A 57,671-nucleotide genomic window follows, 5' to 3' on the forward strand; every position below is an offset into this window, starting at 1 on the left:
GGCTCCTCCCTCTCCTCCATCCCCATCGGCAGGCCCGTCGCCAATACCCGCCTCTACGTCCTCGACTCCCAGGGGCAACCCGCCCCCGTCGGTGTCCCGGGCGAGCTCTTCATCGGCGGTGTCCAGGTCGGCCTCGGCTACTGGCGCTCTCCTCACCTCACCGCAGAGCGCTTCATCCCCGATGCCTTCAGCGACGCTCCCGGCGCACGCCTCTACCGCACCGGTGACCTCGCTCGCTGGCTCCCCGACGGCACCCTCGAGTACCTCGGCCGCTCCGACTTCCAGGTCAAGCTGCGTGGCTTCCGCATCGAACTCGGTGAAGTCGAGAACGCGCTGCTCGCGCACCCGTCCGTGCGCGATGCCATCGTCACCGTGCGCGACGACGTCGCGGGTGACGCACGCCTCGTCGCCTACGTCACGGGCGACGCGGAGTCGCTGACCCAGGCGCAGCTCCGGGCACACCTCGAACCTCGGCTGCCCGAGTACATGGTGCCCTCGGTCTTCATGCACCTGGCGGCCATGCCGCTGACGCCGAGTGGCAAGGCCGACCGCAAGGCACTCCCCGCGCCGGAGCGTCTCGCCACGGCACGCGAGTACACCGCGCCCCGCACGCCGACGGAGCAGCTCCTCGCATCCCTCTTCGCCTCCGTGCTCCACGTCGAGCGCGTTGGCGTCACCGACAGCTTCTTCGAGCTGGGCGGACACTCGCTCCTCGCCACGCAGCTCGTGTCGCGGGTGCGTCAGTCATTCGGCGTCGAGCTGCCGGTGCGGGCGCTCTTCGAGGCCTCCACGGTGGCCCAGCTCGCGACGCGCATCGAGTCCGCGCGTCAGGAGCGTCACGGCCTCCAGCTCCCGCCCTTGGCGCCCGTGCCGCGCACGGGGGAGCTGCCGCTCTCGTTCGCGCAGCAGCGGCTGTGGTTCCTCGACAAGCTCCAGCCGGACAGCCCGTTCTACAACATCCCCAGCGCGCTCCAGCTCGACGGAGCGCTGGACACCGAGGCCCTCACGCGCGCGCTCCGGGAGCTCGTGCGTCGCCACGAGTCGCTGCGTACCAGCTTCCACACCCGCGAGGATGGCGAGCCCGTCCAGCGCATCCATCCGGACGCCACGCTGTCGGTCTCCGTGGTGGACCTGGGCCAGTTGCCCGAGCAGGCGCGCGAGGCCGAGGCCCAGAAGCTCGCGACGCTCGAGATCCAGAAGCCCTTCGACCTGACGCGCGCGCCGCTGGTGCGGGCCACGCTGCTGCGACTCTCCGAGCAGCGTCACGTGCTGCTCGTCACCGTGCACCACATCGTCTCGGACGGTTGGTCCAGCGGCATCTTCGGCCGCGAGGTCGGCGAGCTGTACGCCGCGTTCTCGCGTGGCCTGCCGTCGCCGCTCGCGCCGCTCTCGCTCCAGTACGCCGACTACGCCGCCTGGCAGCGAGGCTGGCTGCGTGATGACGTCCTCGCCCAGCAGGTCGCCTGGTGGCGCGAGCACCTCTCGGGGGCGCCGCATGCCCTCGAGCTGCCCACGGACCGTCCTCGTCCGGCCGTGCAGTCGGCCCACGGCGCCAACCTGCCGGTCAGGCTCGGCGCGGCGCTGACCACCGCGCTTCGCACCCTGTGCCAGCGCGAGGGTGTCACGCCCTTCATGGTGCTGCTGTCCGCCTTCAATGTCCTGCTCGCCCGCTACTCGGGTCAGGACGACATCGTCGTGGGCTCGCCCATCGCCAACCGGCAGCGGGCCGAGCTCGAGGGCATCATCGGCTTCTTCGTCAACACGCTCGCGCTCCGGACCCGGACGCGGATGGACATGACGTTCCGCGAGCTGCTCGCCCAGGTGCGAGAGTCCACACTCGCCGCCTACGAGCACCAGGACGTCCCCTTCGAGAAGCTCGTCGAGGAGCTCCAGCCGCAGCGCGACCTCAGCCGCTCGCCGCTCTTCCAGGCCATGCTCGGTCTGCAGACGGCCCGCGCCGAGGGCGTCCCAGCCGGAGCCCCTCGCAGCCTCGAGATCGACAGCGGAACGGCCAAGTTCGACCTCTCGCTGCTGCTGGTCGACACCGGCGACGACATCCACGGTCTGCTCGAGTTCAACACGGACCTGTTCGACCGGAGCACGGCCCAACGCATGGGTGAGCACCTCACCCGACTGCTCGCCTCGGCGGTCTCCGACGCGAGCCAGTCGCTCGCCCGACTGCCGCTGCTGAGCACCCACGAGCGTCAGCAGCTCCTCACGGAGTGGAACGACATGGCGCACGCGCCGCACGTGCCCGTGGCCATCCACCACCCCGTGGAGGTCCAGGCCGCGCGGACGCCCGAGGCCATCGCGGTCTCGGACGGCACGACGGCGCTCACCTACGCCCAGCTCGACGCGCGGGCCAACCAGCTCGCGCACGTGCTGCGTCAGCATGGCGTCTTCGCGGGCGCCACGGTCGGCATCTGCCTGGAGAAGTCGCTCGACATGGCGGTGGCGGTCCTCGCCGCGCTGAAGGCCGGAGCGGCCTACCTGCCGCTCGACCCGAACTACCCTGCGGAGCGCCTCGCCTTCATGCTGGAGGACTCGGGTACGCGCGTCGTCCTGTCGCACTCCAGCCTCCGGGATTCGCTCCCGGTCGCCGGCTCCGTGCGGAACCTCCTCCTCGATGCCGAGGCCGAGGTCATCACCACGAAGCCCACGCACGCGCTCACGGTGACGCTGTCGTCCGATGCGCCCGCGTACGTCATCTACACGTCCGGCTCCACAGGCCGGCCCAAGGGTGTCGCGCTGCCGCATCGAGCGCTGAGCAACCTGTTCACGTGGCAGCTCCGCCAGTCGCGCAAGCCCCAGGCCACGACGCTCCAGTTCGCGTCGCTCAGCTTCGACGTGTCCTGCCAGGAGCTGTTCTCCACGTGGTGGGCGGGTGGAACGCTCGTGCTGCCCACGGGCGGGCTGCGCCAGGACGTGCCCGCGCTGCTCGACTTCCTCCAGGCGCAGGGCGTGGAGCGACTGTTCCTCCCGTTCGTCGCGCTCCAGGCCATCGCCGACGCCGTCGCGCACGGCGCCACGCTGCCCGTGTCCCTGCGCGAGGTCGTCACGGCCGGTGAGCAGCTCCAGGTCACTCCCGCGCTCGTGGCCCTCTTCGAGCGGCTGCCCGGGTGCGTGCTCGAGAACCAGTACGGCCCGTCCGAGACGCACGTCGTCTCCGCGCACCGACTCCAGGGTGCGCCCGCGTCCTGGCCGCGCCTGCCGTCCATCGGCGCGCCGCTGCCGCACACGCAGTTGTTCGTGCTGGATGCGATGGGACAGCCGACGCCCATCGGCGTGCCGGGCGAGCTCCACATCGGCGGCGAGCACCTGGCGCTCGGCTACCCGGGCCGTCCAGAGCTGACGGCCGAGAAGTTCGTCCCGCATCCGTTCAGCAAGGCTCCGGGCGCGCGGCTCTACCGCACCGGTGACTCCGCGCGCTGGAAGGCGGACGGCACCGTCGAGTTCCTGGGACGCCTGGATGGTCAGGTGAAGCTGCGAGGATTCCGCGTCGAGCTGGGCGAGGTCGAGGCCTCGCTGCGTGCGCTCCCGGGAATCCGGGACGCGGCGGCCGTGGTGCGCGAGGACGTGCCCGGCGACAAGCGCCTGGTGGGCTACGTCGTTCCCACGGGGGAGTCCGGTGTCGCGCTGACTCCGGGCGCGCTGCGCTCGGCGCTGCTCGGACAGTTGCCCGAGTACATGGTGCCGTCCGTCTTCCTCACGCTGGACGCGCTCCCGCTGACGCCCAGCGGAAAGATCGCCCGGCGGCTGCTGCCGGCGCCCGACGCGGAGAGCCTGCGCGGAGACGCGACGTTCATCGCGCCCCGCACGCCCGCGGAAGAGAAGCTCGCGGAGCTGTTCGCCGCCGTGCTCAAGCTGCCGCGCGTGGGTGCCACCGACAGCTTCTTCGCGCTGGGTGGACACTCGCTGCTCGCCACGCAGGTCGTCTCGCGCATCCGGGCCGCGTTCAACGTGGAGCTCCCGCTGCGAGAGCTGTTCGAGGCGCCCACCGTCGCGGGCCTCGCCGAGCGCCTGGAGCAGTACGCCGCCGAGACGAAGGTGCCGCCGCTCGTCCCGGCGGACCGGAGCCGGCCGCTGCCGCTGTCCTTCGCGCAGCAGCGCCTTTGGTTCCTCGACAAGCTCCAGCCGGACAGCCCGACGTTCAACATGCCCATCGCGCTGCGGCTCGAGGGTGTGGTGGACGTCGAGGCCCTGCGACAGGCCATCACCGAGCTCGTGCGCCGTCACGAGGTGCTGCGCACCACGTTCCAGGAAGGCCCTGTCCAGGTCATCCACGCACCCGCACCGGTGCCGATGCCCGTCGAGGACCTGTCCTCGCTGACGGGTGAGGCTCGCGAGGCGGAGGTCCAGCGGCGCGTGCTCGCCGAGGCGAAGCGCCCGTTCGACCTGGGCCGAGGCCCTGTGCTGCGCGCGTCGCTGCTGCGGCTGGAGGCCACGCAGCACGTGCTGATGCTGACGCTGCATCACATCGCCACGGACGGCTGGTCCATGGGGCTGCTGGTGCGCGAATCCACCGAGCTCTACGCGTCGTTCGTGACGGGCCAGCCCGCGCGGCTGCCCGAGCTGCCCATCCAGTACGCCGACTACGCGGCGTGGCAGCGTGAATGGCTGCAGGGTGACGCGCTCGAGGCCCAGCTCTCGTGGTGGCGGACGCACCTGTCCGGCGCGGCGCCGCAGCTGGACCTGCCCACCGACTTCCCCCGTCCCGTGGTGCAAGGATTCCAGGGCGCGATGGTGGGCCGAGTCCTGCCGCGCTCGCTGGTGGATTCACTCCAGGCGCTGTGCCGTGAAGAGGGCTCCACGCTGTTCATGGCGTTGCTCGCGGGCTTCCAGGTCGTGCTGTCGCGCTACACGGGCCAGGAGGACTTCGTCCTCGGCACGGACATCGCGAACCGCAACCGCGCGGAGACCGAGGGCCTCATCGGCTTCTTCATCAATCAGCTCGCCCTGCGCGCGCGGCTGGGTGGAGACCCGTCGTTCCGCGAGCTGCTCTCACGCGTGAAGACGGACACGCTGGGCGCGTACGCGCACCAGGACCTGCCCTTCGAGGAGCTGGTCAAGGACCTCAATCCCGGTCGAGGCCTGGGCTTCGCTCCGCTCTTCCAGGTCAAGCTGGTGCTCCAGAACCAGCCGGACACGGAGCTGGAGGTCCCTGGCCTCACCTTCCGTCCGCTGGGCAGCGGCACGGGCACCGCGCGACTCGACCTCACGCTGTCCATCACCGAGTCCGCGCACGGCCTCTCCTGCTCGGCCGAGTACCGCACGGACCTGTTCACCGCGGAGACCATCGACGGCCTGATTCGCCACCTCGGCAATGTGCTGGAGGCCGCGACGACGAAGCCCTCGGCCCGCATCTCCACGCTCCCACTCATGCGGCAGGACGAGCAGCAGCGCGTGCTGGTGGAGTGGAACGACTCCGCTCGCGACTTCCCGCGCGAGGCCACCGCTCATTCGCTCTTCGGGGCCCAGGCTCGGCGTACGCCGGAGGCCGAGGCGCTTCGCTTCGAGGGCGAGTCCCTGACGTTCGCGCAGCTCGACTCGCGCGCCAATCAGCTCGCCCACCACCTGCGCTCGCTCGGCGTCAGGCCCGAGGTCCCCGTCGCGCTCTGCCTCGAGCGTTCGCTCGACCTCGTCGTCTCCATGCTCGCCATCCTCAAGGCTGGCGGCGCCTGGGTGCCTCTCGATCCGTCCTACCCCGTCGAGCGGCTGTCCTTCATCCTCCGAGACTGCTCCGCGCCCGTCCTCCTCACCACCGAGTCCCTGGCCGACGAGCTTCCCGTGTCGACGCAGCAGCTCGTCCTGCTCGACTCGGACTCCCGATTCATCTCGCGGCAGCCGACGTCGGCACCTGACTCCGGCGCGGTGGCCGACAACCTCGCCTACGTCATCTACACCTCCGGCTCCACCGGCACCCCCAAGGGCACCCTCCTTCAGCACCGCGGCTTCTCCAACACCGCGCTCGCCGCGGGCCGCCGCCACGGCTTCTCTCCCGCCTCTCGCGTCCTCCAGTTCGCTTCCTTCAACTTCGACGCCTCCGTCGCCGAAATCTTCGGCGCCCTCCTCGCCGGCTCCACCCTCGTCCTCGCTCCTCGCGAGCGCCTCATGCCAGGCGCTCCTCTTCGCGACCTGCTCCGCGACGAGTCCATCTCCGCCGTCACCCTCACCCCCTCCGTCCTCGCCCAGCTCCACCCCGAGGACTTCCCCTCTCTCTCCACCCTCATCTCCGCCGGCGAGGCCTGCCCTCCCGAGCTCGTCTCCCGCTGGGGCTCCCGCGTCCGCCTCCTCAACGCCTACGGCCCCACCGAAGTCACCGTCTGCGCCTCCATCTCCCAGCCCCTTCTCCCTGGCCAGACGCCCTCCATCGGCACCCCCTGGGACAACGTCCGCCTCTTCATCCTCGACGCCTCCCTGCGTCCTCTCCCCGTCGGCGTCCCCGGCCAGCTCTGCATCGACTCCGTCGGCCTCGCTCGTGGCTACCTCCACCGCGCGGACCTCACCGCTGAGCGCTTCGTCCCCAACCCCTTCTCCCTCGTCCCCGGCGCCCGCCTCTACCTCACCGGTGACAAGGCCCGCTGGCTCCCCAACGGCACCCTCGACTTCCTCGGCCGCCTCGACTCCCAGGTGAAGCTGCGCGGCTTCCGCATCGAGCTGGGCGAAGTCGAAGCCGCCCTCCTCCTCCACCCCTCCGTCTCCCAGGCCGTCGCCTCCATCCGCACCGAAGCCTCCGGCGACAAGCGCCTCGTCGCCTACGTCGTCGGTGAGGACGTCGACGTCTCCGTCCTTCGCGACTTCCTCAAGCTGCGCCTGCCCGAGCACATGGTGCCTTCCGCCATTGCACAGCTCGACGCACTCCCCCTCACTCCCAACGGCAAGGTCGACCGCGACGCACTGCCCTCGCCCGACGCGTCCATCGCCGCCCCCGTGCGCGAGTACGTCGCGCCGCGCACGCCCACCGAGATTCGCCTCGCCGCGCTCTGGGCGGAGCTGCTCCACGTCGAGCGCGTCGGCCTCACCGACGACTTCTTCGAGCTCGGTGGCCACTCCCTCCTCGCCACGCAATCGCTGTCTCGACTCCAGGCCACGTTCGGCATCGAGGTGCCGCTGCGTGAGCTGTTCGAGGCGCCCACGGTGGAGAAGCTCGCGGCGCGTGTGGAGGTGCTCGTCCAGGCCGGAGCAACCACTCCTCGCGCACCGGAGCTGACGCCTGTCGCGCGCACGGGCAACCTGCCGCTGTCCTTCGCCCAGCGTCGGCTGTGGTTCCTGGATCAGCTCGAGCCGGGCACCGCGCTCTACAACCTGCCCGCGGCCATCCGGCTGGAAGGCGCGGTCGAGGTCTCCGCGCTGGAGCAGGCCTTCGCCGCGCTCGTGCGACGCCACGAGGCGCTGCGCACCACGTTCCCCGCGAACGCGGATGGCAGTCCGAATCAGGCCATCGCGGAGGAAGCGACGCTGAACGTCGCCCTGGTGGACCTGTCCACGCTCCCCTCCGCGCAGCGTGAGGAAGAAGCCCGGCGACTCGCGCTCACCGAGGCACGCAAGCCGTTCGACCTCGCCCGAGGTCCGCTGCTGCGCGTGACGCTCCTCCGTCTGGACGAGCGCCTGCATGTGCTGCTGCTGACGATGCACCACATCGTCTCCGACGGCTGGTCCACGGGTGTGCTCGTGCGCGAGGCCGCGGAGCTGTACAGAGCGGCTCGCGAGGGGCGCACGGCGTCCCTCCCGACGCTGCGCGTGCAGTACGCCGACCATGCGGCGTGGCAGCACCAGTGGCTCGGCGCCGGTGAGCTGGAGCGTCAGCTCACGTACTGGAAGACCCAGCTCGCGGGAGCCAACCACGTGCTGGCGCTCCCCACGGACCGTCCCGTGCCTCCGATGCAGACGCAGGCCGGCGCCACGCATCCCGTGCGGCTGTCCCCGGAGGTCTCCTCCGCCGTGGCGGCCCTGGGGCAGCAGCTCGGCGCCACGCCCTTCATGGTGGTCCTCGCCGCGTTCCAGGCGTTCCTGTACCGCGTCACGGGCCAGGATGACGTGCTCGTGGGTTCGCCGGTGGCGGGTCGCAATCGCCCGGAGACCGAGGGCCTCATCGGCGTGTTCATCAACACGCTCGTGCTGCGTGGCCAGATGTCCGGAGCCATGTCGTTCCGCGCGCTCGTCGAGCAGGCCCGCGAGGCCGCGCTCGGCGCCCTCACGCATCAGGACGTCCCGTTCGAGCACCTGGTGGAGGAGCTGCAGCCCGCGCGCAGCCTGAGCCACTCGCCGCTCTTCCAGGTGATGTTCGCGCTGCAGAACACGCCCGTGCCGTCACTGACGCTGCCGGAGCTGTCGCTCACGCCGGCGGACGTGGACCCGGGCATCGCGAAGTACTCCCTGTCCCTGGTCCTCCAGGAGACGCCCGCGGGCCTCATGGGCGGCTTCGAGTACAACACGGACCTGTTCGACGCCCGGACGCTCGAGGCGATGACGGGTCAGTTCACCCGCCTGCTGGAGGCCGCGGTCTCCACGCCGGACGTCTCGCTCGCCGCGCTGCCGCTGCTCTCCGCCGAGGAGCGACACCAGCTCCTGGTGCAGTGGAACGACACGCGCTCCGACTTCCCGCGCGACAGCTCCGTCTTCACGTGGTTCCAGGCGCGCGCGGCGCGGTCGCCCGAGGCCGTGGCGCTCGAGTGGACCGGCGGGACGCTCACGTATCGGGAGCTGGAGCGGCGTGCCCTCGCGCTCGCGGAGCTGCTGCGTCAGCGGAACGTGGGCCCCGAGGTGCGCGTGGGTCTGTTCGCGCGCCGCTCGCCGGAGCTGGTCATCGGCGTACTGGGCGTGCTCGCGGCCGGAGGCGTGTGGGTCCCGCTGGATCCCTCCTCTCCGTCCGAGCGCCTCGGCATGATGCTGGAGGACACCTCCCCCGCGGTGGTGCTGACCCAGCGCGCGCTGCGTACGGCGCTGCCGTCGACGCGCACGGTCTTCGTCCTCGAGGACCTGGTGGGGGCCGACGCGGTGGCGAGCAGCACGTTCACCGCGCCGGGCCTCGCCTCCGAGAACGCGGCCTACGTCCTGTTCACGTCCGGTTCGACGGGTCGTCCCAAGGGCGTGGTGGTCCCGCACCGCGCGCTCGCGCGTCACACGGCCTGGTTCACGAAGAGCCTGGGACTGGGCCCGGCGGACCGCGTGCTCCAGAAGACGGCGCCCGGCTTCGACGCCGTGGTGCCGGAGCTGCTCTCCACGCTGGCCAGCGGCGCAACGCTGGTGCTGCCGCCGTCCTCAGCGGACCTGGACATGGACGCGCTCTTGTCCGTGCTCGCGAACCAGCGGGTGACGGTGCTCCAGCTCGTCCCGTCTCAGCTCCGCCTCCTGGTGGAGTCCGAGCGACTCGAGCGGGCCTCGGGTCTGCGAGTGCTCGTGTCGGGTGGTGAGGCGCTGTCCGCCGAGCTGGCGCGACGGGTGCGCACGCAGTGGCCCGGGACTGGGTTGGCCAACTGCTACGGCCCCACCGAGACGACCGTCGACGCCACGTCGTGGACGGTGAGCGGGGACATCCAGGGTGCCACCGCGCCCATCGGTGGTCCCATCGCGGACACGCAGGTGTACGTGCTGGATGCGCATGGCCAGCCCGTGCCCGTGGGAGTCACGGGTGAGCTGTTCATCGGAGGCGAGGGCGTGGCGCGGGGCTACATCGGCCAGGCCGCGATGACCGCCGAGCGCTTCGTGCCCGACGCTTTCTCTTCCGTCCCTGGAGCGCGGCTGTACGCCACGGGCGATCAGGTCCGCTGGCGTCGAGACGGCGTGCTGGAGTTCCTCGGCCGCGCGGACGACCAGGTGAAGGTGCGCGGCTTCCGCATCGAGCTGGCGGAGATCGAGTCCGCCCTGCTCGCGCATCCCGAAGTGCGCGAGGCCGTGGTGCTCGTGCGCGAGGACCGTCCCGGCGACAGGCGCATCGTGGGCTACGTCGTGGCGCCCGCCTCGCTCGACACCGCCGCGCTGCGGACGTTCGTCGCACAGCGGCTGCCCGAGTACATGGTCCCGTCCTCTCTGCGGGTCCTCGATGCGCTGCCGCTCACGAGCAACGGCAAGGTGGACCGCAAGGCCCTGCCTGTTCCCGAGCAGACCGGGTCCGTCACGGACGACGCACAGGTCGCGCCAGGAACCCCCACCGAGGAGCTGCTCGCGGGCCTCTTCGCCCAGGTGCTGGGTGTGTCACGTGTCAGCACCACCGCGAGCTTCTTCGAGCTCGGTGGCCACTCGCTGCTCGCCACGCAGCTCGTCTCGCGCGTGCGCTCCGCCTTCCAGGTCGACCTGCCCCTGCGGGACCTCTTCGAGTCGCCGACGGTCCAGGCGCTCGCCCAGCGCATCGACACGGCGCTGAGCACGGGCGCGCGGCTCCAGCGTCCGCCGCTCACCGCGCTGCCTCGCGAGGGAGCTGCACCGAGGGCGTTCGTCCAGTCCTTCGCCCAGCAGCGGCTGTGGTTCCTCGACCAGTTGGACCCGGGGAGCCCCGCGTACAACATGCCCATCGCGCTGCGGCTCGAGGGTGTCGTGGACACGCGGGCCCTGGAGCGGGCGTTCACGGAGATGGTGCGGCGTCACGAGTCGCTGCGCACCACGTTCCGAGCGGGTCCCGAGCAGGTCGTCCATGCACCGTCGCCGGTGACGGTGCCCGTGGTGGAGGTGTCCTCGCTCGACGAGGGCCAGGTCCAGCGTTGGGTCGATGAGGAGGCGCGTCGTCCATTCGACCTCGCGCGCGGTCCGCTCCTGCGCGCGAAGCTGCTGCGCCTGGGTGAGCAGCGCCACATCCTGCTCCTGACGATGCATCACATCGTCTCGGATGGCTGGTCCATGGGCGTGCTCGTGCGTGAGACGGCGGCGCTCTACGCCGCGTTCCGCGCGGGCCAGCCTTCTCCGCTGCCCGAGCTGTCCATCCAGTACGCCGACTACGCGGCCTGGCAGCGCGCGTGGCTGCTGGGCGAGGCGCTCGAGGCCCAGGTCTCGTGGTGGAAGGAGCACCTCTCAGGGGCACCTCCGCTGCTGGAGCTGCCCACGGACTTCCCGCGCCCGGCGCGTCAGGGCTTCGGTGGCGCCCTGGTGTCGCGCGTGCTGCCGCGCTCGCTCGTCGAGTCGCTCCAGGCGCTGTGCCGTCGTGAGGGCACCACGCTCTTCATGGCGCTGATGGCGGGCCTCCAGGCCGTCCTGTCCCGCTACTCGGGCCAGGAGGACTTCGTCGTGGGAACGGGTATCGCCAACCGTCACCAGGCCGAGACCGAGGACCTCATCGGCTTCTTCATCAACCAGCTCCCGCTGCGCGCGCGGCTGGGTGGCAATCCGTCCTTCCGCGAGCTGCTTGCACGCGTGAGGAAGGACACGCTGGGCGCCTACGCGCACCAGGACCTGCCGTTCGAGGAAGTGGTCAAGGCCGTCAACCCGGAGCGCAACCCCGCGCACGCGCCGCTCTTCCAGGTGGCGCTGGTGCTCCAGAACCAGCCGGACTCGGAGCTGAAGCTCCCCGACCTCACCTTCCACCTGCAGCCCGCCAACACGGGCACCTCGCGGCTGGACCTCACGCTCTCCGCAGCGGAGACGGCACAGGGTCTGTCCTTCGGCGTCGAGTACCGCACGGACCTGTTCACCGCGGAGACCGTGGATGCGCTGATTCGCCACCTGGGGGTCCTGCTCGAGAAGGCCGTGGAGCGACCCGAGGCGCCTGTCGCCTCGCTGTCCCTGCTCACCGAGGCGGAGCAGCAGCGCGTACTGGTGGAGTGGAACGACTCCGCTCGCGACTTCCCGCGCGAGGCCACCGCTCATTCGCTCTTCGAGGCCCAGGCTCGGCGTACGCCGGAGGCCGAGGCGCTTCGCTTCGAGGGCGAGTCCCTCACCTTCGCGCAGCTCGACTCGCGCGCCAATCAGCTCGCCCACCACCTGCGCTCGCTCGGTGTCAGGCCCGAGGTCCCTGTCGCGCTCTGCCTGGAGCGCTCGCTCGACCTCGTCGTCTCCATGCTCGCCATCCTCAAGGCTGGCGGCGCCTGGGTGCCTCTCGATCCGACGTATCCCGCCGAGCGACTGTCCTTCATCCTCCGAGATTGCTCCGCGCCCGTCCTCCTCACCACCGAGGCGCTCGCGAAGCAGCTTCCTGTCTCGACGCAGCGGCGTGTGCTGATCGACTCGGAGGCCGCGAAGATTGCGACCCAGTCGACGTCGGCACCTGACTCCGACGCGGTGGCCGACAACCTCGCCTACGTCATCTACACCTCCGGCTCCACCGGCACCCCCAAGGGCACCCTCCTTCAGCACCGCGGCTTCTCCAACACCGCGCTCGCCGCGGGCCGCCGCCACGGCTTCTCTCCCGCCTCTCGCGTCCTCCAGTTCGCTTCCTTCAACTTCGACGCCTCCGTCGCCGAAATCTTCGGCGCCCTCCTCGCCGGCTCCACCCTCGTCCTCGCTCCTCGCGAGCGCCTCATGCCAGGCGCTCCTCTTCGCGACCTGCTCCGCGACGAGTCCATCTCCGCCGTCACCCTCACCCCCTCCGTCCTCGCCCAGCTCCACCCCGAGGACTTCCCCTCTCTCTCCACCCTCATCTCCGCCGGCGAGGCCTGCCCTCCCGAGCTCGTCTCCCGCTGGGGCTCCCGCGTCCGCCTCCTCAACGCCTACGGCCCCACCGAAGTCACCGTCTGCGCCTCCATCTCCCAGCCCCTTCTCCCTGGCCAGACGCCCTCCATCGGCACCCCCTGGGACAACGTCCGCCTCTTCATCCTCGACGCCTCCCTGCGTCCTCTCCCCGTCGGCGTCCCCGGCCAGCTCTGCATCGACTCCGTCGGCCTCGCTCGTGGCTACCTCCACCGCGCGGACCTCACCGCTGAGCGCTTCGTCCCCAACCCCTTCTCCCTCGTCCCCGGCGCCCGCCTCTACCTCACCGGTGACAAGGCCCGCTGGCTCCCCAACGGCACCCTCGACTTCCTCGGCCGCCTCGACTCCCAGGTGAAGCTGCGCGGCTTCCGCATCGAGCTGGGCGAAGTCGAAGCCGCCCTCCTCCTCCACCCCTCCGTCTCCCAGGCCGTCGCCTCCATCCGCACCGAAGCCTCCGGCGACAAGCGCCTCGTCGCCTACGTCGTCGGTGAGGACGTCGACGTCTCCGTCCTTCGCGACTTCCTCAAGCTGCGCCTGCCCGAGCACATGGTGCCTTCCGCCATTGCACAGCTCGACGCACTCCCCCTCACTCCCAACGGCAAGGTCGACCGCGACGCGCTCCCGGCGCTCGACACACAGACCTCTGCTCGGGACTACGTCGCGCCGCGCACGCCCACGGAGATTCGTCTCGCAGCGCTCTGGGCGGAGCTGCTCCACGTCGAGCGCGTCGGCCTCACCGACGACTTCTTCGAGCTCGGTGGCCACTCGCTCCTCGCCACGCAGCTCGTCTCCCGCATCCGCGCGAGCTTCGGCGTGGAACTCTCGCTGAGAGACCTGTTCTCCGTGCCGACCATCGAAGCGCTCGCCCAGCGCGTCGACGAGGCCATCCTCGCGGGCAAGAGCGTCCAGCTCCCGCCGCTGGTCCCGGTGTCGCGTGAGAACGGACCGCTGCCGCTGTCGTTCGCGCAGCAGCGGCTCTGGTTCCTCGACCGCTTCCAGCCGGACAGCGCCTTCTACAACATCCCCTCCGCGCTCCGGCTCGACACGATGGTGGACCTCGACGCGCTCATCCGCGCGCTCCAGGAGCTGGTCCACCGTCACGAGGCGCTGCGCACCAGCTTCCACACCCGCGAGGACGGTGAGCCCTACCAGCACGTCCATCCGCGCGTGGAGCTCGCCGTCCCCGTCGTGGACCTGAGCCGCATGCCGGAGTCCGCGCGCGAGGCCGAGGCCCTGAAGCTGGCCACCGCCGAGGCGCAGAAGCCGTTCGACCTGACGCGCGTCCCGCTGCTGCGCACCACGCTGCTGAAGCTGGCCCCCGAACAGCACGTGCTGCTCGTCACGGTGCACCACATCGTCTCGGACGGTTGGTCCAGCGGCATCCTCTCGCGCGAGGTCGGCGCGCTGTACTCCGCCTTCAGCCAGGGTCTGCCTTCACCGCTGGCGCCCCTGCCGCTCCAGTACGCGGACTACGCGGCCTGGCAGCGCGGCTGGCTGCGTGACGAGACGCTCGCCGCCCAGGTGGGCTGGTGGAGCCAGAACCTCTCGGGCGTGCCCCATGCCCTGGAGCTGCCCACGGACCGGCCTCGACCTCCCGTGCAGACCTCGCACGGCGCCAGCTTCCCCGTGAAGCTCGGGGCCGAGCTGTCCGCCGCGCTCCACACCCTGTGCAAGCAGGAGGGCATCACGCCCTTCATGGCGCTGCTCACCGGCCTGCACGTCCTGCTCGCCCGTTACTCGGGACAGGACGACATCGTCGTCGGCTCGCCCATCGCGAACCGCCGCCAGGCGGAGCTGGAGAACATCGTCGGCTTCTTCGTCAACACGCTGGCCCTGCGCGCGCGGCTCACGTCCGGCATCACCTTCCGCGCCTTGCTGGCGCAGGTGAAGGAGACCACGCTCGGCGCCTACGCCCACCAGGACGTGCCCTTCGAGAAGCTGGTGGAGGAGCTGAAGCTGGAGCGCGACCTGAGCCGCTCGCCGCTGTTCCAGGTCATGCTCGCCCTCCAGAACACGCCTCGCGGCGAGCGTGTCACCCAGGCGCGCGGCGCCGATGCGCTCCGCTCGGTGGACGTCGACAGCGGGACGGCGAAGTACGACCTGTCGCTGCTGCTGGGTGACTCGGGCCAGGAGATCGAGGGCCTCGTCGAGTTCAACACCGACCTGTTCGACGCGAGCACCGCGCGGCGCATGGGCGCGCACTGGGTGCGGCTGCTCCAGTCCGCCGTCGAGAACCCGGACCAGTCGCCGTGGAGCCTGTCGCTCTTGAGCCGCGAGGAGGAGCGCCAGCTCCTCGTCGAGTGGAACGACACGTCGCGCGAGGCCCACACCGCCACGACGATGCACGGCCCGGTGGAGGCCCAGGTCGCGCGCACGCCGGACGCCATCGCCATCACGGATGGCCAGCGCTCGCTGACGTACGCAGTGCTCGACCAGCGCGCCAACCAGCTCGCGCATCACCTGGTCCAGCACGGCGTGACGCCTGGGAGCGCCGTGGGAATCTGCGTGGACAAGAGCCTGGACATGGCCATCGCCGTGCTCGCGACGCTCAAGGTCGGCGCGTACTACGTGGCGCTGGACCCCACGTACCCCGCGGACCGGCTCGCGTTCATGCTCGAGGACACGCGCGCTCCGGTGGTCCTCACGCAGTCGCACCTGGGCGGGAGCCTGCCGTCCAAGAGCCTGGCCCGCCGCATCGCGCTCGATACCGAAGCGGTGCTCATCGCGCGGCAGCCGACGGATGCCCTCGCGCGTGACGTGTCGCCCGAGGCGAACGCGTACGTCATCTACACGTCCGGAAGCACGGGCATCCCCAAGGGCATCGTCATGCCCCACCGGGCGCTCAGCTACATGTTGGCGTGGCAGATCCGCCAGTCGCCGCGTCCGCGGGCCACCACGCTCCAGTTCGCGTCGCTCAACTTCGACGTGTCCATCCAGGAGCTGTTCGCGTCCTGGTGGGTCGGCGCCCGGGTGGTGCTGCCCACGGACACGCTGCGGCGGGACATCCCCGCGCTGCTCGACTTCATGGACCGCCAGGGCGTGGAGCGGCTGTTCCTGCCGTTCGTCGCCCTGCAGGCCATGGCCGACTCCGTGGCCCACGGCGCCACGCTGCCGCGCGCGCTGTGCGAGGTCATCACGGCCGGCGAGCAGCTCCAGGTGAACGCCACCCTCGCCGCGATGTTCGAGAAGCTGCCGGGCTGCACGCTCGAGAACCAGTACGGCCCGTCGGAGGCGCACGTCGTCTCCGCGTACCGGATGCGCGGCCCGCCGACCTCGTGGCACCGGCTGCCTCCCGTCGGCAGCCCGCTGGGTCACACGCAGCTCTACATCCTCGACCCGCTCGGCCAGCCCGCGCCCATCGGCGTCGCCGGTGAGGTCTTCGTTGGCGGCAGCCACCTGGCCCACGGCTACCTGGCCCGGCCGGACATCACCGCCGCCGCCTTCGTGCCGAACCCGTTCAGCGGCATCCCCGGCGACCGGCTCTACCGCACCGGTGACTCCGCGCGGTGGACGGCGGACGGCAACCTGGAGTTCCTCGGCCGCATCGACTTCCAGGTGAAGGTGCGCGGCTTCCGCGTGGAGTTGGGCGAGGTCGAGTCCGTCCTGCGCACCGCTCCGGGTGTTCGCGACGCGGCCGCCGCCGTGCGCGAGGACGTGCCGGGCGACAAGCGACTCGTGGCCTACGTCGTCCCCGTCCCCGCGGACGAGGCCCCTGCCTCCGCGACGACGGCGGAGACGCTCCGGACGTTCCTGCTCAAGCGCCTGCCCGAGTACATGGTGCCCTCCGCGTTCGTCACGTTGGAGAGCCTGCCGCTGACGCCCAGCGGGAAGCTGGCCCGCAAGCTCCTGCCCGCGCCGGACGCGGAGAGCCTGCGCACGGACGCGTCCTTCGTCGCCCCGCGCACGCCGGTGGAGGAGAAGCTGGCGCAGCTGTTCGCGACGGTGCTGAAGCTGGCGCGTGTCAGCGTCATGGAGAACTTCTTCGAGCTGGGTGGCCACTCCCTGCTGGCCACGCAGGTCACCTCGCGCATCCGCTCCACCTTCGCGGTGGAGTTGCCCGTGCGCGAGCTGTTCGAGGCGCCCACCGTGGCCGCGCTGGCCCAGCGCGTGGACACCGCCCTGCGCACCGGCGCGACGACGGCCGCTCCGCCCATCCAGCGCGTGCCCCGCGACGGCAAGCTGCCCCTGTCCTTCTCGCAGCAGCGCGTGTGGTTCCTGGATCAGCTGGAGCCGGGCAGCCCCGCGTTCAACATCCCCGCCGCGCTGGTGCTCTCCGGAGCGCTCGACGTGGAGGTGCTGCGCCGGACACTCGAGGCCGTCGTGCACCGTCACGAGGCCCTGCGCACCACGTTCCGCGCGGAGTCGGACGGCCCCGTGCAGGTCATCCACGCACCCGCGCCGTTCGTGCTGCCGCTGACCGACCTGCGCGCCCTGGCACCCGAGCAACGTGAGGCCGAGGCCCGCCGCCGCGCGGGCGAGCATGCGCTCCAGTCGTTCGACCTGAGCAACGGGCCGCTGCTTCGCGCCGAGCTGTTGGTGCTCGCGGAGCGTGAGCACCTGCTGCTGCTCAACCTGCATCACATCGTGTCGGACGGCTGGTCCATCAGCGTCATCGTGCGCGAGATGTCCACGCTGTACGGCGACCTCCAGGCCGGCCGGACGCCGAGCCTCCCCGAGCTCCCGCTCCAGTACGCGGACTTCGCCGCGTGGCAGCGCGGGTGGCTGGAGGGCGCGGAGCTGGACCGCCAGCTCGCGTGGTGGCAGCGGCAGCTGGACGGCGCGCCGCAGGACCTGGAGCTGCCCACCGACAGGCCGCGCACGCACCTGTCGCGGCCTCGGGGTGGCGTGGTGTCCCTGGCCATTGCGCCCGCGAAGGCGGAGGCCATCGAGGCCTTCTGCCACCGCGAGGGCCTGACGCCGTTCATGTTCTTCCTGGGTGCGTTCCAGCTCCTGCTGTCGCGCTACTCGGGCCAGGACGACATCTCCGTCGGCTCGCCCGTGGCGGGACGCAACCGCGCGGAGCTGGAGGGCCTGGTCGGCTTCTTCCTCAACACGCTCGTCCTGCGCACGAAGCTGGACGGTGACCCGACGGTGCGCGAGCTGCTGGCCCGCGTGCGCGAGACGGCGCTCGGGGCCTATGCGCACCAGCACCTGCCCTTCGAGCAGCTCCAGCCGCTGCGCGACCTGCAGCAGTCACCGCTGTTCCGGGTGATGTTCATCCTCCAGAACACCCCGGACGCGGACGTGTCCCTGCCCGGCCTGGAGCTGCGTCCCGGCCCCGACGAGGGCCATGTCGCCAAGTTCGACATGACGCTCTCGCTGGGTCGAAACAGCGCGGGCTTCACGGGTGAGCTCGACTACCAGGTGGACCTGTACGACGCGTCGACCATCGAGCGGATGACGCGGCACTTCCTCGCGCTCGTGGACGTGCTGGTCGCCTCGCCGGAGCGCCGCCTGTCCACGGTGACGCTGCTCTCCGACGAGGAGCGCTCGCGTCAGCTCGTGGCCTGGAACGACACGCGCGCGGACTTCCCGGACACGTGCGTGCACAGCCTCTTCGAGGCCCAGGTCCGCCGCGCCCCCGACGCGCTCGCGGCCAGCTTCGAGGGCTCGCGGCTCACGTACGCCCAGCTCGACGCGCGCGCCAACCAGCTCGCCCACGCGCTGCGCCGCCGCGGCGTCGGCCCCGAGGTGCGGGTCGCCCTGAGCGTGGAGCGTTCGCTGGACGTCGTCGTCGGCCTGCTCGGAATCCTCAAGGCCGGTGGCGCGTGGGTGCCGGTGGATCCGCTGCTCCCGCGTGAGCGACTGGCCTTCCTGCTGGACGACAGCGGCGCGGCGATGCTGCTCACCCAGGCGCCCCTGCTGGAGCGCTACCCCGAGGCCCACCGCGCCCGCGCGCTGTGCCTGGACACGGAGCTGGAGGCGCTGTCGCGCGAGAGCACCGAGGCGCCCGTCACCGGTGTGCACTCGGGCAACCTGGCCTACGTGCTCTACACGTCCGGAAGCACGGGCCAGCCCAAGGGCACGGCGGTGGAGCACCGCTCCGTGGCCAACCTCGTCACCCACGAGGCCCGGGCCTACGGCATCGGCCCCGGCGAGCGCGTGCTCCAGTTCGCGAACCTCTCCTTCGACCTGTCCGTCGAGGAGATCTTCACCACGCTCACCTCCGGCGCCGCCCTGGTGCTCGCGCCGCTGGAGAAGGTGATGCCGGGCGCGCCCCTGCACACGCTGCTGCGTGACGAGGCGCTCACGGTCATCAGCCTCACGCCCGCGGCCCTGGCGGCCACGCCCGCGGAGGGGCTGCCCTCGCTCAAGACGGTCATCTCCGGCGGCGAGGCGCTGCCCTCGGACGTCGTCGCGCGCTGGGCGCCGGGTCGACGGTTCCTCAACACGTATGGTCCGACGGAGGCCACGGTGGTGGCCACGCTCGCGGAGGTCGTGGCCGAGGAAGGCCGCGTGCCCTCCATCGGCCGTCCGCTGGCCAACGTGCGCGTCCACGTGCTGGATGCGCGCGGAGAGCCGGCGCCCGTGGGCGTCAAGGGTGAGCTGTACCTGGGCGGCGTCGGCGTGGCCCGGGGCTACGTGGGTCGTGCGTCGCTCACCGCCGAGTGGTTCATCCCGGATTCGTTCTCCGGAGTGCCGGGCGCGAGGCTGTACCGCACGGGCGACGTGGTGCGCTGGCGCGAGGATGGTTCGCTGGAGTTCGTGGGCCGCGTGGACGCGCAGGTGAAGGTGCGCGGCTTCCGCATCGAGCTGGGTGAGGTCGAGGCCGCGCTGGCCCGGCACCCCGCCGTGCGCGAGGCCGTGGTCATCGCTCGCGAGGACGGCCCCGGCGGCAAGCGACTGGTCGGCTACGCGGTGGCGCGCGAGGGCGTGCCCACTGACGGCGCGACGCTGCGTGCGGCGCTGAAGGACGTGCTGCCCGAGTACATGGTGCCCGCCGCCGTGCTGGTGCTGGACGCGCTGCCGCTGACGGCGAACGGCAAGGTGGACCGCAAGGCCCTGCCCGCGCCCGACATGAGCACGGTCAGCGGACGCCCGGACTTCGTCGGTCCCCGCACGCCCACCGAGGCGCGGCTGGGTGCCATCTGGTGCGCGGTGCTCGAGGTGGAGCGCGTGGGCATCCACGACAACTTCTTCGAGCTGGGTGGCCACTCGCTGATGGCGACGCAGGCCATCAGTCGCATGCGCGCGGTGTTCGGCGTCGAGCTGCCCCTGCGCGACCTGTTCGACACGCCGACGCTGGAGGCGCTGGCCCAGCGCGTGGACCTGGCGGTGCAGCAGGGTCAGGGCCTGGAGATTCCGGCCCTCGTCCCGGTGCCGCGCACGGGCCACCAGCCGGTGTCCTTCGCGCAGCAGCGCCTGTGGTTCCTGGACCAGTTGGAGCCGAACAGCGCCTTCTACAACATCCCCGCCACCGTGCGGCTGGAGGGCGCGCTGGACGTCGACGCGATGGGCCGGGCCATCAACGAGCTCTTGCGTCGCCACGAGTCGCTGCGCACGTCCATCCAGAACAACGGCGGCCAGCCCATCCAGGTCGTCCATCCGCATGAGCCGACGCGCCTGGATGTGTTGGACCTGAGCGCGCTGGAGCCCACGGCCCGCGAGGCCGAGGCGCGCCGCGCGGCCATCGAGGAGACGCAGAAGCCGTTCAACCTGGCGGACCGCTCGCTGTTGCGCGTGCGCCTGTTGAAGCTGGGCGCCGAGGACCATGTGCTGCTGATGTCCATGCACCACATCGTCTCGGACGGCTGGTCCATGGGCCTGCTCGTCAACGAGCTGGCCTCCGCGTACGCGTCCTTCTCCAAGGGCCTGCCGCTCACGCTGCCGGAGCTGCCGCTGCAGTACGTGGACTACTCCGCGTGGCAGCGCGGCTGGCTCAAGGGCGACGTGCTCGACAAGCAGGTCGCCTGGTGGAGCAAGCACCTGGCGGGCGCGCCTCCCGCGCTGGAGCTGCCGTCGGACTTCCCCCGGCCTCCGGTGAGCACCTTCCGTGGCGACATGGTGGGCTTCACCATGCCTCGCGAGCTGCAGGACGCGGTGCAGACCCTGGCCCGACGTGAGGGCGCCACGACGTTCATGGTGCTGCTCGCCGCGTTCCAGACGATGCTCGCGCGCTACTCCGGCCAGGACGACATCAGCATCGGCTCGCCCATCGCCGGCCGCCGCCACTCGGACCTGGAGAAGCTCATCGGCTTCTTCGCCAACACGCTCGTGCTGCGCACGCAGCTGTCGGAGCACCTCACCTTCCGCGAGCTGCTCGGCCGGGTGCGCGAGACGACGCTGGACGCGTACGCGCACCAGGACGTGCCCTTCGAGAAGCTGGTGGAGGAGCTCCAGCCCGAGCGCAGCCTGAACCGCACGCCGCTGTTCCAGGTGCTGTTCGTGCTGCAGAACGTCTACAAGGAGAATTACGACACCGGCGACCTGCGGATGTCGCCGATGGAGGCCACCAGCGGCACGTCCAAGTTCGACCTGACGCTCTCCGTGTTCGAGTCGTCGCACGGCCTCACCGGCTACCTGGAGTACAGCTCCGACCTCTTCACGCGGCAGACGGCCGAGCGAATGGTGGGCGCGCTCCAGCGCCTGCTCGAGGGCGCCGTCACCCAGCCGGACCAGACGCTGGGTCGACTGCCGCTGCTCTCCGAGGCGGAGCGCCGGCAGGTGGTGGAGGACTTCAACGCCGCCGTGGATCCGACGTACGTGCCGGGGCTGATGCACCAGTGGGTGGAGGCCCAGGTCGCCCGCACGCCGGAGCGCGTGGCGGTGACGGACGGCACGCAGTCGCTCACCTATGCCCAGCTCGATGCGCGCGCCAACCAGCTCGCACACCACCTGCAGGCGCTCGGCGTGAGCGTCAACAGCACGGTGGGCCTGTGCCTGGAGCGCGCGAGCCTGGACATGCCCGTCGCGGTGCTGGCCACGCTCAAGGCGGGCGCGGCCTTCCTGCCGTTGGACCCCAGCTACCCCGCGGACCGACTGGCGCTGATGCTCGAGGACACCAGCGCGCCCGTCGTCCTGGCGCACTCAGCCCTGGTCTCCGCGCTGCCGCCGGGGCTGACGGCGCGCATCGTCCGCATCGAGGAGGAGACGGCCGTCCAGTCGCGCCCGACACACCGGCCCGACGTGGACATGTCGCCGGAGACGAACTGCTACTTCGTCTACACCTCCGGCAGCACCGGCCGCCCCAAGGGCATCGTCATGTCCCACCGCGCGGTGGGCAACATGCTGTGGTGGCTGATGAAGCGCGCGGTGAAGCCGGACGCCACCACGCTCCAGTTCGCCTCGCTCAACTTCGACGTGTCGTTCCAGGAGCTCTTCGGCACCTGGTGCCTGGGTGGCAAGGTGCTGCTCATCAACGGCTCGCTGCGACAGGACCCGCCCGCCATGCTGCGCTACATGCGCGAGCACCGCGTGGAGCGGCTGTTCCTGCCCTTCGTCGCCCTCCAGGCAATGTGCGACGCGGCCCTCACGGAGAAGGAGCTGCCCCCGCTGGGTGAGATCGTCACCGCCGGCGAGCAGCTCCAGGTGACGCCCGCGCTGCTCGCGTTCTTCGAGCGGCTGCCCGAGTGCACGCTGGAGAACCAGTACGGCCCCTCGGAGGCCCACGTCGTCACGGCGTGGCGCGCGCCGAAGGACCGCAAGCAGTGGCCCGCGCTGCCGCCGGTGGGCTCGCCGCTCACCAACATGCAGATCTACGTGTTGGACCCGCACGGCGCGCCCTGCCCCATGGGCGTCGCGGGCGAGGTCTACGTGGGCGGCGCCAACGTGGCGCACGGCTACCACGGCCGCCCGGACCTGACGGCGGACCGCTTCCTGCCGCACTTCATGGGCGGCAAGTCCGGCGCCCGGCTGTACCGCACGGGAGACAAGGCCCGGTGGCTCGCGGACGGCAACCTGGAGTTCCTGGGCCGCCTGGACAGCCAGGTGAAGCTGCGTGGCTTCCGCATCGAGCTGGGTGAGGTGGAGGTGGCCCTGCGCGCCCTGCCCCACGTGCGCGACGCGGTGGCCATCGTCCGCGAGGACGTGCCGGGAGACCGGCGCCTCGTCGGCTACGTGGTGCTGCCGCCCGACGCGCCGTGGAGCACCGAGGAGGCGCGGCAGGTGCTGCGCGAGAAGGTGCCCGAGTACATGGTGCCCTCCATCTTCATGCGGCTGGAGTCCCTGCCGCTGATGCCCACCGGCAAGGTGGCCCGAGGAGGACTGCCGCAGCCGGACGAGGAGAGCCTGCGCGGCACCACGCCGTTCGCCGCGCCCCGCACGCCGCTGGAGGAGCTGCTCGCCAACGCGTTCGCGGAGGTGCTGCGCACGCCCCGCGTGAGCGTCACCGACAACTTCTTCTCGTTGGGTGGACACTCGCTGCTCGCGACCCAGGTCGTCTCCCGCGTGCGAGTGGCCCTGGGCGTGGAGCTGCCGCTGCGCGCCCTCTTCGAGGCTCCCACGGTGGAGTCGCTGGCGCTGCTGCTGCAACGGGCGCAGGCCCAGGAGGCGCGTCCCAAGGCGCGTGCCGCCACGCCCGCCTGGTCTCCGCTCGTCACGCTGCGCGCGGGCGCCGACCACCGCCGCGTGCTGCACGTCATCCACGACCTCGATGGCCGCGTGGAGCGCTACACCGAGCTGGCCCGTCACGCCCCCGAGGGCTGGAGCGTCATCGGCATCCAGGCCCGCGGCCTGGAGGAAGGCCGCGCGCCGCTCGAGTCCGTGGAGGCCATGGCCACGCTCTACGTGGAGGCGCTGCGCGGCGCGACGCCCCAGGGCCCCTACCGCCTGGCGGGCCCGGGCCTGGGTGGCCTCATCGCCTGGGAGATGGCGCAGCAGCTCCAGCGCGAGGGCCACGCCGTGGAGCTGCTCCTCGTCGAGCCGCTGCCCGCCGAGCCGGACGCCTCCACGGCGGCGACCACCGCGGGAGCCCAGGCCGCGCTCTTCGCCCGGGCCCTGGCCACGCAGGCGGGCATCGACGCGCCGGTGTTCCCCGCCGCGCTCACGTCCGGCAAGGACGCCGAGCCGCTGCTCACCCTCATGCACGAGCAGGGCGCGAAGACGGGCCTGTTGCCCGAGGACCTGTCGCTCGCGGAGCTGCGCACGCGCTTCAAGGTCTTCGCCAGCCACCTGCGCGCCGCGCGCCGCTACCTGCCCGAGCCCTACGAGGGCCCGGTGCACCTCCTGCGCGCCGCGGACGCCCCCGAGCGTGACGAGGATGAGCTCGATGGCGGCTGGGGCGAGCTGGCCGAGGGGGGCCTGACGATGTTGGAAACATCCGGTGACGCCGTCGCGCTGCTGCACGCGCCGGCCGTCACCGAATGGGTGACGCGGTGGGTGGACCTGGGAGGTTCCGGGGAATGATGGCCGCGTTTCACACCGGGGCCGGGCGGCCCTCGCGCACCAGCACCCACGGTGCCGCGATGAACAGCCTGTCGGAGCAGTGCACCAGGAGAGGGGAAAGTGGGCGTCAGCCTACTTTTGGCGGTCTTGACCCATTTTCCTGGGATGTGAACAAGATGCAGCCACTTTCAGGGGTGACTCACATGGCGGACGAGCGCGAAGACACGACGATCTACAAGGTCGTCGTCAACCACGAGGAGCAGTACTCCATCTGGCCGGCGGACCGGGAGAACGCGCTGGGCTGGAAGGACGCGGGCAAGCAGGGCCTGAAGGCCGAGTGCCTCGCGTACATCAAGGAAGTGTGGACGGACATGCGTCCGCTCAGCCTGCGCAAGAAGATGGAAGAGCAGGCCCTGAAGAACTGAGGCACCCCAAGTCGTGCCCGACGGACCCCGGCGACCTGGCTGGGGTCCGTGGCGGGCGGTATCGACTCAGAGGTCTGGAGGCGGACGAACCCCCAGGTGGCACGCGCGCAGCGCGAGCTGGGTGCGGTTCTCGGCCCCGAGCTTCCGGTAGAGCTGCGTGACGTGCGACTTCACGGTGCGCTCGGCGATTTGCAGGTGCGCGGCGATCTTCAGGTTGTCCGCGCCGCCGGAGACATACTGCAGCACCTCGCGCTCGCGCTGCGTGAGCGCCATGAGCACGCTCGCGGTGGGCGTCGTCACCGGTGGATGCTCGAAGTCGTTGCGCAGCAGCTGGACCGGGAACAGCCGCTCCCCGCGCACCAGGGAGTTGATGGCCGAGGAGACCGCGGAGGTGCCCAGCCCCTTGCGGAAGAGATACCCCGAGGCGCCTTCGTCGAAGCACTGGGAGATGATCTCCGGCACGCTCACGGCCGACAGGAGGAGCATGCGCACCTCCAGACGTCGCTTGCGCGCCTCGCGCAGCAGGTTGATGCCCTCCGTCACGGAGCATCCCAGGGATGCCTCGCCGTCTCCTTCCACATCCAGCACCGCCACCTGCGGCGGATCGGTCCCGAGGCTGTCGAGGAACAAGCGCGCATCCCTCGTCACCGAGGTCACGCTCACGCCCTCACCACGAAGACCGTCGGCGATGTTCTCCCACATCACGAACGGCCCTTCGAGAATGGATACACGAATCGCAGCTTGATTAGTTGCCATGCGAAGGCCCCCCAGCCGCCATGGCGAAACAACTTGTACTAGCGTGTTGACTGCTTCCGACCTCGGGACTGCTCGGTCAGCGGGATGAGGCTTCCAGGTCGAGCTTGCGCGTCCGCTGAACCACTCCGGGGTCGGTCCGATGATGCACGACCTGACTCCGTGACTGCTTTTCACTCCTCACAACTGGTGACGTCCTTCCGGGCTCCACCTCCGCTGGAGCCAGCTCCAGGTCCAACGTCACCAATACCCTAACACCGGGGAAGCGCAGAGGCGAAGCCGACCCTGGACAGAGTGTCAAGTGTGCGCGAATCCGATGGGATTCGGCCACCGCGTCCGTTGGTTCGTCATCGCTGTCGTTGGAATGACAAGCCCTTCCGTCCAACAGCCGATATCCGCCGGGCCCTGGCACGCGGTCGGCTGTCCACCATGCGACAGCGGGTGATGTCCGGAATCGTCGCAGGGCCTGCCCCAGGTGACGACGGGAGATGGGTCCTCGGCGTGTATGCTGGGTAGCGGACATGAGGACCGCACCCAGCCCGCATCTCGCCGTGGCCACGCCGGAGCGCGTGGCGCTCTCCCTGCCCGTGGCCGGAATCGGCTACCGGTGCCTGGCGTGGTTGGTGGACGCCAGCCTGCTCTTCTTCTTCTGGGTGGTGGCGTACTTCGTCTTCACGCTGCTGGTGTCGGACGTGCTGGGGGTGTTCCAGGGGCTGTCGAGCCTGGGGCAGACGCTGCTGGTGGTGGGCGTGTTCGCCACCCAGTGGCTGTACTGGACGCTGGGCGAGGTCTTCTTCCACGGGCAGACGCCGGGCAAGCGCGCGCTGGGCATCCGCGTGGTGCGCCTGGACGGCTCGCCGGTGGGCCTCTACGAGAGCGCCGTGCGCAACCTGTGCCGCGCGGTGGACTTCCTGCCCGGCGTCTACGCGGTGGGCTGCATCAGCCTCCTGCTCACGCCCAGGCATCAGCGGCTGGGAGACGTGCTGGCCGGCACGGTGCTGGTGCGCGAGGAGCGCATCGACCTGGACAAGTACACGCAGCCGGCGTCCCAGGCGACGAGCGGCGCCGCGCCTTCGACGACGCGGGCGCTGAAGCCCGACGAGGTGGAGCTGGTGCTGGCGTTCCTCACGCGCGCGCCGGGCCTGGCGCCGGACGTGCGGCTCCGGATGGGCGCGCGGATGGTGGAGAAGCTGGGCGGGCTGACGGACGCGGAGCGCGACGCGGTACTCGCGTCCTCCACGTCCATCGAGGCCCACCTTCGCGGCCTCGTGCGGACGGAGCGCTGAGGATGGCCCAGGCGCTGACGGCGTTCGTCGCCCAGAAGCGGGAGGGCTGGAAGTCGCTGGAGGGGCTGCTCGAGCGCCAGCGCGCGGGCACGCTGACGCTGGAGGAGCTGCGCACGCTGGACACGCTGTACCGCCGCGCGGCCTCCGACCTGGCGCTCGCGCAGACGTTCTACCCGGACACCGACGCGCACCGCTTCCTCAACCAGCTCTGCGCGCGCGCGTATGCGGCCATCTACCAGCCTCCACGCGAGCGCTGGGCCGCGGTGCGAGGCTTCTTCCGCCGCGACTTCCCGCGCACGCTGCGCCGGGAGCTGGGCTTCGTGGGCGCGAGCGCCGCGCTGTTCTGCCTGGGACTGCTGCTGGGCGCGCTGGTGGTGCTGTGGGAGCCACGCGGCGCGGAGCTGCTCGTGCCCTCGGGCGTGCGTCAGTACGTGGCCCAGGGGCGCATGTGGACGGACGACATCCTGTCGGTGGCGCCGCCCAACTCCGTGTCCTCCGGCATCGCCACCAACAACCTCACCGTCACCATCCTCACCTTCGCGATGGGCATCTTCGCGGGGCTGGGGACGATGTTCATCCTGGTGAACAACGGCGTGCAGATTGGCGCCATCTCCGCGCTGTGCATCCGCGAGGGCATGACGGTGGGCTTCCTGGACTTCATCGCCGCGCACGGGCCGGTGGAGCTGTCCATCATCGTCATCGCCGGAGGCGCGGGGCTGATGGTGGGCCAGGCGCTGGTGGACCCCGGGGAGCTGCCCCGGAGCCAGGCGTTGGCCCTGCGCGGACGCGAGGCGGTGAAGCTGGTGCTGGGGTGCGCGCCCTTCCTGGCCTGCATCGGCGTGGTGGAGGGCTACGTGTCCCCGGGCGACCTGTTCCCCACGTGGGCCAAGGCCGCGCTGGGCCTGTCCCTGGGGGGCCTGTTCTGGGCCTACCTGCTGCGGGCCGGCAGGACCGACGCCGACACCACGGACGCGCCCGAGGTGAGCGCCTCCTGACGCTTGCGCTGCTGGTGGCGGAGGATGCGCTCGTAGGCCACGTTCAGCTCGCGCATCTTCTCCGCGGAGCCGCCCCGGTCGGGGTGACGCTCCATGGCCAGCGTGTGGTAGCGCGCGCGCACCTTGTCCGCCGAGTCCAGCGGCGACACGCCGAGCAGCTGGTAGGGGTCCTGGTCCTCGATGGCGGACAGCCAGCGCTCCAGCCGGTCCTTCACCTCGATGAACTGCTCGTCCTGGGCCCCGGTGTCCTTCACGGGGTGGGTGCGCACCTTGGCGTCCGCCCGGAACACCTCGGAGTAGGTACTGGAGACCCAGCGGTGGCAGCCGGAACACCGGAAGTAGCGAATCCGGTTCCCCATCTGAAGGGTCATCCGGATGCCGCAGTGGGTACACTCCACCTCGACGTTCTCCAGTGTCCGCCAGCTCGAAGCCACCGCGTTCATCGGCCCTTGCTCCCGTCAGCAACAGTCCTGTAGCACCGCCAAGCTCCCACGTCGGGAGATCGCGTCAAGAAAATCTCCACCGCGCCCCGCCGGACCCCCGGCCTTTCGGATAGAACCCACAGCATGAGCCCCCTGCTCGTCGCCGGACTGCTGCTCGCCGCCGCCCCGGCCCGGCCCCCGGCCGCCCAGGCCCGCCCCGCCACCGAAGCGACCCGGCCCGCCCCGGAGCCGTCCGCCCCCGCCCCCCAGGCCGCGCCCGGCGACGACGCCGCCTTCCTGCGCGCCCTGCTGTGGGCCGCCCGTCCCGCGCCGGAGGAGATTCGCGCCATCGCCGTGGAGGACCTGGCCCTGCTGGGGGACCCTCGCGCCCTGGACTCGCTGGCCATCCACCTGTGGGACCCCAACCCCCGCACCCAGCAGGCCGTGCTGCGCGCGGTGGCGCTGTTCCAGCATCCCCGGGCCGAGGAGATCCTCGGCAACGTGGTGCGCCACCCCCGCATGCCGGACGCGCTGAAGATCCAGGCCCTCAACGGGCTCATCTTCCAGCGCACCGCCTCCGCCCGGCGCACCCTGCAGGACGCCACCACCGACGCACGTCTCTCCTCCGCCGTGCAGAACGCGGCCCGCGCCGTGGCCGCCCAGTGGGAGGCCCCGTCCACCGCCGCGCCCTGACCCCCGCCCGGCGGGCAGGCGGGCTCCCGGGGCCGATTCCTGGAGAAGTCGCGGTCCTGCGCTAGACTCCCGGCGCATGAAGATCACTCCGCTCGACATCCGGCAGAAGCGGTTCGACACGGCGCTGCGCGGCTTCTCCCGCCGCGAGGTCGAGGCCTACCTCGAGCTGATCGCCGGCGAGTTCGAGGAGGTGGTGAAGGAGAACATCGCGCTCAAGGAGGAGCTCAAGCGCACGCAGCTCAAGCTCGAGCAGCATCAGGAGCGTGAGCGCACCCTCCAGGAGACGATGGTCACCGCGCAGCGCATCAGCGAGGACCTCCAGTCCGCCGCCAAGAAGGAGGCGGAGATCATCATCGCGGACGCCGAGCACCAGGCGGAGAAGATCGTCCATGGCGCCCACCAGCGGCTGGTGCAGGTGGTAGAGGACATCAACGAGCTGAAGCGACAGCGCACCCAGTTCGAGTCGCAGGTGCGCTCGGTGCTGGACGCGCACCAGAAGCTGCTGGAGACCTTCAAGGCCCCCGCCTTCGCGGACCGCGACTACGCCCGCGTCGAGGACAACGTGGCCTACCTGTCCCAGAAGAAGGCCACCGTCAGCGAGTAGCCTCGTGGCCCCGCCCTGGCTGAAGTCCCTGCCGGACGGCGTGGAGCTGGCGCTGCTCATCCAGCCCCGCGCCTCGCGCACCCGCGTCGTCGGCGAGCACGACGGGCTGTTGAAAATCCAGCTCGCCGCTCCGCCCGTGGATGGAGAGGCCAACGCCGCCCTGCTCGAGTTCCTGGGCAAGCAGCTGGGGGTCCCCCGGAGGCAGGTGACGCTCGTCGCTGGTGACGCATCGCGCCGCAAACGCGTGCAGGTGGTCGGCATTGATGCGGCGCGGACCGAGGCTGTTATGTCTGGGGCCTAGCGAGGCCCCCGCATGCGCCACCTGCTCGTCCTGCTGCTGTTGCTTTGGGCCATGCCTCGGGCGTGGGCCCAGGGCCTGGTCGAAGGCTCCGTCTCCCATCCCCACGGCGCGGGCGACGCGCTCGTGGACAACGTGGTGCTCGTCCCCCATGCCCGGCCTCCCCAGGTCGTCGGCGAGGTGACGACGAAGCGCTTCCGCATCCTCCACACGGCCGCGGCCACCGGGGCGGCCCGGGAGCTGGCGGGGCAGATTGAGGCGGTGCGTGACGGCTTCGGCGGCATCCTCGGGCGGGACTGGCCGGGGGTGACGGAGGTGCGGCTGGGCGTGGGGCGCGACGAGTTCGACGCGCTGGCGCTCCCCGGCGGCAAGCCCCCGGGCTGGGCGGTGGCGCTCGCCTACCCCGCCCATCAAATCATCCTCCTGGACGCGCTGAGCCTGAACGCGCCGGACGGGCAGCAGACGCTGCGGCACGAGCTGGCGCACGTGGCGCTGGGACAGCTCGCGCGCGACTGGCCGCGCTGGTTCCAGGAGGGCGTCGCGCAGAACGTCACCGGGGAGCGCTTCTCGCTCACGCACTACTCCGCCCTCTTCCGCGCGGTGACGCAGGAGCGCGTCTTCCACTTCGAGGACCTGTCCGACGACTGGCCGGACCTGCCCGCCGACGTGGAGATTGCGTATGCCCAGAGCGCCGCCTTCGTCGCGCACCTGGGCACCCGCTACGGCGCCCACGCCATGGGGCAGCTCGTGGACGGGGTGCGCGCGGGCGAGCCCTTCGAGACGGCCTTCGGCAAGGCCTTCCACACCTCGCTGGACGTGGAGGAGGCCGGCTGGCGCGACGGGCTCGCGGCCCGCTACGGCTGGCTGCCGCTCACCACCAGCTCTGCGCTCCTGTGGCTGACGGCCTCCGTGCTGTGCGTGGCCGCGTACGCGCGCCGCCGCCGGCAGAAGAACCTGCGCCTGGCCGAGATGGCCGCCCAGGAGGCCGCGGACGAGGCCGCCCTGCGGCTGATGCTCGTCGCCCAGCAGCAGGCGGCCGAGGCCAATGCCACGCCCCTGCCCGCCCCCGAGGACGGCGCGCCCCCCGGCGAGGTGTACTGGACGGGTGCCCCACCGGCTCCGGAGCCCGAGCACGCCGACAGCGCGCCCCACGCGGAGTCGCCCTCGGGCGAGTTCGGGATGGGACCGGAGGGTGAGGCTCCGGACACGGACGGCGAGGACCCGCGCGCCCGCACGCTCAAGCCCACCCTGCATTGAAGCGCCCGCGGCATCTGGACCTTCGGACACCTCTACAAGCCGAACCCGGAAGTTTTTACCGTCCCAGGCACCTCCACGCCACACTCCACCCGGCCAAGTGGCTGGAATTGCTGGAGGGCGCGGGTCTCAGGCGCTGGCAACCGCCTTGCTATAGCTCCCGATGCGATGCGGAAGGCACCGGACATGAGCGAGCGGGGACGCAAGGCAGCGGGGTTGGCGAGGTTCTTCCGCCAGCAGCCGGACCGAATCGCTGCGCTGTGGCGGCGGATGCGGATGACGGCACACGACTCGGATGGCTCGCAGGCGCCGCTGAGCCAGCTGGACGGACTGGTGGAGCCCTTCGTCCGGGAGCTGGGCGTGATGCTGGAGGGGGACGACACGAGCCCCTGGAGCCGCACGAAGGCGGTGCTGCGGCTGTCGCCGGAGCGTGGCGCGCGCGCCCTGCACGAGGAGTTCTCGGCGCTGCGGCGCTGTCTGGTGGATGCCGCGGAGGTGCTGGGCGGCGGGGATGGGGAGAAGGAGCGCATCAACCGCGCCGTGGACGAGGCGGTGGACTCGGCGGTGGCGCTGCTCCAGCGGCTCAGGGATTCGAGGGTGGAGGGGCCCAGGGTGCCCTTCGGGGGATTGGTGGTGGAGTACTTCGAGCGGCCGTCGCGCGTCAGGCACGTGCCGCCCGGCTCGAGGGATGGACGCACCGCGATGCATTGAGTGAGGGGTGGTCGGGTTTGCCGACCCGTTCGGCTTGACGCTCCAGACTGGGAGGGTCCGAGGCCGGCGGGAGGGAGCGTGCCAGGGGTGGGGACCCCGTGGCGCGCCTTATGGGGACGCGTGCTCCCGCTGGGGAGTGGTGAGCGCGCATCGCGAGCCGCTGGCAAGACGCGTGGATGGGGGTCCGCGCGACTCGCCGGTCGGACGGGTCGGCATTGTTGTCGTGGGGGCTGTTTCGTGGGGGCAGTGAGATAGCGCGTGGGACCGCGGGGGGAGCGTCTACGGGGGTGGGCGCTCCTCCCGCGTTGCTTTTCAGTGGGCGTCCGCCCAGCTCTTCCCCGCGCCGACGTCCACCTTCAGCGGCACCTTGAGCGAGGCGACGCCCGCCATGCCGCGCGCCACCAGCGCCTTCACCTGCTCCACCTCGGCGTCCGGCGCCTCCAGCAGGAGCTCGTCGTGCACCTGCAGGAGCAGCACGGTGGAGAGCTTCTGGGCGCGCAGCTCCTCGTCCACCACCAGCATGGCCTTCTTGATGAGGTCCGCGGCGGTGCCCTGGATGGGCATGTTGATGGCGGCCCGCTCGGCGGCCTGCGCCACGCCCCGGTTCTTGGAGTTCAGGTCCGCCATGTAGCGGCGCCGGCCGTACAGCGTCTCCACGTAGCCCGTCTTGCGGGCCGTGTTGACGGTCTCCTCCAGGTAGCGGCGGATGCCCGCGTAGCGGATGAAGTAGCGCTCGATGATGTCGCGCGCCGTCTCCTGGGGGATGCCCAGGCGCGTGGACAGGCCGTGCGGTGACAGGCCGTAGGCGATGCCGAAGTTCACCATCTTCGCCACGCGGCGCTGCTCGCGGTCCACCTGGTCCGGCGCCACGCCGAAGACCTCGGCGGCGGTGCGGCTGTGCACGTCCTCGTCGTTGCGGAACGCCTCCACCAGCACGGCGTCGTCGGCGATGTGCGCCAACAGCCGCAGCTCCACCTGGCTGTAGTCCGCGCTCACCAGCTGGTGGCCCGGGGCGGCCACGAAGGCGCGGCGGATCTCCCGCCCCAGCTCCGTGCGCACGGGGATGTTCTGGAGGTTGGGGTCGGTGGAGGACAGGCGGCCCGTGGCGGTGGCGGCCTGGTGGTACGTGGTGTGGATGCGGCCGTCCGCGGCCACCAGCGTGGGCAGCGTGTCCAGGTAGGTGCTCTTGAGCTTGGACAGGCTGCGGTACTCGATGATGGCGTTGGGCAGCGGGTGCTCCTCGGCCAGCTTCTCCAGCACCTCCTGGTCCGCGGACGGCCCCGTCTTGCCGCGCTTGATGATGGGCAGCTTCAGGTCGGTGAAGAGCACCTGCACCAGCTGCGGATTGGAGCCGATGTTGAACTCGCGTCCGGCGTGCTTGTAGACCTCCTTCACCTGCGACTCGACGGCCGCGTCCACCTTGACGGAGATGCGCGCGAGCTCCTGGGTGTCCAGGCTCACGCCCCGCCGCTCCATGCGCGCGAGGATGGGCAGCAGCGGCAGCTCCAGCTTCTGGGCCAGCTCCGACAGCTTCGCCTCGTCCAGCTCCTTCCACAGCTCGGGGGCGAGCCTGCGCGCGGCCTCGGCGCGCACCGCGAAGCCCAGCGCCAGCTCCTCCGGTGAGTGGTCCGCCAGCGCGCGGTCCTTCTTGCCGCGCCGCCCTTCGGCCGCGGGGGGCAGCGCGGGCAGCTCGGTGACGAGCCGCTCGCGCGCCAGGTCCGCCAGCGCGTGCTCGCGCCGCGAGGGGTTGAGCAGGTAGCTCAAGAGCTCCACGTCGTCGTGCGCGCCCGTGAGGTCGATGCCCTCGTTGGCGAGCACCAGGGTGAGCGCCTTGAGGTCATGGCCGCCCTTCTTCACCGCGGCGTCCTCGAGCACGGCCTTGAAGGCGGCGGCGAAGGCGTCCGGGCGCACCTGGGTGGCGCCCAGGACATCGTGGCGCAGCGGCACGTAGCGGGTGCTCGCGTCCGGCAGGGCCACGCCCAGGCCCACCAGCCTCGCGGCGAAGGGCAGACCCTCGTAGGCCGGCACCAGGCTCACCGAGCCCGCCGCGCGCACGGCCTGGGCCAGCGCCTGGAGCTCCTCGTCCGTGGTGACGAGCGCGGTGGTGGTGGGCAAGGGCGCGGGCTTCTCCTTCACGGGCTCGGAGGCGCCCGGCGCTCCGCCCTGCCCCGCCTGCGGCAGCTCCTTGAGCAGCGCGTAGAACTCCAGCTCGGTGAACAGCTCCCGGGCGCGCGTGGCGTCCAGTTCCTTGCGGGTCAGCTCCGCCACACGGACCTCCAACGGCAGGTCCGTCTTGAAGCTGACCAGTTGCCGGGCGCGCAGCAGGCTCTCGCGGTGCGAGGCGAGGTTCTCGCGAATCTTCGGCTTCTTCACCTCGTCCAGCCGCGACAGCAGCGTGTCCACGTCACCGAACTGCTGGATGAGCTCCGTGGCCGTCTTCGGGCCGATGCCCGGCACCTTGGCCACGTTGTCCACCGCGTCGCCGATGAGCGCCAGGTAGTCGCGCATCTGCCTCGGTTCGATGCCCAGCCGCTCCTTCACGTCCTCGGGCCGGGTGTGCACGTCCTTCATCGGGTCGAACAGGCGCACGTCCTCGTCGACGATCTGGATGAAGTCCTTGTCCCCGGTGACGACCTGGACGCAGAAGCCCTCCGCCTTGGCCTTCTGCGCGAGCGTGCCGATGACGTCGTCCGCCTCCCAGCCCGGCATCTCCAGGATGGGCAGGTTGAGCGCCTCCACCACGCGGCGGATGAGCGCGAACTGGGGCACCAGGTCCTCGGGAGGCCCCTCGCGGTTCGCCTTGTACGTGGGGTCGATCTTCTGGCGCTCCACGCGGCTCTCCTTGTCGAAGGCGAGCGCGACGTGGGTGGGCTTCAAGTCCCTCAGGGACTTGAGCACCATGCGCGTGAAGCCGAGCACGGCGTTGGTGGGCACGCCCTTGCTCGTCGTGAGCGGCGGAATCGCGTGGTAGGCGCGGAAGATGAAGCCGGACGCGTCGATGAGGACCAGGGTGGGCGCGGAGCGCGAGGGGCTGGTGTCGGCCATGCCCCCGTGCCTAGCGCGCCCGTCCCTCCCTGTCCATGTCGCGCGCTAGTTGCACTTCCACTCCCGCTTCTTCGCCTCGACCATCTCCTCCACGCCGTCGCCCTTGACGGCCAGGTCCAGCACCGCCGCCAGGTCCGGACAGCCGCCGGCGCCACGGAAGGTGTTGAGCGCCAGCGTCGAGCAGAAGCCCGCCGCCTTGTTGAGGTCCGCGTTGCCCGCATAGAAGCTGAAGCCCAGCTTCCACACCCGGCACGCGCGGCGGTTGTCCTCGCGGTCCGCCCAGTGCCGGCCGCGCTGATAGGCCTTGTCCGCCATGTCCTGGAGGATGCTGCGCCGGTAGAACGACGGCTTGGACTCGGCCAGGTCGAGCATCAGCGACTTGTCCACCTCCAGCGCCTCGCGCAGCGGCTCCGACGCCTTCTCCGGGTCATCCGCGGCCAGGTAGCTCTGGCCACCCTTGAAGAGCTGATCCACCGTGGACATGGTCTTCATCATCTCGTCCGCGGCCCCGTGCAGCGCCGAGGACTCGTAGTTGGCGCGCAGCTTCTGCAGCGTGGCCAGCGCCTCGCTGCCGCGGCCGGACCAGTAGTCCATCATCGCCGCCTGCATCAGCTTGTTGGGGTAGCGCTGCTTCACCGCCTCCAGCACCACCATCTTCGGGTCCGTGGGCAGGTTCTCCTGGTTGAGCACCTCGGCCACCGGGCATGTCCACGGGACGGAGTTCGGATCCAGCTTCTGGCGCGAGATGAGGAACTTCACGAACAGGGGGTCCTTCGGCCGCCACTCGTTGCGGCGCAGGCGCCCGTCCAGCTTCAGCGTGTAGCCCAGGGGCGGCTGCAGGTCCTCGCGCGGCTGGTTCTGGCACCACACCGCCATGTACGTCTGGCAGCGCGGCACCGCGGCGCTCCACTGCGAGTTGTTCAGGTAGCGCTTGCAGTCATCCAGCGCGCGCTTCGTCACCTGCTCGGCCGCCTCGCTCGCCTTCGAGCGCGCGCGGCGGAAGTACTCGCTCTCACGCGGAATCTTGCGGAACGACGCCAGGGCCTCCTCGGGCTTGAGGCGCTGCACCAGCTTCTCGCCCGTGGAGAAGTTCTCGTACGCCTCCTTCTCCAGCTTGATGCGGCGGATGAGGGTGTTGGCGTCGGTGTTGATGGGGTCCAGGTCCAGCACCTGCGAGCAGATCTGCTCGGCCTTGGCCCAGTTGGGCGCGCCCAGCTCGCTGGACGCGAAGGAGCGACACTCGCTGAGCAGGTCGGAGATCTGCTGAGCGGGGTCCACCTGCACGCCCGGACCCATGGGACCATTCGTCTCCGCGGGCGTGGAGGGCAGCATCACCTTCACCACGCCGGCCACGAGCAGCACCGCCACCAGGCCGCCGCCGGCCACGAGCAGCTTCTTGCGCCGCGCGGCCTCCGGGTCTCCACCGCCGCCGCTGGCGTCCCGCCGCCGGGTGGGCGGAGCCGCGCCCGCCCCACGCCGCGAGGGCACCGCCGCCTCTTCCTCGGGCGCCTCGAAGGTCAGCTCGATGACGCCGAACTGGAGCTGGTCCCCGGGCTGGAGTTCCACCGGCTCCGGGCCCAGCGGGTCTCCGTTGAGCAGCGTGCCATTGGCGCTGCCCAGGTCGCGCACCAGGACGCCCCGGCCCGTGGCCTCGAGTTCCGCGTGCTTCCGGCTGACGGAGTCGTCCTCCAGGATGATGGCCGCCGGAGGCAGCCGCCCCACCAGCACCTTGCCCTTGAGCGGGTACGTCTTGCCGGCCCACGGCCCCACGGTGCCCCGCAGCAGCGGACCGCTCGCGCCCCCCCCTCCCGCGGGCTTCGGACGCTTCGCCAGCGCCCCACCCTGAGGAGGAGCCCCGGCGGGCTTCGACTTCACGCTGGGCAGGGCCCGCGTCGCGCGCGCCCCACCGCCCTCGCCGCCGACGGGCATGGGCGGCTCGGAGCCGGCGGACTTCGCGGCGCGCCGCGCACCGGACGCGCGGGAGGGCGCGGCCTTGAGCGTCAGCGTGTAGTCGCCGAGCACCACCTCGGTCTGGGGCGTGAGCGCGGTGGGCTCCGCGATGGCCTCGCCATTCACGAAGGTGCCGTTGGCGCTCCCCAGGTCCTCGATGAAGACGGTGCCCGCCTCCGTGAAGACGCGCGCGTGCGTGCGCGACACGCCGCCCTCGGTGAGCAGGATGTCACAGCCCTGCTGGCGGCCCAGCTTCAGCTCGCCGACGACTTCGTGCTCGTTCTCCGTACCGTCGGGCAGACGGACGACCAGTGTGGCCATGGCGCGTCAGTCCTCGCGGAAGATGCTCATGTTGACGGGGATGCCCTTGCGCTGAAGCTCGTCGTAGAACTTCGGCACGAAGCCCGACGCCACGAAGCGGCCACGCACCTTGTGGTCCTCCGTGAAGCCGTCCTGCTTGTAATAGAAGATGTCCTGGAGCGTGACGATGTCGACCTCCATGCCGGACACCTCCGTGACGTAGCAGATCTTCCGCGTTCCGTCGGAGAAGCGCGTCTGCTGGACGATCATGTGCACGGCGCTGGAGATCTGTTCGCGGATGGCCTTCACCGGCAGGTCCATGCCGGACATGAGCACCATCGTCTCCAGCCGGGCGATGGCGTCGCGCGGCGTGTTGGCGTGCAGCGTGGTGAGCGAGCCGTCGTGGCCCGTGTTCATCGCCTGGAGCATGTCCAGCGTCTCGCCCGAGCGGCACTCGCCCACGACGATGCGGTCCGGACGCATGCGCAGGCAGTTCTTCACCAGGTCGCGGATGGTGATGGCGCCCTTGCCTTCCAGGTTGGGCGGCCGGCTCTCCAGCTGCACCCAGTGGTCCTGGGGCAGCTGTAGCTCCGCGGCGTCCTCCACCGTGACGATGCGCTCGTCGTCGGGGATGAAGGCGCTGATGATGTTGAGCGTCGTCGTCTTGCCGGAGCCGGTGCCGCCGGAGATGACGATGTTGCGCCGGGCCTTGACGCACATCTCCAGGAACTCGGCCATCTGCGCCGTCAGCGTCTTGTACTTGATGAGGTCCTGGATCTTCAGCGAGTCCTTCTTGAACTTGCGGATGGTGATGCAGGGACCCTTCAGCGCCAGCGGCGGGATGATGGCGTTGACGCGGCTGCCGTCCTTGAGGCGCGCGTCCACCAGCGGGCTGGACTCGTCGATGCGCCGGCCGATGGGCGCGACGATTCGCTCGATGACGCCGAGCACCGCCTGGTTCGAGGAGAACGTCTTCTCCGACAGCGTCAGCTTGCCCTTGCGCTCGATGTAGATCTGGTTGGCGTGGTTCACCATGATCTCGCTGATCTCATCCGACGCGAGGAACGCCTCCAGGGGCCCCAGGCCCAGCGCCTCGTTGATGACGTCGGTGAGCAGCTCCTCCCGGTCCACGTCCTCCGGGAGCTCACCATCGGCCTCCATCTGGTCGATGATGTCGCGGATGGCCTTCTCGGTGCGACGCCACAGCTCGTCGTCACCCAGCCGGTCCATGTCCATGCGACGCAGGTCGAGGTACTCGATGAGCCGGTCGTGGATCTCCTTCTGGAGCCGCGTGTAGCGCTCCACCCGGGGGTCCACCTTCTTCTTGTTCTTCGCCAGCGCGGACGCCATGGACGCGGGCATGCGGCCCGCGGCGGGCTGGGGGGGCGGTGGAGGCGGCGGCTCCTCCTCGTAGGGCTCCTCGTCCTCGTACTGCTCCTCCTCGGGGTAGCCCTCCTCCTCACCCTGGTCGTCGTAGGCCTCTTCCTCCTGGCCCGCGCGCGTCATCGCCGGACCCGCGTCCTCCAGCGGCTCCACGTTGATGATGTAGTCGCCGATGTAGATCTGGTCCGTCGGCTTGAGCACCTGCGGCGCGGCGATCTTCTTGCCGTTCACGAAGGTGCCGTTCGTGGACTTCATGTCCACGATGATGCACTTGCCATCCTTGGCGACGATGCGGGAGTGGTACTTCGAGACATTGCCCTTCGCGAGCATGATGTCATTGCCGGGCAGCCGACCGATGGTGATCTCCGGCTTGTGGTACTCACGCTGCTCGGTCCCGCCGCCCTTTTCCGCGAGGGTGATCAAAAACATGGGGCCGATGCTACCAAGCGCCCCTTCCACCTCAAAGCGTCGGTCGCAGCCGAATGCCCGCCCGCAAAGCCGACGGGCCGGCTCCCGCCCCCGGAAGGGAAGGAAACCGGCCCGTGACGGGGCCCCAGTTGGGCCCCGGTGCCCCTGGGCGCCGGCGGAGCGGCGCCCGCGGCGTCAGTCGAAGATGTTGAAGTTCACCTCGGACCGGGCCTGCTTGTAGCGGCTCTTCACGTCCTCGATGATAGTGCGGACCTTGTCGGAGTCCGGGTTGACGATGCGCGGCGTGACGAAGATGACCAGCTCGCGCTTGGTCGAGTCGAAGCCGCGGCTCTTGAAGAGCTCGCCGACGATGGGGATGTGACCCAGGCCGGGAATCTTCGACACGGACTTCTGCTCGTCGTGGCTGAACACGCCGGACAGGACGATGGTCTCGCCGTGGCGCACGGTGACGTTCGTCTTCACTTTGCGGGTGCGGAAGCCCGGAATCGTGGACGAGCCACCGAAGGACACCGCGACGGACGTGTCGATTTCGGAGGCCTCGGCCTCGATCTCCGTCTGGATGTTGCCGTTGCGGTCCGCCGTGGGGCGCAGGTTCAGGATGACGCCGTACTTCTTGTACTCGACGGAGAACTGGTTGTTGGTGATGAGCGGAATCGGGACCTCGCCGCCCGCCAGGAACTCCGCCTTCTCACCGCTGGCGCACACCAGCTTGGGCTGGGCGAGCAGACGGCCGTAACCGTCGTTGCCCTGGAAGCCGATGGAGAAGTCCGCGCCCGCCGTCAGGCCCAGGTTGGAGCCGCCCTGGCCGAAGGTGCCCGGGAACAGCTCCTGCGTCACCGTGGCCGCGGCGGACGCCGTGCCCGTGATGTCCAGGGGGTAGCGGATGCCGTAGCGGTCGCGGCTGTTGCGGCGGATCTCGACGAACTGGACCTCCGAGAGGATCATCCGCTTGATGCCGACCACGAGCAGGTTCTCCACCTTCTCGCCGATGGCCTTGGTGATGAGCTCCGCCTTCTGGAGGTCCTGCTGGCTCTCCACCGAGCCCTCCAGGAAGATGGTCGCGCCGACCACGTTGGCCTGCACGTTCTTGAGGCCACCCTTCTGGAACGCGGCGTTGAGGTTCTGCGCCACCAGCTTCTTGGCGTTGGGGGCGATCTTCACGAACGACTTCACGTTCGGATACAGGCTCACCACCTGCTCGATGCGGTCCGCGTCCTGCGTGGTGTAGGCCTGACCGTCCAGGTAGATGCGGTCACCCACCATGCGGACGGAGACGCCTTCGATCTCACCCAGCAGGCGCTTGATCTCCGCGATGACGTCGTTGGGGTCCTGCTTGCGCACGTTGATGAGGTAGCTGGTGCGCTGGCCGGTGGACTTCCAGATGAGGAGGGTCGTCTTGCCTTCGGCCTGGCCGGTGACGAGCAGCTGGCCGGAGCCGAGCGTCTTCACGTCGGCGATGGACGGATCGCCGAGGGCCACCTTGCTGAGGCCCGGGATGTTGAGAACCTTCTGGGCGCCCACCCCGAGGCTGAACGTGGTGCCTTCCTGGGCCAGGGCGGAGCCACCGGCAACCAGGGCAACGAGCGCGCCCAGGGCGGCGGCATGCGTGAAGCGTGTGAACATCGTGCGTGTCCCCTCTTCCAAAGTCTCTGCGCCTACAGTCTCTGCGCTAACCCAAGCTTTGTTGCTGCCACCACACCGCCCAGAAGGTCCCGAGCGCGATGGCCACCCCGTAGGGGATGTGTCGCTGCGTGGAGGGAGCTGTCTCCGCGCGTGCCAGGCGAAGACGGACCGCCCAGCGTCGCAGCGCCGCCGCCACCGTGTCCCAGGCCGCCCCCTGCCACAGGAGCGAGACCACCGCCTGGGCCGCGCCCACCAGGGAGATGAACGCGGCGGCCGCCATCGACGCTGGGAACCCCAGCACGGCGCCCACCCCGGCCATCAACTTCACGTCGCCCCACCCCATCCGCCCCCGGACCGCCGCGGGCACCAGCAGCAGTGCCAGGCCCACGCCCGACACCAGCCCGCTGACGAGCCCCTGGTCCAGCCCCCCCACCCCCTCGGTGGCGAGGCGCACTCCCAGCCCCACCGCCATCAGCGGGTAGGTGACCACGTCGAGGATCTCCCGGCGCATGACGTCCGTCACCACCGAGATCACCAGGGCCACTCCAAGGGCCGTCCACAGCGCGAGTTGTCCAGGCGTCATCCGTCGCCTGTCCCATTCGCGTCCAGGCGTCCGGTATCAAACCAGGGACGCCTGGAGCCCGTCAATTGGCGAACAGCGAGAGCCCCCCTGGAACGAGGGCCATCTCATTGTCTCAGCGGACGACGAGCCGGATTTTCTCGCTGCAGATGAAGTACTCGTCCCCGTCTTCGATCTTGCGGCGCTTGATCCGCTGCTTGTTGAACCAGGTCCCGTTGGACGAGCCCAGGTCCTCGATGATCCAGTCATGCCCTTCCTGGGCGATGACGGCGTGCTCGCGCGAGACCTTGCCGGAGTTGATGACGAAGTCGCAGTGCTTGCCGCGGCCGATGACGTAGCGCTCCTTGATGATGCGCTCCTCGCCGCCGTCCTCGGTGACCAGGTACAGCGCGGAGCCCTCCTCCTCGGCGAGCTCGTCGGCGGGCTCCTCCTCGGGCTCGGCCTGCTCCTCGTCCTCGAGGGGCGGCTCGTCCTGGTCGGGCAGCGGCTCCTCCTCCTCGACCATCTCGTCGTTGGGAGGGGGCGGCTCGTTCTTGCCCTTGATGAGGCGCTCGAGCTCCGCGGCGGTCTCCAGCACGCGCTCGGCCACCTCGCGGCGGACGGGGTCGTTGTCCAGGCCGTTGGAGGAGGAGCGCTCCTCGGGAGGAGGCGGCGCGCCACGGCCTCCCGCCCGGACGGGCGCGGGTGGCTCGGCCTTGGGAGCCGGCGCGGGCGCCAGCACCGGAGGCGCGGAGGGACGGGCGGCGGGGGCCGCCGCGACGGGGGACGGACGCGAGGGCGCGGCCACGGCGGCGGGCGCGACGTGCGCCTCCCCCCGGGACTTCGCCTCGATGAACCCGTTGAGGCGCGCGAACATGAAGAGCGCCTGGTTGATCAGGGCGTCGCGGTCCGAGCCCATCTGCTGGGCCATGTCTTCGTACGTCTCCCACAGGTGGTCGGCGATACCGACCTTGCGGGCGGGGCGTGAGTTCTGATCGATCATCGGTCTTGACTCGGACGGTACAGGATGACCCGGACTCTAACAGACACCTCTGGCCACGCCCAATTACTCGAACGCGGACAGGCCGAACGCGTTGACGGCGTTGTCGATAATCACGCTCAGGTTCAGCTGTAGAATTCCATCCGCGGAGGGGTAGGCGATGTAGGCCAGGGAGGCCCCGCCACTCTGGGCGGCCACCACGGGCCCCGGCAGCGTGTAGAACGCCAGGCCCGCGCCCGAGGACGAGGACGTGTCCACGCCGGAGATGTGGTTGCGCACGCCGGAGCCCACCGACACCACGAACCGATCACCCCGACTCAGCGCGTTGGTCGCGGTCGCACGAAGCGTGAGGGGCGGCGGCGTGGGCGGGAAGAGCGGCACGGTGATGTCGCCAGGCGTGCCACAGGGGATGGCGGAGTCGGGCACCGTCGTCGTCTGGGTGAAGTCCGCCGGGTGGAAGTAGTAGCTCGTCGGAATCTGGTAGCCCGGCCCCGAGTCCTCCACGTCGCGGGACAGGAACTCGCCCAGGTCGTTCACCAGCACGAAGCGCTGGTCCCCGCCGACGCGCACCGTGAAGAGCGGCAGCTCCGCGCAGTCCTCGGGGATGGGCGTCGTCGTCTCGAGCACCACCTTGCCGGCCTCGCTCGCGGGCCGGATGCTCGTCACCTTGAGGTCCGTCGTGCAGCGGATGTCCTGGTTCGCCAGGACGATGGTGTCGTCGAGCCGCACCTGCCGGGAGACCTCGGTGGCCTGGGGGACCACGAAGCTCGTGGGCGTGGTCAGGTCACGCGGCAGGTCCACCATGCTCGGGAACGCGCCCTGGTAGATGAAGCGGAACACCCCGCCCACCACCGAGCCCTCGAGCAGCGTGCGCCGGGTGACGCTCGGCCCCGTCGGATTCGACGGATCACACAGGTGCTCCACCGCCTGGCTCACGTCGACGAGCGTGGAGGCGCCGCCCACCGTGATGACCTGCTCCTGCTCGTTGCGCGCCTCGACCACCACGTTGGCGCGGCGCAGGTCCAGGTCGAACTGACGCCGGTCGCTCGCGGAGAACGTGGTGATGCTGCCGTTGGACGACGGCATCAACCCCAGCAGGGGCACCGTCGCGGAGGCGTCCGTGGTGATGGTGCCCTCCGGGCCCACCAGCCGCAGCCGCAGGGTCGCCGTCGGGATGAGCGCCAGCCCCGTGGGCAGACCGTCCGGCGGGCGGATGGGCAGCATCTTCGCGCCGCTCAGGTCCGTGGCCGTCAGGCCCGTCAGCGTGTCCACGGCGAGCACACCCGTGCACTCCGTGGCGCCACCGCAGGACAGCTCGTCCTTGATGCCGAAGACGAACTGCCCCGCCTCCATCACCTGGGCCTCGTTCTGCGGCGTCTCCGAATTGTCGGGGATGGACACGCGCGGGTGCGTCACCAGGTAGCGCACCGGGAAGTTGTCGAAGCCGCCGGACAGGTCCCGCACCGCCGCGGAGGGCGTGGTGCAGTCGACGCTCGTCTCCGGGTGGGTGTCCTGCACCAGCAGCGTGCGGCCCGTCAGGCCGGTGGCCTGGCGCGTGGCCACGACGAGCTGGTCGTTCGGGAGCACCGCCATCGCCTGCACGGACTCCCCCGGCTGCAGACAGAACAGCGTCACCGCCGCGGGGACGACCTCCCCTGCCCCGAGCGCGTCGGGACCGGGCACCCACTGACGCTCGATGCGCGAGCCGCCGGTGTCGGCCTCGAAGGGCGCATCCGGGTCCTGGATGCCGTAGTAGAGCACGCCGGGTCCTGGCGTCTGGCCCTCCGGCACGGGCGCGGGAGAGCGCGCCGCGAACGCGGTGATGAGGCTGCGGCCCTCCAGCCGGAGCACCTGCACCAGCCGGTCCGGGCCCGCGGCCACCACGGAGATCTGCGAGGCGCCGGCGCTGCGCGCGTAGACATACGGGCCCGCATGGTCGGAGCCGTCGGCCTTGTAGCCCACGTCCCGCGTGAGCGAGTCCGGCCGGTCCAGCACCGGGATGGCCAGCGTCTGCAGCGGGTTGGGCGCGGGGATGAACTGCTTGGGGTCCTTCGACAGGTCCAGGACCTGGAGTTCGTCGCGGTCCGAGGACGTGACGAAGACCAGGTCGCCGACCATGGTCAGGTCATAGGTGCCGGACAGGCCGGCGAAGCCCGTGGTGGCCTGGGTATCCGAGCAGCCGGCGCCCAGCCCGGCGCACGCGAGGAGGACGGTGAGGGTGCCGCGCTTCACGGGGAGGACTCCTGACACACGCTGGTGCCCTGACGCGTGTCGCGGAGCTGCTGCACGCCGAGCAGGGCGACCCGCCGCGCATCCTGCGGCCGGTCGAGGTTGGGGATGTCGATGACGGCGACGCGTCCGTCGCCGAAGGTGGTGGTGAACAGGCGCGCCGAGTTGCCCCGCACGTCCGCCGTCAACCCGTAGGGCTGGCTGGGCTGGGCCGGGTCCTGGTCTCCCACGAGCACCTGGGCCACCAGCTGGCCCACCTCCTCGTCGTAGATGGAGACCGCCTCGTCGCCGCTGCCCGTCACCGCCACCAGGTTGCCGCGACCGGCGGCCCGGGGGATGACCTCCAGCTCGCTGGCGCCCTCGGGCAGCGACTGCGCGGACACCACGCGCAGCGTCGGCAGGTCCGCGCGCGCGTTCTCGATGTCGATGATGAGCAGCGTGTCCGGACCTCGCGCCAGCAGGTAGACGCGCTCGCGGTCCAGGTCCACCTGCGTCGGGTCGTCGCGCCGGGGACGGGACACCACCGCCACGCCGCGCGCCTCGCGGATGGAGTAGATGCTCCGCACGTCGGACTCCAGCACGCGGTCCGTCGCGGTGCGGTCCACCAGGCGCAGCACGTACGCCGCCGACAGCGTGCCCAGTTGCTGCGTCGCGGAGCTGCGGCCGGACGCGTACAGGTACCGGCTGCCGATGGCCACCGAGTGCGCCGCGCCCGGCAACAGCCCGTTGACGCCCAGCGGGACGAAGCTCGACGTGGTCAGCGTCTCGCGCGTGGGCGCCGCGGCGGGCAGGTTCACCAGGTACCCCTGGAGGTCGGACTGCTGGACGTCCGTTGACTGCGGGCCGACGAGCTCCGTGTGCGTCACCCACACCCGGCCGTCCGGGTTGAAGCGATCCACCGTGACGCCCAGCGGCGCCGGCGCGCCCGGGACGCCATCCTTGTTCGCGCCCGGGACGCCCACCAGCGAGAGCGCGTTGACGCGGCAGTCGCGGTTGGACGTGGACTGGGCGCACGTCAGGCCCAGCCCGTCATCCGCCACGTCGATGACCTGGAGGTAGCTGCCCTCGGCGCGCGTCGGGACGAACAGGCGGGGTGAGCGTCCAGGCGGGGTCCACAGCGTCATCTCGCCGGCGAAGCTGTCGATGCGCACGTAGCTGCGGTTGGCGTCGACCTTCAGGTCGGTCAAGAGCGCGGGGAAGCTTGCGAGCTCCTCCGCGTCGGCGAAGTCCTTGCCGAAGGGCCGCAGGCCCAGGGCGTCCAGGTCCAGCGCCGTCACCGCGCCGGATTCGTAGCACTTGTCGAAGTTGGCTCCCGCCACGTACAGGAAGCCGTTCGTGGACGAGGTGACCTCGGGGCGCCAGAAGGCGACACCGCTCGGATAGACGAGGCGAGAGGACGGCGGAGGCTTCTGCGTGGTGTCGACACAAGACGACAGCAGCAGCAGCGCGGAGGTGACGAGGTAGGGGCGCATCAGAGGGGGCGGGAGTGTAGGAAGGGGCCTCCCCCCGGGCAACCGGAAAGGGGCCGCGTCATTCCCGGGCGCACGGCAGCCGACGAACCGGCGCCCCCGGGGACGTGCTCCATCCCCCGGGGGGCAGGCGGCCTCGTGAGGGCCTCAGGCCGCGACTTCGGCCTGGATCTTCGAGAAGTCGGCCACCTGGTTGAACAGGGCGCCAATCTCCGTGAGCAGCCGGATGCGGTTCTCCCGCAGCTCCTTGTCCTCGGCCATCACCATCACCTTGTCGAAGAAGGTGTCCACCACGGGCTTCAACCCGGTGATTTCCTTGAGGGCGCCGGAGAAATCATCCCCCTGCAGCAGGCCCGTCACGGACGTGCGCGCGTGGGAGAAGGCCGCGTGGAGCTGCTTCTCGGCGTCGTCCACCAGCTTCTGGGCCTGCGTCTGCCCCCCCGCCACGTCGCGGCCCTGCTTCTCCACGATGTTGACCACGCGCTTGAAGGCCGCGGCCAGGGGCTGGAAGTCGGCCCGCCCGACGATGAGGCTCAGCGCCTCCAGGCGCTTCTGCGCGGCGACCAGGTCATCGAAGCCCGCCGCGAGCACCGCCTCCACCACGTCCGTGCGGTGCTGCTCGCCCCACAGCGCCTTGAGGCGGCCGCGGAAGAACTCCAGCACCTGCTCGCGCGGCGCGGGCTCGCCCGCCTTGCGCTTGACGTTGGCCAGCCGGGGCGCGAGCAGCCGCAGCGACTCGTCCACCGCCGCCGACAGGCTGAAGCGGTAGCCCCGCCCCAGCACCAGCCGGATGATGGCCAGACACGCGCGGCGCAGACCGAACGGGTCCGCCGCGCCGCTGGGCACCTTGCCGATGGCGAAGATGCCGCACAGCGAGTCGAGCCGGTCCGCGATGCCGATGAGAGCGCCCGCGTCCTGCGTGGGCAGCGCGTCCTCGGCGCCTCGCGGCAGGTAGTGCTCGAAGATGGCCAGGGCCACCGCGTCCGGCTCGCCGCTGGCGCGCGCGTACTCGCGGCCCATGACGCCCTGGAGCTCCGGGAACTCGCCCACCATGCCCGTGACGAGGTCCGCCTTGGCCAGCGTGGCCGCGCGCTCGATGGTGGCGCTCTCCCCTGCCCGCTTCGTCTGCCCGGCCAGCCACACCGCCAGCGAGCGGAAGCGCTCCACCTTCTCCAGATACGTGCCCAGCTGCCCCTGCCACACCACGCGGCCCAGCTTCTCCACGCGGTCGGCGAGCGGCGTCTTGCGGTCCTCGTCGAAGAAGAAGCGGCCGTCCGCCAGACGCGCGCGCAGCACGCGCTGGTAGCCGCGCAGGCTCAGCTGCTCGTCGCGCACCGGCGTGTTCGACACGGCGATGAACTTGGGCAACAGCTTCCCCGCCCCGTCCACCAGCGAGAAGTAGCGCTGGTGGCTCTTCATCTCCTGCACCAGCACCTCCGGTGGCAGGTCCAGGTGGCGCTCCTCGAACGTGCCCACCACGGGGCTGGGCAGCTCCACCAGGTTGGTCACCTGGTCCACCAGGCCCTCGTCCTCGAGCAGCGCGCCGCCGGCCGCCTTCGCCGCCGCCGTCACCTTCTCCACGAGCATGGCGCGGCGCCTGGCGATGTCCGCCACCACGTTCGCCTTCGCCAGCGCGGCCTCGTAGTCCGCGGGCGCCTTCAGCTCGACGGCGCCGGGCGACAGGAAGCGGTGGCCGTACGTCACGCGGCCGCTCTTCACGTCGCCGAACACCACGGGCACCACATCGCCGCCCAAGAGCGCCACCAGCCACTGCACGGGCCGGGCGAAGGAGGACTCCACGTCACCCCAGCGCATGGACTTGCGGAAGTTGATGGAGTGCACCGCCGCGTGCAGCGCGTCCGGGACGATGTCCGCCGCCGCGCGGCCCTTCTCCTCCACGCGCGCGGACACGTACTCGCCCTTGGCCGTCTGCGCGCGGCCCAGCTGGTCCACCGAGAGCTTCAGCCCCTCGGCGAACTTCTCCGCCGCCTTGGTGGGCTTGCCCTGCGCGTCGAACGCGGCCTTGGCGCTGGGCCCCAGCACCTCCTTCACCACGTCCTTGCCCGCGTCCGCCACGTCGCGCACCCAGACCGCCAGGCGCCGGGGCGTGCCGTAGACCTTCACCTCACCGTGCTCCAGGCGCGCGTCCGCCAGGCGCTCCGTCACCACCCGGCGCAGGTCCTCCAGCGCGGGGGCGATGAACGAGGCGGGAATCTCCTCCGCGCCCACTTCCAGGAGCAGATCACGCGCCACGGGTCACCTCCGCCTTCTCCTTCTTCTCCACCGGCTTGTTGAGCTGTACCGTCTTCCAGTAGTCGCTGGCCGCCTTGCCCTCGAGGATGGCGGGCTGCTCCCCCACCGTCCACGGCGTCTTGAGCAGCGGATAGCCCAGCCGCTCGCGCATCTGGAGATACCCCTCCGCGCACAGCCGCGCGTTGTCGCGCACGCGCTTGATGAAGGCCGCGCGCTCCGTGACGGAGATGGCGCCGCGCGCGTCCAGCAGGTTGAACGTGTGCGAGCACTTCAGCGCGAAGTCGTACGCGGGCAGCGGCAACTGCCGCTCGATGAGCCGCTTGCACTCCTTCTCGTACGCATCGAACAGCGAGAAGAGCATGGCCGCGTCCGACTCCTGCAGCGCGTACCGGCTCATCTCCACCTCGTTCGGGTGGAACACCTCGCGGTACTTCACGCCCTTGACCCACTCGATGTCGAAGACGTTCTCCACGTTCTGCAGGTACATGCAGATGCGCTCGAGCCCGTACGTGAGCTCCGCGGAGACGGGCTTGCAGTCGAAGCCGCCGCACTGCTGGAAGTAGGTGAACTGCGTCACCTCCATCCCGTCACACCACACCTCCCAGCCCAGGCCCCACGCGCCGAGCGTGGGCGACTCCCAGTCGTCCTCGACGAAGCGGATGTCGTGCTCGAGCGGGTCGATGCGGATCTTCCGCAGCGACTCCAGATACAGCTCCTGCACGTTCTTGGGCGCGGGCTTGAGGATGACCTGGAACTGGTGGTGCTGGAACAGCCGGTTCGGGTTCTCACCGAAGCGGCCATCCGCGGGGCGACGCGAGGGCTGCACGTACGCCACGTTCCAGGGCTCCGGCCCCAGCGCGCGGAGGAACGTCGTCGGGGCCATGGTGCCGGCGCCGACCTCGAGGTCGTACGGCTGCGTGGAGAGGCAGCCCTGGTCGGCCCAGTGCTTCTGGAGCGTGAAGATGAGGTCCTGGAAATACATAGCGATGGGTGTCCTTCTCGCAGTGCGTCGAAGGAAAAGAGCCCGCGGACCCTATTGAGGGGGTCCGAGGGCGTCAAGGACGGCGCTCACTCCTTGTACAGAGGGAGGTCCGCCAGTCGAATCTGCAGCTTGGTCACCTCGCCGGGCTTCACCGGCGCGGACAGGCGCCGGCTCACCCCGTCGGGGCTCGTGGGGTCGACCAGCCGCAGCGTGTAGGTCCCCACCGGCAGCGGGAACTTCAACAGCGGCGTGGTGCCCAGCTGGGTGGCGCCGTCGAACACCGCCGCCCGGGGAACCGTGTAGAGGGTGATCCACCCCAGCCCGGCCTTCGCCGCGCCCTTGGGCGTGCTGGTGTCCATCACCTCCGCCAGCGCGTCCGGGTCCTTCGTCACCGTGGTGACGGGCTCATCCTCCGGCTTCTCCTTGCCCGCGTACACCCGCGGCTTGCGGGTGACGGGCTTGGAGGCCTCGGCGGTCCGGGCCGGGTCCTCCTTCGGCGTCTCCTTCCCCTTGCGCGCCGTGGAGGTGGACGCGGGGCGCACGTCGGGCGCGGCCGGGGACGGCTCGGGCGGAGTCTCGACCTGGGCGGTGGGCTCCGGCGCGGAGGGCGCCTCCGCCTGGGCGCCCGGACGCGGGTCCGGCGCGGGCGTGGTGCCGGGGAAGCCCGGCGGCGGTCCCGGCTTCTGCTGGGGCGGCCACGCGGCGTTGAGCGTGGGGTCCGCGGGCGGCTGCGGATCCAGCTCCGCCTTCACCCAGGCCTTCGCGGACTCGAAGGCGGGGACGAACTGGGCGCGGACCATGGGCTGCGTCGAGGCCCAGCCCACGGCCCCCAGCAGCACGAGCAGGAACAGCCGCCCCATCCAGCGGGACTTCGGCTTCGCGGCCGGCGTCTGCACCGGCGTGTCCGAGCGCGACACGCTCCGGCCACGGCCCGAGGAGCCGGCGCCCGGGCGCGGAGGACGGGTGCGGAACTGCTGCGTCGACAGGTCGCTCGGCTCATCGAGCGAGTCCACGTCCTCCAGCGGCTCCTCGCGCGCGGCGGGACGCGGGCGCGGCGTGCGGGACGTGCCGCCCGCCTCCAGCAGCGCGCGCGGGGCACGCGGCGTCGTCGAGGCCGCCTCGGCCCCCGTACGCCGCTGCGGCACCGGCTTGGGTCCGCTGCCCGCGCGGGTGGGGACCTCCGGGTCCGTGGGCGTGGCCGGACGCCGCTGGGGCACCGGCTTGGGCGCGCTGCTCCCATCCGTGCGCCGCTGCGGCGTCGGCTTGGGCGCGCTGCTCCCATCCGCGCGCGCCACCGTGCGGGCCGCCGTCGGGGTCGGCAGCTGCGCGGTGGCGCCCATCTCGCCGACGTCGTCCTGCTGCAGCTCGCCGGCCGCCTCGCTCACCCGGGCGTCCTCGGCGCGGCTGGCCAGCTCCAGGAGCGTGCGCGTCTTCTGACGCTTCTCCTCGAACAGCTCGCCCATCACCGCGGTGACGCCATCCTCGTCGAACAGCTCCGGGCCGAGCGCCGCCTCGATGGCGCGCGCCATCTCACGGCCGCTGGTGAAGCGCTGCGCCGCGTCCCGGGCCAGCGAGCGCATCACCACCGCGTCCAGCGCCTCCGGGATGTCCGGGTTGGCGGCGCGGGGCGACGTGACGTCCGCCTCCACGATCTGCAACATCACCGCGGCCTCGTGCGGACCGTTGAACAGCCGCTGGCCGGTGAGCATCTCGTGGAGCATCACGCCCACGGAGAACAGGTCGCTGCGGCCGTCCATCGCGTGGCCACGCACCTGCTCCGGGGACATGTACCCGCTGGTCCCCTTCACCGTGCCCACCTGGGTGCGCCCCAGCCGCCCCCTCGCCTTCGCGATGCCGAAGTCGATCACCTTGACGACGCCGTCGTAGGTGAGCATCACGTTCTTCGGCGACACGTCCCGGTGCACCACCGCCACCGAGCGCCCCGACGGATCCGTGAAGTGGTGCGCGTAGTGCAGCCCCAGGCACGTGTCGCGGATCACCCGACCGATGAACCCCAGCGGCAGCCCGTACTGGCGCCGCGAGGCGGCCTTGATGACCTGCTCCAGGTTCTGCCCGGGCAGGAACTCCATCGCCAGGAACAGCTCGCCGCCGTCCTCGCCCAGGTCGAAGACCTGTCCGATGTTCGCGTGCGAGAACGCCGCGGTGATCCGCGCCTCATCCAGGAACATCTGGACGAATTGCTCGTCCTTCTTGATGTCCGGGAGGATCTGTTTGACGGCGACGAACTTGCGAAATCCGCCCGGCCCCGAGGTGAAGGCGAGGAACAGCTCCGCCATTCCTCCCATCGAGAGGCGGGTGAGGATCTCGTATTTTCCAATGCGCCGCCCCCGGTCGGGATCTTCGCTGGCGCCATCCTGCCTGGCCATGAAGCCGGACATGTTAGCCGCGCGCTGCGTCCACGTCGATGACAGTCGCGCGAAAAGGACCCACCTCCTGGGTGAGCCGAGCCACCCGCCGTGCCCTCTTCCCCACGTCCGGAAGGAGTCCTCTACAGTGCGCTGTTCTCATCACGCCGGGGCGAAAGCCGAGCCCCTCGCCGAAAGGACGCCCATGTCTCGCCACGCAGCGCAGCCTCGACTCCTCGTGGGAATGCTCGCCACCCTGGTGCTGATCGCCTGTGCTCCCGCGCACGCGGACGAACAGGCCGCGGCCCCCAAGGACACGAAAACCCAGTCCTCCCCGAAGAAGGACGGCGCGAAGCAGGAAACCCCCGTGAAGGAGGACACGGAGCAGGCCGCGGAGGACGCGGCGCCGAGCAAGGGCGGCCAGTGCACCGGCAAGGCGACCTTCTGCGGCGTGTACTCGAGCGTCTTCTGCAACAGCCAGCCCGGCTGTTCCTACTCGTACTCCACCAACCGGTGCATGGGGCTGGCCATGGAGTGCACGAAGGCCACGAACGCGGCCTTCTGCGAGAAGATCAAGGGCTGCTCCTGGAAGTGAGCCGCCTTTTCAAGCGCTGAGGGCGCGCACCCGGGCCGCGAGGTTCTGCGTGAAGAGGCGGTAGATGCGCAGCGCCGCGGCCTCGTGGGTGTCCAGGTAGTGCTCGAAGGCCGTGCGGCTGATGCGCAGCGCGCGCACGGCCGTGCGCGCCCGCACGTGCGCGGACACCGGCGCGTCCTGCACCAGGGAGATCTCCCCGAGGTACTCCCCCGGCCCCAGCGAGTTGAGCAGCCGCGCGTCCGACTCCGGGCCGCTGAAGACGTCCACCGTCCCCTCCATCAGGACGAGCAGCGCCACGCCCGGCTCTCCCTTCTCCAGCACCACGGAGTCCTGCGCGAGCACCACCTGCCGGGCCTGCCGGTAGAGGTCCTTCATGTCCTCCAGCGACAGCTCGCTGAAGATGGGGATGGCCTTGAGGAAGCGATAGCCGTTGGCCACGGGCGTGGTGGAGGGCGTGTTGCGACGGCCGAGCACCGCCTCCGCCTCCGCGTTCATGCCCATGCGACGCAACAGCCGCGCGCGCTCGGTGACCATCGCCGGCTCGGCCCGCGCCACGTCGGAGCTGGTCAGCGCGTCCACCAGCACCGCGAGCGCGCGGTGCGTGAAGCCCTCGACGTCCAGCAGCCGGCACATGCGAAGCACGGCCTCGATGTAGCGCGGGTCCTCGGGCGTCACGCCGCCCAGGGCCTCCACCTCCGCGTGGGGCTGACCGAGCTCGCGGTAGAGGTCCGCCGCGTCGAAGGGGCGCTTGAGGCGCACCAGGCACTGCGCCATGGACTCACGCGCGCCCAGGCCGCGGTACACCTCCAGCGCGCGCTCCAGGGCCCCCGCGCGCTCGAAGGCCGACGCGGCGCGCTCGGACTCACCCGCGCGCAGCCAGGCCTCCGCCGCCTCCAGGTACTGGCCGCTCTGGACGTAGAGGTCGGCGGCCACGGCGTCGTCACCGCTGCCGTCCATCAGCCGCGCGGCGCCCAGGAAGTCCCGGGCGCGTCGCAGCACCTCCACCAACCCGCGTCGCTCCTTCACCGGCCCCTGCGCGGCCTGCTTGCGCAGCCGCTCGCGCTGGGAGGCCCCCAGCTCCTCGTAGAGCTGCGCTGCCTGCTCCGTGTCCTCCAGCTCCACCAAAGACCGCACGGCGCGCAACGCCCCTTCTGCATCCGTCCCCATGCGTGCTCCCCCCACGCGAAGCCCCACTGTGGCTCCTGGCATGTCTCATCCTCCGGCCCGGTTGGCCGCCAGAAAAGGCCCGGTTCGACGCGTTGTATCGCGACGCCACCGACTGACACGACGCCCCATACCTCGTACAGGCCTTAAACGTGAGATAGAAAGCATCCAGCCGGACAACATCCCATGCCCCGCGCGCGGCCCATCACCGTCTCGACCTGGACGCCCGCCGGAGCCCCCGGGGTCCAGGTCCTCCGAGTAGAGGATGACACCCGGCTGTGGACAGGCCACGCCACCGCCCACGGACTCACCGTGACGTACGCGGGCGCCTTCGAGCCCCTCTCCACCGAGGCCCAGGTCCGCGCCGCGGTCCAGGGAGACCGCCGCGTGCGCTTCCTCACGCCCGGCGAGCAGACCGCCCTCTGACGACGCTCAGCGGCGGGGCCGAGTGCTCGGGCGACGTCGAGGCTTCGGTGTGCCTCGACGCGCCTGGCTCCGAGTTCCCCGACGCGCTGGCGCCTTGCCGCTCCCGGGTCCGTCGACACTCGACAGCACCAGATGCTTCAGCAGCGCGTACACCGGCCCCGGGTCGAACTTCGGATCCAACAGCGCCTGGAGCGCCAGTCCGTCGAAGCACGACTTGATGATGACGGCGTAGTGGTGGTCCAGGGGCTCGGGGCGCGAGGCCTCCCCCCCCCGATACCGCGCCACCGTGCGGGCCACCTCCAGGTCACCCTCCGCCTGGAGCTCGGAGACCGCCGAGGTGAGCTCCGCGTTGCGCAGCCCCAACGCGAACAGCTCGTAGCGCAGCCGGAACTGCTCGGGTGACGCGCGCAGGTGGCGCTCGCCCCACGCGAAGCTGGTGTCCGCCAGGTCCTCCAGCGGCGTCTCGTCCCGCAGCTTCTTGAGCTCCGCCACGTACTGCGCGCTGTGCGCGCGCGTGACGGCGAGCAGCAACGCGTCCTTGCTGCCGAAGTAGTAGTGCACCAGCCCCTGGTTCACCCCGGCCACGCGCGCCACCTCCTTCACCGTCGTCGCGTCGTAGCCCCGCTCCGCCAGCACGCGCGAGCTGGCGGCGATGAGCCGCTCCCGGGCATCCGGCTCTCCCGTGAGCGCCGGCTCCGGCGGAGGGGACGAAGGCTTCTTCGGGCTGCGTGGACGGGCCATCTGTCTCCCATAGGACGCCACACACCTACCCGCAAGCACCCCGAGGCCGGCCGCCCGGTCGCCTTGACATCACCCGGGCGCAGTCTTAGTTAGTCGTGTAACTAAATTAGTCGAACGACTAAAAACACGGGAGCACGAGATGAAGGTCCAGTCCAAGGGAGTCCTGACGGGAGTGCTGGCGGCGGCGGTGTTGATGGGCGCACCGGCGCTGGCGGACGACGCGGGCGAGCTGATTCCCTCGCGGGAGCGGGAGCGCCGGGGCTCGGTGCTGCTGGAGCTGCAGCCGCCCGCGCTGGACGCGTCGATGTACGGCGTGCGACTGGACATCTCGCCCCGGTTCGAGGGGCCGTTCTCCTTCGGACTGATGGCGCGCGCGGGCCAGTGGGGCAACGCGGTGGGCGTGCGCACGCGCTTCGAGGGGGCGGAGCTGGGCGAGGTGAAGCTCAACTACGCGGTGGGCGCGGACGCGCGCTACACGGTGACGACGTTCGCGAACGGCACGCTGCGGCCCTTCGTCGGGCTGACGGCGGGCTTCGAGGAGTTCGTGGCGCGCACGGGCAAGGGCCCTTCGCAGAGCGCGAGCACGGCGGCGTTCGTGGAGCCCGCGGTGGGACTCATGTGGCGGCCGGGTGCGGGGCGGCTGGGCCTGACGGCGCGCGGAGGCCCGGGCTTCACCTTCACGGACGTGCGCACCCTGCGCATCTCGAATGGTGAGCTGAAGCTGCGGCAGGTCTACCCGACAGCGTCCCTTGGCCTGCTCGTCGTCCTCTGAGCATCCGGCGGCCCACCGTGTCGGGCGCGCGACAGGCAAGGCCCACCCCGTCGTGCCCACCCCCTGAGTCCCTTCTTCATCGTGGTGAGCTTCCCCCCGGACGGCCCCGAATCCCGGGCGCCGTCCTTCACGTCGTCGCTTCCGACGCGTCGCTGGAGTCCGTCTCATGAGGACGTCGTTGCTGGCCCTCACGCTCGTCCTGGGCGCCCCGCTCGGGCTCGCCTGCGGGCGCTCCCCTCCCCCGCCCGCGCCGCCCACCGCCGTGCGCATCGCCACCGTGGGCCGCGCCGGGACGACGGCGGATGCGCGCTTCTCCGCGGAGATCCAGCCCGCCACGCGCGTGGACCTGGCCTTCAAGGTCGGCGGCTACGTGGAGTCCATCGCGAAGGTGAAGGACGTGGACGGACGCCCCCGCCTCATCCAGGAGGGCGACGCCGTGCGCGAGGGCATGGAGCTGGCCGCGCTGCGCAAGACGGACTACTCGCAGAAGCTCACCGAGGCCCGCGCGGCGCTCTCCCAGGCCCGCGCCGCCGAGGAGCAGGCGCGCATCAACTTCGAGCGCACGACGAAGCTCGTCGCCGCGGAGGTGTCCACGCCCGCGCAGCTCGACGCCGCCCGCACGCAGAAGGACAGCGCCGTCGGCGCCTCGGCCGTCGCCCAGGCCCGCGTGGAGGAAGCGCGCACGGCGCTCGAGGACACCCAGCTGCGCTCGCCGCTCTCCGGCGTGGTGCTCAAGCGCACCGTGGAGGTGGGCGTCCTGGCCGCGCCGGGCACCGTCGCCTTCTCGGTGGCGGAGACGCGCAGCGTCCGCGTGGTGTTCGGCGTCCCGGACACGCTCCTGCCCAGCGTCCGGCTCGGCGCGCCCCAGGCCGTCATCACCCAGGCCTTCCCCGGACAGCGCTTCGAGGGGCGCATCTCCCGCATCGCGCCCTCCGCGGACCCCAAGAGCCGCGTGTTCGCGGTGGAGGTCTCCATCCCCAACGAGGACCAGCGACTCAAGCCCGGCATGGTGGCCGCGCTGTCGCTGCGAGACGGCGGCTCCGCCCGACTCCAGCCGGAGCTGCTCGTGCCGCTGTCCTCCATCGTCCGCGCACCCGGCAAGCCGGACGGGTTCGCCGTCTTCGTGTTCCAGCAGCAGGACGGCAAGTCACTGGTGCGCGCCCGCGAGGTGGAGCTGGGCGAGTACCTGGGCAACGTCATCCCGGTGCGCAAGGGATTGGAGGCCGGTGAGCGCATCGTCGTCACCGGCGCCAGCCTCCTGTCCGACGGCGAGGCGGTGGAGGTGATTCCGTGACGCCCGAGCAGGCGGAGCAGGCGGAGCGGGAGCGCGACGAAGCGCTGGTGCGCCACAAACACAACACCGCGCGCTACTTCACCGAGAAGCGGCAGGTGGCCTGGGTGTTCCTGGCCTTCACGCTGGTGTGGGGCGTCTACGGCTACTTCAAGATGCCCAAGGCGAAGGACCCGGTCATCGCAGTGCGCGTCGCGGTGGCCACGTGCCTGTGGCCCGGCGCGGAGGCGGAGAAGATTGAACAGCTGGTCACCCGCCGCATCGAGCAGAAGATCTCCGAGAACGCCAGCGTCGAGAAGATCGAGTCCATCAGTCGCACCAGCCTGTCCGTCGTCTACGTCACGCTGAAGGAGGACGTCGCGGACCGCGCCAAGGAGTTCGACGACATCCAGGGGCGGCTCGACACGATTCGCGACCTGCCGAGCGGCGCGGGGCCGGTGCAGTTCCTCAAGGACTTCGGCGACACCGCGACGCTGATGCTCACGGTGGCCAGCCCTCCGGCGAACGACGTGGAGCTGGAGCTGCGCTCGCGCGCCGTCGCCCGCGCCATCGAGGACGTGCGCGCGTCCGCGTCGTCCTCCGCTCCACGGGCCACGCTGGTGGTGAGCTTCCCGCCCTCCATCAACGCGACGTCCATGCAGCGCCTGGGAGACCAGGCCCTGCGCTTCTTCGACGCCCTGCCCGAGACGGATGATGCGCGCTTCATCCAGAGCCCCGGCTTCATCGGCGTGGACATGGCCACGTCCCTGGACGACGACACGCTGCTGCGACACCTGCGCGCCTTCGCCCAGGACCACCTGAGCCTGTCGGAGCTCCACCCCGACGTGTGGCGCCCCATCATCGTCCGCGACCCGAAGGACGTCCGCGCCCGACTGACGGCGAACGCGGGAGACCGCTACAGCCACCGGCAGCTCGACGACTTCACCGACACGATTCAGCGACACCTCCAGCGGCTGCCCGTCGTCTCCAAGGTCACCCGCGTGGGCGTGCTGCCGGAGAAGATCTTCCTGGAGTACTCGCAGGAGCGCCTCGCCTCCTACGGCGTCCAGGCCTCGGGGCTCGCGAACCTCATCTCCGCGCGCAACATCACCGCGCCCGGCGGCATCCTGGAGATGGGCGGCAAGAGCATCACCATCGACCCGTCGGGCGAGCTGTCCAGCGAGCGCGAGCTGGGAGACATCGTCGCCACCACGAGCACCAACGGCACGCCGGTGTACCTGCGCGACATGGTGGACGTGCGCCGCGACTACCAGAGCCCGCCGCGCTTCCTGAACTACCTGGACGCGCGCAACGCCCAGGGCGAGTTCGTCCGCAACCGCGCCATCACCCTCGCCGTCAACATGCGCCCGGGCGAGCAGATCGACACCTTCGGCCACGCCGTGAGCGAGGAGCTGGCGCACGTCCAACGGCTGCTGCCCGAAGACCTGGTCATCCGCCGCACCTCGGACCAGCCGCTCCAGGTGAAGGAGAACGTGGACCTGTTCATGTCCTCGCTCTACGAGGCCATCATCCTGGTGGTGCTCGTCGCGCTCATCGGCTTCTGGGAGTGGAGGACGGCGCTGCTGTTGGCCCTGTCCATCCCCATCACCCTGGCGATGACCTTCGGGCTGATGCACCTGTTCGGCGTGGACCTGCAGCAGATCTCCATCGCGTCGCTCATCATCGCGCTGGGCCTGCTGGTGGATGACCCCGTCGTGGCCAGCGACGCCATCAAGC

The 57,671-nt window shown here is 70.8% G+C and carries 29 protein-coding genes (1 of these 29 running past the window's edge); 14 read left to right on the forward strand and 15 right to left on the reverse strand.

Features of this window, described 5'->3' with window-relative positions:
* The first annotated feature begins 24 nt into the window (after positions 1–24).
* Positions 25–23,958: a non-ribosomal peptide synthase/polyketide synthase gene (locus K8625_RS40920; protein WP_223785781.1), complete on the forward strand. Its 23,934-nt coding sequence runs from the start codon at positions 25–27 to the stop codon at positions 23,956–23,958.
* 182 nt (positions 23,959–24,140) lie between these two features.
* The gene (locus K8625_RS40925) at positions 24,141–24,362 is read left to right on the forward strand and encodes an MbtH family protein (RefSeq protein ID WP_046713356.1); all 222 of its coding nucleotides are present in this window, start codon (positions 24,141–24,143) and stop codon (positions 24,360–24,362) included.
* Between the two features lie 66 nt (positions 24,363–24,428).
* On the opposite strand, the gene fruA is transcribed toward K8625_RS40925, so the two are convergent.
* Entirely contained in the window at positions 24,429–25,118 is a 690-nt protein-coding gene (gene fruA, locus K8625_RS40930) for a response regulator transcription factor FruA (RefSeq protein ID WP_141327502.1), read from the reverse strand.
* A gap of 518 nt (positions 25,119–25,636) precedes the next feature.
* Here fruA and K8625_RS40935 point away from each other — a divergent pair.
* Together K8625_RS40935 and K8625_RS40940 are read left to right on the forward strand one after the other, a co-directional pair.
* Positions 25,637–26,401, forward strand: coding sequence for an RDD family protein (locus tag K8625_RS40935; protein ID WP_223785761.1), 765 nt, complete (start codon positions 25,637–25,639; stop codon positions 26,399–26,401).
* A 2-nt stretch (positions 26,402–26,403) separates the two neighbouring features.
* Entirely contained in the window at positions 26,404–27,396 is a 993-nt protein-coding gene (locus K8625_RS40940; protein WP_223785762.1) for a stage II sporulation protein M, read from the forward strand.
* On the opposite strand, the gene K8625_RS40945 is transcribed toward K8625_RS40940, so the two are convergent.
* A complete protein-coding gene (locus K8625_RS40945) occupies positions 27,330–27,839 on the reverse strand; it encodes a J domain-containing protein (RefSeq protein ID WP_141327505.1) in 510 nt (169 codons plus the stop codon). The genes K8625_RS40940 and K8625_RS40945 overlap by 67 nt on opposite strands.
* 123 nt (positions 27,840–27,962) lie before the next feature.
* Between K8625_RS40945 and K8625_RS44345 the strand changes: the two genes are divergently transcribed.
* The 5 genes from K8625_RS44345 to K8625_RS40970 all read left to right on the forward strand — a co-directional run bounded on the left by K8625_RS44345 (position 27,963) and on the right by K8625_RS40970 (position 31,378).
* Positions 27,963–28,511, forward strand: a complete 549-nt coding sequence (locus K8625_RS44345; protein ID WP_248546703.1) for a HEAT repeat domain-containing protein — start codon at positions 27,963–27,965, stop codon at positions 28,509–28,511.
* Between the two features lie 76 nt (positions 28,512–28,587).
* Positions 28,588–29,115 (forward strand): DivIVA domain-containing protein, encoded by a 528-nt coding sequence (locus K8625_RS40955; protein WP_046713350.1) that lies wholly within the window; start codon positions 28,588–28,590, stop codon positions 29,113–29,115.
* Between the two features lie 4 nt (positions 29,116–29,119).
* The gene (locus K8625_RS40960) at positions 29,120–29,416 is read left to right on the forward strand and encodes a DUF167 domain-containing protein (RefSeq protein ID WP_141333329.1); all 297 of its coding nucleotides are present in this window, start codon (positions 29,120–29,122) and stop codon (positions 29,414–29,416) included.
* Positions 29,417–29,428: 12 nt separating this feature from the next.
* Positions 29,429–30,670, forward strand: a complete 1,242-nt coding sequence (locus K8625_RS40965) for a peptidase MA family metallohydrolase (protein ID WP_223751589.1) — start codon at positions 29,429–29,431, stop codon at positions 30,668–30,670.
* 165 nt (positions 30,671–30,835) lie between these two features.
* Positions 30,836–31,378, forward strand: a complete 543-nt coding sequence (locus K8625_RS40970; RefSeq protein WP_223785763.1) for a hypothetical protein — start codon at positions 30,836–30,838, stop codon at positions 31,376–31,378.
* A gap of 312 nt (positions 31,379–31,690) precedes the next feature.
* On the opposite strand, the gene polA is transcribed toward K8625_RS40970, so the two are convergent.
* The 11 genes from polA to K8625_RS41025 form a co-directional block, all read right to left on the reverse strand.
* On the reverse strand, positions 31,691–34,423 hold the full coding sequence (gene polA / locus K8625_RS40975) for a DNA polymerase I (RefSeq protein ID WP_223751587.1): 2,733 nt from the start codon (positions 34,421–34,423) through the stop codon (positions 31,691–31,693).
* Positions 34,424–34,468: 45 nt separating this feature from the next.
* A complete protein-coding gene (locus K8625_RS40980; RefSeq protein WP_223785764.1) occupies positions 34,469–36,694 on the reverse strand; it encodes an FHA domain-containing protein in 2,226 nt (741 codons plus the stop codon).
* Between the two features lie 6 nt (positions 36,695–36,700).
* Complete coding sequence (locus K8625_RS40985) at positions 36,701–38,485, reverse strand: ATPase, T2SS/T4P/T4SS family (protein WP_223751585.1); 1,785 nt, start codon at positions 38,483–38,485, stop codon at positions 36,701–36,703.
* A 174-nt stretch (positions 38,486–38,659) separates the two neighbouring features.
* Positions 38,660–40,108: a type II and III secretion system protein family protein gene (locus K8625_RS40990; RefSeq protein ID WP_141332561.1), complete on the reverse strand. Its 1,449-nt coding sequence runs from the start codon at positions 40,106–40,108 to the stop codon at positions 38,660–38,662.
* Positions 40,109–40,154: 46 nt separating this feature from the next.
* Positions 40,155–40,691 carry a prepilin peptidase gene (locus K8625_RS40995; protein ID WP_223751584.1) on the reverse strand — a complete coding sequence of 179 codons (537 nt, stop codon included), beginning with the start codon at positions 40,689–40,691 and terminating at the stop codon, positions 40,155–40,157.
* Between the two features lie 112 nt (positions 40,692–40,803).
* Positions 40,804–41,670 carry an FHA domain-containing protein gene (locus tag K8625_RS41000; RefSeq protein WP_223785765.1) on the reverse strand — a complete coding sequence of 289 codons (867 nt, stop codon included), beginning with the start codon at positions 41,668–41,670 and terminating at the stop codon, positions 40,804–40,806.
* A 63-nt stretch (positions 41,671–41,733) separates the two neighbouring features.
* Positions 41,734–43,899, reverse strand: a complete 2,166-nt coding sequence (locus K8625_RS41005; RefSeq protein ID WP_223785766.1) for a hypothetical protein — start codon at positions 43,897–43,899, stop codon at positions 41,734–41,736.
* Positions 43,896–45,368, reverse strand: a complete 1,473-nt coding sequence (locus K8625_RS41010; RefSeq protein WP_223751581.1) for a YncE family protein — start codon at positions 45,366–45,368, stop codon at positions 43,896–43,898. Before K8625_RS41010 ends, K8625_RS41005 begins: the two co-directional genes overlap by 4 nt.
* Before the next feature lie 144 nt (positions 45,369–45,512).
* Positions 45,513–47,618: a glycine--tRNA ligase subunit beta gene (glyS, locus tag K8625_RS41015; RefSeq protein WP_223785767.1), complete on the reverse strand. Its 2,106-nt coding sequence runs from the start codon at positions 47,616–47,618 to the stop codon at positions 45,513–45,515.
* A complete protein-coding gene (glyQ, locus tag K8625_RS41020; protein WP_046713338.1) occupies positions 47,608–48,600 on the reverse strand; it encodes a glycine--tRNA ligase subunit alpha in 993 nt (330 codons plus the stop codon). Before glyQ ends, glyS begins: the two co-directional genes overlap by 11 nt.
* A gap of 86 nt (positions 48,601–48,686) precedes the next feature.
* Positions 48,687–50,987 (reverse strand): serine/threonine-protein kinase, encoded by a 2,301-nt coding sequence (locus K8625_RS41025; RefSeq protein WP_223785782.1) that lies wholly within the window; start codon positions 50,985–50,987, stop codon positions 48,687–48,689.
* A 184-nt stretch (positions 50,988–51,171) separates the two neighbouring features.
* On the opposite strand from K8625_RS41025, the gene K8625_RS41030 reads away from it, so the two are divergent.
* Complete coding sequence (locus tag K8625_RS41030; RefSeq protein ID WP_223751579.1) at positions 51,172–51,561, forward strand: hypothetical protein; 390 nt, start codon at positions 51,172–51,174, stop codon at positions 51,559–51,561.
* A gap of 9 nt (positions 51,562–51,570) precedes the next feature.
* Here K8625_RS41030 and K8625_RS41035 read toward each other — a convergent pair whose 3' ends face one another.
* Positions 51,571–52,770: a cyclic nucleotide-binding domain-containing protein gene (locus tag K8625_RS41035; RefSeq protein ID WP_370642034.1), complete on the reverse strand. Its 1,200-nt coding sequence runs from the start codon at positions 52,768–52,770 to the stop codon at positions 51,571–51,573.
* A gap of 141 nt (positions 52,771–52,911) precedes the next feature.
* On the opposite strand from K8625_RS41035, the gene K8625_RS41040 reads away from it, so the two are divergent.
* Positions 52,912–53,151 (forward strand): hypothetical protein, encoded by a 240-nt coding sequence (locus K8625_RS41040; RefSeq protein ID WP_223785769.1) that lies wholly within the window; start codon positions 52,912–52,914, stop codon positions 53,149–53,151.
* 6 nt (positions 53,152–53,157) lie between these two features.
* Here the strand turns inward: K8625_RS41040 and K8625_RS41045 are convergent, their stop codons facing one another.
* On the reverse strand, positions 53,158–53,892 hold the full coding sequence (locus K8625_RS41045; RefSeq protein ID WP_223751576.1) for a TetR/AcrR family transcriptional regulator: 735 nt from the start codon (positions 53,890–53,892) through the stop codon (positions 53,158–53,160).
* A 139-nt stretch (positions 53,893–54,031) separates the two neighbouring features.
* On the opposite strand from K8625_RS41045, the gene K8625_RS41050 reads away from it, so the two are divergent.
* From K8625_RS41050 to K8625_RS41060, 3 genes are all read left to right on the forward strand, one after another.
* Positions 54,032–54,664, forward strand: coding sequence for a hypothetical protein (locus K8625_RS41050; RefSeq protein ID WP_223785770.1), 633 nt, complete (start codon positions 54,032–54,034; stop codon positions 54,662–54,664).
* Positions 54,665–54,830: 166 nt separating this feature from the next.
* Complete coding sequence (locus K8625_RS41055) at positions 54,831–55,958, forward strand: efflux RND transporter periplasmic adaptor subunit (protein ID WP_223751574.1); 1,128 nt, start codon at positions 54,831–54,833, stop codon at positions 55,956–55,958.
* On the forward strand, positions 55,955–57,671 hold the beginning of the coding sequence (locus tag K8625_RS41060; RefSeq protein WP_223785771.1) for an efflux RND transporter permease subunit. 1,877 nt of this gene lie beyond the right edge of the window; only the first 1,717 of its 3,594 coding nucleotides appear in the window; the start codon lies at positions 55,955–55,957; its stop codon lies off the right edge, out of view. Before K8625_RS41055 ends, K8625_RS41060 begins: the two co-directional genes overlap by 4 nt.

Origin of the sequence: Myxococcus sp. AS-1-15 (assembly GCF_020037055.1) — a bacterium.
Classification (GTDB): Bacteria; Myxococcota; Myxococcia; order Myxococcales; family Myxococcaceae; genus Myxococcus; species Myxococcus fulvus.

Bases quoted from the DNA above. Each gene is read 5' to 3' on its own strand.
- K8625_RS41000 (WP_223785765.1), bottom strand. From the start codon at position 41,670: ATGATCGATCAGAACTCACGCCCCGCCCGCAAGGTCGGTATCGCCGAC.
- K8625_RS40935 (WP_223785761.1), top strand. From the start codon at position 25,637: ATGAGGACCGCACCCAGCCCGCATCTCGCCGTGGCCACGCCGGAGCGC.
- K8625_RS41010 (WP_223751581.1), bottom strand. From the start codon at position 45,368: ATGCGCCCCTACCTCGTCACCTCCGCGCTGCTGCTGCTGTCGTCTTGT.
- glyQ (WP_046713338.1), bottom strand. From the start codon at position 48,600: ATGTATTTCCAGGACCTCATCTTCACGCTCCAGAAGCACTGGGCCGAC.
- K8625_RS40995 (WP_223751584.1), bottom strand. From the start codon at position 40,691: ATGACGCCTGGACAACTCGCGCTGTGGACGGCCCTTGGAGTGGCCCTG.
- K8625_RS40970 (WP_223785763.1), top strand. From the start codon at position 30,836: ATGCGGAAGGCACCGGACATGAGCGAGCGGGGACGCAAGGCAGCGGGG.
- polA (WP_223751587.1), bottom strand. From the start codon at position 34,423: ATGGCCGACACCAGCCCCTCGCGCTCCGCGCCCACCCTGGTCCTCATC.
- K8625_RS41050 (WP_223785770.1), top strand. From the start codon at position 54,032: ATGAAGGTCCAGTCCAAGGGAGTCCTGACGGGAGTGCTGGCGGCGGCG.
- K8625_RS41025 (WP_223785782.1), bottom strand. From the start codon at position 50,987: ATGGCCAGGCAGGATGGCGCCAGCGAAGATCCCGACCGGGGGCGGCGC.
- K8625_RS44345 (WP_248546703.1), top strand. From the start codon at position 27,963: ATGAGCCCCCTGCTCGTCGCCGGACTGCTGCTCGCCGCCGCCCCGGCC.
- K8625_RS40955 (WP_046713350.1), top strand. From the start codon at position 28,588: ATGAAGATCACTCCGCTCGACATCCGGCAGAAGCGGTTCGACACGGCG.
- K8625_RS40965 (WP_223751589.1), top strand. From the start codon at position 29,429: ATGCGCCACCTGCTCGTCCTGCTGCTGTTGCTTTGGGCCATGCCTCGG.
- K8625_RS40940 (WP_223785762.1), top strand. From the start codon at position 26,404: ATGGCCCAGGCGCTGACGGCGTTCGTCGCCCAGAAGCGGGAGGGCTGG.
- K8625_RS40945 (WP_141327505.1), bottom strand. From the start codon at position 27,839: ATGAACGCGGTGGCTTCGAGCTGGCGGACACTGGAGAACGTCGAGGTG.
- K8625_RS40980 (WP_223785764.1), bottom strand. From the start codon at position 36,694: ATGGCCACACTGGTCGTCCGTCTGCCCGACGGTACGGAGAACGAGCAC.
- K8625_RS40985 (WP_223751585.1), bottom strand. From the start codon at position 38,485: ATGTTTTTGATCACCCTCGCGGAAAAGGGCGGCGGGACCGAGCAGCGT.
- K8625_RS40990 (WP_141332561.1), bottom strand. From the start codon at position 40,108: ATGTTCACACGCTTCACGCATGCCGCCGCCCTGGGCGCGCTCGTTGCC.
- K8625_RS41040 (WP_223785769.1), top strand. From the start codon at position 52,912: ATGCCCCGCGCGCGGCCCATCACCGTCTCGACCTGGACGCCCGCCGGA.
- fruA (WP_141327502.1), bottom strand. From the start codon at position 25,118: ATGGCAACTAATCAAGCTGCGATTCGTGTATCCATTCTCGAAGGGCCG.
- K8625_RS40925 (WP_046713356.1), top strand. From the start codon at position 24,141: ATGGCGGACGAGCGCGAAGACACGACGATCTACAAGGTCGTCGTCAAC.
- K8625_RS41030 (WP_223751579.1), top strand. From the start codon at position 51,172: ATGTCTCGCCACGCAGCGCAGCCTCGACTCCTCGTGGGAATGCTCGCC.
- K8625_RS41035 (WP_370642034.1), bottom strand. From the start codon at position 52,770: ATGCCAGGAGCCACAGTGGGGCTTCGCGTGGGGGGAGCACGCATGGGG.
- K8625_RS41045 (WP_223751576.1), bottom strand. From the start codon at position 53,892: ATGGCCCGTCCACGCAGCCCGAAGAAGCCTTCGTCCCCTCCGCCGGAG.
- K8625_RS41055 (WP_223751574.1), top strand. From the start codon at position 54,831: ATGAGGACGTCGTTGCTGGCCCTCACGCTCGTCCTGGGCGCCCCGCTC.